Source organism: Micromonospora sp. DT62 (assembly GCF_049847285.1).
GTDB classification, from domain to species: Bacteria; Actinomycetota; Actinomycetes; order Mycobacteriales; family Micromonosporaceae; genus Micromonospora; species Micromonospora reichwaldensis.
The window spans coordinates 55,563-111,570 of sequence record NZ_JBNCOB010000012.1 but is presented as its reverse complement, the minus strand read 5'-3'; the positions used below and the strand labels follow the sequence as shown (position 1 = coordinate 111,570).

The following is a 56,008-nucleotide window of genomic DNA, read 5'->3' as shown; positions in this document are numbered from 1 at the left end:
GTTTCGAGGTGTCCGTCGCCGCGACGGGGACCGCCGCCCTCACCGAGTTCGACCGGACCGGCGCCGACATCGTGCTGCTCGACCTGATGCTGCCCGAGATGTCCGGCACCGAGGTGTGCCGGCAGCTCCGGCAGCGCTCGCACGTGCCGATCATCATGGTCACCGCCCGGGACAGTGAGATCGACAAGGTGGTCGGCCTGGAGATCGGCGCCGACGACTACGTGACCAAGCCGTACTCGCCCCGGGAGCTGGTCGCCCGGATCCGGGCGGTGCTGCGGCGGCAGAGCGCCGAGGCCGCCGAGTCGGGCGGGCCGACGCTGGCCGCCGGCCCGGTCCGGATGGACATCGAACGGCACGTGGTGACCGTCGACGGCGCCCCGGTCCAGCTACCGCTCAAGGAGTTCGAGCTGCTGGAGCTGCTGCTGCGCAACGCGGGCCGGGTGCTCACCCGGGGCCAGCTCATCGACCGGGTCTGGGGGGCCGACTACGTCGGCGACACCAAGACCCTCGACGTGCACGTCAAGCGGCTGCGCTCCAAGGTCGAGCCGGAGCCGTCCGCGCCGCGCTTCATCGTCACCGTGCGGGGTCTGGGCTACAAGTTCGAGCCCTGACCGGCGTACGCACGACGGGGCCCGCGCGCGGCGCGGGCCCCGTCGTCGTCGGTCAGGCGCCGTCGGCGGGGTGCGGGGCGACCATGCCCTGCCGCCTGCGCGCCCCGCACACCTCGGCCAGCTTCGCGTACGCGGGGGCGCCCACGAGCGCGGTCAGCTCCGGGCCGTACGAGACGTACATCGGCTCGCTGCCGACGTGCGCGTCGGTGGAGGACGTGCACCACCAGTCCAGGTCGTGCCCGCCGGCGCCCCAGCCCCGCCGGTCGAACTCGGAGAGCGTGGAGACCAGCACCTTCGTGTTGTCCGGCCGCTTGACCCACTCCTGGTCGCGGCGGATCGGCAGTTGCCAGCAGACGTCGGGCTTGTATTCCAGCGGGTGCACCCCGTCGCGCAGCGCCTGCGCGTGCAGGGCGCAGCCGGCGCCGGCCGGGAAGCCGGCGTCGTTGAGGAAGACGCACGGCCCGTCCGCCTCCTGGGTGGCGGTGCGGCGGGCGGAGTTCTTGCCGTCGATCGTGTCGCTCTCGGTCCAGTTCTTGAACCCGCGCCGGAAGTGCTGCCACGTCGCCGGGGTCAGCCGCTTGACCGCGGCCCGGACCCGCTGCTCGTCGTCGGAGTCGGTGAAGAACGCGCCGTGCGAGCAGCAGCCGTCGGCGGCCCGACCGGCGACGATGCCGTGGCAGCCCCGGCCGAAGATGCACGTCCAGCGGGAGAGCAGCCATGTCAGGTCGGCCCGGATGAGATGGTTGCCGTCCGCCGGGTCGGCGAACTCGATCCACTCCCGGGGAAAGTCCAGGGGCACCTCGCGGCTGCGGGGATCGTCCGGGTCGTCCACCAGCACACGGAGTTCGATCTGGCCTGTCACCCGGCCCAGCGTACGCCCGGTGCCCCCACCGGTCCGCCGAGCCGCGCAATCCGGTTGGCCCTAGTGTCTTCAGCATGCGACTGGGTGTCCTCGACGTCGGTTCCAACACGGTGCACCTGCTGGTGGTCGACGCCCACCACGGGGCGCACCCCTGGCCGGCGCACTCGGAGAAGGTCGTGCTGCGGCTGGCCGAGCAGATCGGCCCGGACGGCGCGCTGACCGAGGCCGGCGCGGACGGCCTGGTCAAGGCGGTCGGCATGGCCAAGGCGGCGGCCGCGGGGCTGGGCGCCGAGGACCTGATCGCGTTCGCCACCTCCGCCGTCCGCGACGCCACCAACGCCGCCGAGGTGCTGGCGCGGGTGCGCGACGAGGCCGACGTACGCCTGGAGGTGCTGCCGGGTGCGGACGAGGCGCGGCTGACCTTCCTCGCGGTGCGGCGCTGGTTCGGCTGGTCGGCGGGCCGGCTGCTGGTGCTGGACATCGGCGGCGGCTCGCTGGAGCTCGCGGCCGGCATCGACGAGGACCCGACCGTGGCGGTGTCCCTGCCGCTCGGCGCCGGCCGGCTCACCCGGGACCAGCTCCGGGTGGCCCCCGACAGCGCGGCGCCGCCGCCGGCCGAGGCGGTCGACGAGCTGCGGGCGTACGTCGACGGGTTGCTGGAACCGGCCGTCGCGCAGCTGACCGCGGTGGGCTGGGAGCGGCCGGTGGCCACCTCGAAGACGTTCCGGACGCTGGCCCGGCTGGCCGGCGCGGCGCCCTCCGGTGCCGGACTGTGGGCGCCCCGCCGGCTCACCCGCGCCGGGCTGCGCCAGGTGCTCGGGTTCATCCGGCACATCCCGCCGGCCCAGCTCGCCGAGCTGGAGGGGGTCAGCGCCGGCCGGTCCCACCAGCTGCTCGCCGGGGCGGTGATCGCCGAGGCCGTGCTGCGCCAGTTGGACGTGGACGCGCTGGACATCTGCCCCTGGGCGCTGCGCGAGGGCGTGATCCTGCGCCACCTGGACCAGCTCGGTCCGGTGTAAGAGGCAAGGAGTGTGATCTGGGCGGTTTGCGGTCTCTCGTCACGAGGTGTCGATCGACCCCGGCTACCCTCGATGGTGTGACTTCCCGCGTCCCCGTGCTCCTGTCCACGTCCTCGGTCTTTCCTGAGCGGACCGCGGCGGCGTTCCAGTTGGCCGCCGCGCTCGGCTACGACGGCGTCGAAGTGATGGTCTGGACCGACGCCGTCAGCCAGGACGCCGGCGCGCTGCGCGGGCTCGCCGAGCACTACGGCGTCCCGGTGCTCTCCGTCCACGCGCCCTGCCTGCTGGTCACGCAGCGGGTGTGGAGCCCCGACCCGTGGGAGCGGCTGCGCCGCTCCGCGGAGCTGGCGGCGACGCTCGGGGCGCCCACCGTGGTGGTGCACCCGCCGTTCACCTGGCAGCGGGACTACGCGCGCAACTTCGCCGACGGGCTCGCCGCGATCGCCGCCGACCACCCCGACCTGCGCTTCCCGGTCGAGAACATGTACCCGGTCCGGATGGCGGGGCGGCAGTTCGTGCCGTACGTCCCGGGCTGGGACCCGACCGAGACGGGGTACGACTCCTACACGCTCGACCTGTCGCACTGCGCCGCCTCGCACACCGACTCGCTGGCGATGGCCGACCGGATGGGGACCAACCTGGCCCACGTGCACCTCGGCGACGGCACCGGCGAGGGCCGCGACGAGCACCTGGTGCCGGGGCGCGGCACCCAGCCCTGCGGCGAGCTGCTCTCCTCGCTGGCCGGGCGCGGCTTCACCGGCTCGGTCGCCGTGGAGGTGACCACCCGGGGCGCGAAGAGCCGCGCCGTGCGGGAGGCCGACCTGCGGGAGTCGCTGGCGTTCGCCCGCCAGCACCTCGGCACCCCGTCCCCGGTCGACGCCTGAAGAACGCGCTGTGCCCGGTAGACGCCTGAACGCCGCGCCGTGCCCGGCCGACGCCCGGAGGGCCGCTGCGCCGTGCCCGGCCAGCGCGAGGGCGCCGGCCGGGCCGGGCGTCAGACTGTCGTGCTGAGCGATTCCTTGCTGCTCACGCCGGCCTGCTCGCCGATGGCCGCGCGCTTGCGGGCGCGGTGGGCGGCCACGTGCGAGCGGGTGGCGCAGCGTTCCGAGCAGAACCGCCGGCAGCAGTTGGACGAGGTGTCCAGGTAGACGTTGCCGCAGCGGTCGTCGGCACACACCCCGAACCGGGCGCTGCCGTACTCGCAGAGCCAGACCGACAGCCCCCAGGCGGCGCCGGCCAGGTATTCGGCACTCACCGAGGCGCCCCGGCTGGTCACGTGCATGTGCCAGTCGCTGGAGTCGTGCCCGGAGATGCGGGGCTGCACCGGGAACGCCTCCAGCAGCGCGTTGAGCTCGGTCACCGCCTGGGCGTCCCGCCCGGATGTGCCGTACTCGAAGACGTCGCGCAAGCGCTTCTGCGCCCGCCGGAAGGTCGCGATGTCCCGTTCCGCCACCTCGTCGCGCATCCACGCGTTGTCGTCGGGGAAGAGGGCCCGGAGGTCGTCGAGGTCGTCCAGGCGGGCGTTGACGAGGTCAACGCCGGTCCGGGCGTACGCGTCGAAGTTCACGCCCACAACCGTAGACGACTCAGGGGACCCGTGGCGCGTCGATGTAGTGCGGCAGGAACCGCGCGTAGCCGTCGGTGATGAGGCTCGTGCTCTCCCGCACCCCCACCCCGGCAGACTCGCCGTCGACGATCCAGCTGCCCAGCACCATCCGGTTGCCGGCGAACTCCGGCAGCGCCCGGAACTCCTGGTAGCACCAGCCCTCGTCGCCGTAGATCCCCGGGTTGGTGATCTCGGTGTCGCCGGTGACGATCCGCACCGAGCCGCCCTCGCGGCCGAGCAGCGGCTTGGCCACGTACTCGGTCATGCCGCGCGGCGAGTCGAGGTACGCCGGCAGCAGCAGCTCGTGGCCGGGGTACAGCTCCCAGAGCACGGCCAGCAGCGCCTTGTTCGACAGCAGCAGCTTCCAGGCCGGCTCGAGCCAGGTCGTCGGGGTGCCCGGCTCCAGCGCCAGCGGCCCGTACGGCTCGGCGAGCATCCACTCCCAGGGGTAGAGCTTGAAGCAGGTGGTGACCGGCTGGTCGGCCGCGTCGACGAAGCGGCGGCCGTCCCAGCCGAGCCGCTGGATCGGCTGGAGCGTGACCTCCAGCCCGGCCTGGCGGGCGGTCTCGGCGAGGTAGCCGGCGGTCATGTGGTCCTCGCCGGACTCCTCCTCGTTGGACCAGAGCACGTGCACCCGGCGGTCGTGCAGCCCCGCGCCGATCTTCGCCCAGGCGGCGACGAGGCGCTCGTGCAGGCTGTTCCACTGGTCCAGTTCCGGCCGGGTGTGCTCCAGCCAGTACCACTGGATGATGCTCGCCTCGACCAGCGCGGTGGGGGTGTCGGCGTTGTATTCCAGCATCTTCGGCGGCCAGCTGCCGTCGTAGGCGAGGTCGAAGCGCCCGTAGAGGGTGGGCGGCGCCTCGCGCAGCGACCGGGCCACGGCCTCGGCGGCCCAGGCGGGGATGCCGAACTCGGCGTAGCGGTGGCGCTGGACGACGTGCTCGGCGGCGGCGACCGACATCCGGTGCAGCTCCTCGGTCGCCTCCTCCAGCCGCAGCACCTCGTCCAGCTCGAACGCGTACGCGGCGGTCTCGTCCCAGTACGACATGATGCCGCCGTCGGGCAGCTCGGTGTCGACGTACACCAGGCCCTGGGAGCGGATCGTGGCGTCCCAGTCCGGGCGGGGGGTGACCGACTCCCGGCGCACCTCAGCCGCCGCAGGAGGCGAGGTGGGTGCCGAAGCCGCCCCGGTCGGGCACCGCAGCCGAGGCCGGCTCCGGCGCGGTGCGCCCGGTGGTCACCGTGGGCGCCCGCAGCGCCAGGGCCACCGTCTCGCCGCCGCCCACGGGGCCGAGGGCGCAGTCGTCATCGTCGTCGTCCGAGGACATGTTGCAGCCGGAGAGGGTGAGCGCGAGGACGGTGAGCGCGCCGAGCTGCACGGAGGCCGACCGGAGCCGGCGGCGGGGGCGTTGTTCCACGTCATCGTTGTAACCGATGGGGGCCACCGCCGTCCGCCCCCGGTCGGTGCCTGTGACGGTGTTGGGACCTGGCGACCGAGGCTGCGCCCGCTGCCCCGCGCGGGGCCACCGGCGGGCGTTACGCTCGGTCCATGCTCCGTACCGTCATCCTCGCCGCCTCCCGGTCACCCCAGGTCGAGCGGCTCGTAGCGACGGCCCCGTTCACGCGGGACCTCGTCCGCCGGTTCGTCGCCGGCGCCAAGACCGACGACGCGTTGCGCGCGACCCGCGAACTCGTCGACGACGGTCTCGCGGTCACCCTCGACAACCTCGGCGAGGACACCGTCACCCCCGAGCAGGCCACCGCCACCCGCGACGAGTACGTCGGGCTGCTGAAGCTGCTCTCCGGCGCAGGGCTCACCCCGGCCGCCGAGGTCAGCGTCAAGCTGTCGGCGCTCGGCCAGATGTTCGACGAGCAGCTCGCCTACGACAACGCGCGGGCGATCTGCGCCGCCGCCGAGGAGGCGGGCACCACCGTCACCCTGGACATGGAGGACCACACCACCACCGACTCGACGCTGGACATCCTCGCCAAGCTGCGCAAGGACCACCCGTCGACCGGCGCCGTGCTCCAGGCGTACCTGCGGCGGACGGAGTCGGACTGCCGCGAGCTGGCCACGGCCGGTTCCCGGGTCCGGCTGTGCAAGGGCGCGTACAAGGAGCCGGAGTCGGTGGCCTACCAGTCCGCGCGTGAGGTGGACAAGTCCTACGTACGGTGCATGAACATCCTCATGTCCGGCGACGGCTACCCGATGCTGGCCACCCACGACCCCCGACTGATCGCCATCGGGGAGGACCGGGCCCGCTGGTTCGACCGTGGCCCCGAGCGGTTCGAGTTCCAGATGCTCTACGGCATCCGCCCGGAGGAGCAGGCCCGGCTGGCCGGTGAGGGCTACACCGTGCGGACCTACCTGCCCTACGGCGAGGACTGGTACGGCTACCTGATGCGCCGGCTCGCCGAGCGCCCGGCCAACCTCATGTTCTTCGGCCGGGCCGTGCTGTCGAAGAAGTAGGTCAGCCGTTCGACCAGCCCCGGGTGCTCAGCACCAGCCGGTAGCCGTCCGGATCGGCCACCGTCACCCCCCAGCGGTCCCAGTACGGGCCGGCGGAGACCCTCGTCCCGCCGGCCCGTTCCAGTTCCCGGACCAGCCCGTCGTCGACCGGGCCGTCGAGGTAGAGCACCAGCAGGTCCTCAGCGGTCGGGGTGGGCGTGACGGCGAGTTGCTCGCCGCCGACGAGTTCCAGGTGCCAGTGGTTGCCCGGCCGGCCGACCATGAGCAGGTCGTGCTCGCCCGGCGCCTCGGCGACGGAGCGCCAGAGCACGTCGAGGCCGAGCCCGCCGACCCAGAAGCGTTCGGCGGCTGCCAGGTCGCGGCTCGGTCGGGCGATGCGTAGGTGCGTGGGGGCGAGCGACATGACCCGATCGTGCGACCTGGACCCGGCGTGAGGTCAAGCCCTTGACGGCGTTGGCTAACTACATTAGCTTTTCAGTTATGACAGTTAGCTATGTGGAGCGGGACGGCGGGCGGATCGCCTACGAGGTGCACGGGCAGGGGCCGCTCGTCGTCCTCTCGCACGGCATGGGGGAGAACCGCGGCTCCTTCCGCCACCTGGTCCCGCTGCTCGTCGCGGCCGGGCACCGGGTGGCGTCGGTGGACGTCCGGGGGCACGGCGCGTCCAGCGCCGGCTGGCCGTCGTACGCCCCGGCGGAGGTCGGCGCCGACCTGCTCGCGGTGGTCCGCGACCTCGGTGGCGGACCGGCCACCCTCGTCGGCAGCTCGTCCAGCGCGGCGGCCGTGGTCTTCGCCGCCGCCGACGATCCCGCCCTCGTCAACGGCCTCGTCCAGCTCGCCCCGTTCGCCGAGGAGCCGAAGCTCAACCCGTTCATGCGGGTGGCCCTGGCCGCCGTGCTGCGCAGTCCCCGGCTGTTCGGGCTCTTCCACCGCACGCTCTTCCCGTGCGACCGGCCGGCCGACGATGCGGCGTACCGCAGGGCGATGGTCGCCATCCTGCGCGAGCCCGGCCGGATGGCGGCGATGCGCGGCGTGATCGCGCCGGCCGACCCGCACTGGACCGCGCGAGCGCGCGAGGTCCGGCAGCCGGTGCTGGTGCTGATGGGCACGAAGGACCCGGACTTCCGCGATCCGGGTGCCGGGGCGCGGGCGGCCCGCCGGCTCTTCGCCACCGCCGAGGCACGGATGATCGACGACTCCGGCCACTACCCGCACGCCGACCAGCCGGCGCGCACCGCCGCCCAGCTCGCCGAGTTCCTGGCGGTCACCGGTGCCTAGGGCCGGCCTGACCCAGGCGAGCGTGGTGCGCGAGGCGGCCCGGCTCGTCGACGAGGTCGGCGCCGACCAGCTCACCCTCGCCGCGCTGGCCAACCGGCTCGGCGTCGCGCTGCCGAGCCTCTACAAGCACGTGCGGGGGGCCGACGCGCTCGCCCAGAAGCTCTCCGCGCTGGCCACCGCCGAACTCGCCGACGAACTGACCGCCGCCGCCGCGGGCCGGGCCGGCGGGGACGCCCTGCGCGCGGTCGCCGCCGCCTACCGGGCGTACGCGCACCGGCACCCCGGTCGCTACCCGGCCACCCAGCGGGTGCCGGACCCGGCCGACCCGGAACACGTCGTCGCCGGCGAGCGGGCCGTGGGGGCGATCCGGGCCACCCTGCGGGGCTACGGGCTCGACGGCGACGACGCCGTCGACGCGACCCGGATGCTGCGTAGCACCCTGCACGGATTCGTCTCGCTGGAGGCGGCCGGCGGGTTCGGCCTGCCCCGCGCCGTCGGCGCCACGTTCGACAACCTGGTCGCCGCGCTGGACGGCACGTTCCGGTCCTGGCCCCGCGCGGACCGCAGCTGATGGCCCTGGGTCTGCTGTCGCTCTTCCCCCTGGAACTGGCCGTGCCGGCCGTCGGCGGCCGGTGGGGCTGACCCTGGACGCGGCGACGCCCGTCCGGGTGGGTGCCGCCGTCGCCGCACCGCTGCCTCCCGCCGCGCTCCGGGCTGCCAGGCGGCGTGGCTCGCCGGGCCGTGGTCGCCCGGCCGGCCCGATGGTCGTACCCTTCGGCGGGTGACTGACGGGCAGCCCGGAACGGACGGCCGACCGGTGACGGACGGCACGCCGGCCGCCGCGACAGAAGAGGCCGAGCCCACTGACGGCGCCGGGCCGGCTGCCAAGGCCGAGCCGGCTGACGGCGCTGAGCCCACTGACGGGGCCGAGCCGGCTGACGGCGCTGAGCCCACTGACGGGGCCGATCCGGCTGATGGCGCTGAGCCGGCTGAAGGTGCCGAGTCCCTTGTCGAGGCCGAGTCCGAGGTTGAGGCTGAGCCCGCCGAGAGGGCCGAGCCGACTGGCTCCGCCGCGCCCGCCGCGCCCGCCGAGGGGGCCGAGTCGGCTGGCCCCGCCGAGTCCGCCGCGCCCGCCGAGTCCGAGATTGAGGCCGAGCCCGCCGAGCGGACCGAGCCCGCTGGCCCCGCCGGGAGGGCCGAGCCCGCCGCGTCGGCCGTTCCGGTGGCGGTGGGCAGCGAGCGGCCGTCGCGGCGGATCCGGCCGCTCGGGGTGGCGCTGGTGGCGGTCGTACTGCTGCTGGCCTGCGGCCTGCCCGCGGCCCTGGTGGCCGGCCTGGTGCGTGCCGGTGACCCGCCGGCCCCGGGGGCGTCCGCCGCGCCGGCCGGCGACCCCGCCACCGCGGCCGCCCGCCGGCTCGGCGAGCGGATGACGGCGGAACTGGCCCGGCAGTCCGCCGCCCTGCTCGGCGGGGACCGCGTTGGGTTCCTGGCGGTCGCGGAGCCGGTCGCGCATCCGGACCTGCGCCGCCGGTACGCCGCGCTGCGCGCGCTGCGGGTGACCGCCTGGCAGGCCGGCGCCAACGGACTGCCCACCCCGGTCGAGGGCCGGCCCGGCGAGTGGCGGTTGCTTGTCGAGTTCCGCTACTGCTTCGTCACGCCGGACTGCCGCACCAGCCGCGTGCTGACCGGCACCCGGTGGCGGGAGGGGGAGCGGCCCCGGCTGCTCGCCGTGGAGCCGTCCCGGTCCGCCGAGACCGGCACCCGGCCCTGGGAGGTGAGCGAACTGGCCGTGGCCGTCGGTCGGCGTACGCTCGTGGCCACCACTCCCGCCCTGCGCAAGGAACTGCCCGACCTACTCGCCCAGGCGGAGGCCGCCGCCCGGGTCGCCGACACGTACGCCGTGGGCGGCCGCACGCCGGACCGGTACCGGATCTTCTACGCGGGCCGGGGCGAGTGGCAGCGCTGGTACGGCGGCGGCCGGCCGAAGTGGACGGGCGGGTACGCGGTCACGGTCGGCGGCGGCCACCACGAGGTGGTGCTCAACGCCGACGGGCTCGTCGCCGGCGGGATGGACGACCTGCTCCGGCACGAGCTGACCCACGCCGCGTCCCTGCCGGAGCGGGGCTACCCGGGCAAGGGCACCTGGTGGCTGGTGGAGGGGCTGGGCGAGTACGCGGGCGCCGACGGCGAGCCGATCGACCGGTACGCGGGACTGGACGAGGTGCGGCGCCTGCTCGGCGGCTGGGACGGCCGGCTCGACAGCCTCAGCCCGGCGGACGACGCCCCCGCCGACCGGGTCAGCGGCAGCTACGGCGTCTCCTACCTGGCGGTCCGGCACCTGGTCGACCGGTTCGGCCCGGAGCGGCTGCTCGCCTTCTTCGCGGCCGTGGTGCACGAGCGCACGCCGGTGGACCAGGCGGCCGAGCGGGTCCTCGGCGGACCCTGGTCCGCCCTGCACGACGAGTGCGTCGGGTACGTCCGGGGTGTGGTCGGCTGACGGGCCGGGCGGCGCCGTGGCTCCCGCTGACGCCGGTCCGGGCGGCCCCCGACATTCATGATCGACCGCTGTCGGGCCGCGCCGGGCGACCTGACACACTGGTGCCCGCTCCCAGCGCGGAGCCCCGGTCCGCGTCCGGAAGCGGCCCGGGGCACCCGTCCGGTGGCTCCGGTGGCGCCACCGGAGCCACCGGACGCCTTCCGCGCGGCGGCCCGGTGCCGACCGTCGCGGCGTCCACGTGCGTCGGGCAGCGTTCCGACCGCCCCGGACCGGGCGGCGTGTTCCGGACCGGGCGGCGTGTTCCGGACGGGGACCGATCGGACGCCGGGCGCAACAGGTTCGACAACGAACCGACCGGTCGGGTGGACACCGGCGAGAATCATGATCAGTTGTACGAAGGGATCGCGCCGGTCACAGCCGTCCCGCTACCGTACTGGTAACACGCGCGTCGCCGGTCCGGGCGGGACGAACCCGTCCGGTGGCACGCGCCGGGCATGGGATTGGTCGGTGAGCCATGGCCGGGTCGCAGTCCGACGGACGGCTGTCGGAGGTCAAGTTCCTCACCGTCGCCGAGGTGGCGACGGTGATGCGGGTGTCGAAGATGACGGTCTACCGCCTGGTGCACAGCGGTGAGCTCACCGCGGTCCGGGTCGGCCGGTCGTTCCGGGTGCCCGAACACGCGGTGCACGAATACCTGCGGGGCGCCTTTCAGGAAACCGCCTGACCCTCCCGCGGGCCGTCGTTCAAGCACGACGTAACGGGCATCGACGGGGGCGCGTTGGTCCTGCTGACGCTCTCCGGCTACCCTGGACCCCGACCGTGACCGCTGGTACGCCCTGCCGCTTACCCCGCTGGTCCGGTCCGTTGTCCGCAAGCGGTCGCCGACGTCACATCGTGGCGTCATCCGGTCGCCCCGCACGTTGCATCGAAAGGCTTTCGTATGGGCTCGGTGGTCAAGAAGCGCCGCAAGCGCATGGCTAAGAAGAAGCACCGCAAGCTGCTGCGCAAGACCCGCGTCCAGCGTCGCCGTCTCGGCAAGTGACCGGGGCCGGGTCCCGGCCCGGCTCCCGTCGTCACTTGCCAACTGTCGACCCTCGGAGGCTCAGGTGATCACGCCGCGGATTTCCCGGTTCGATCCCTCCTGCCGGGGAAGGTGCGCGACATGACCCCCGGTGGCACCCCAGGTGCCCCGGGGGTCGTCGTCGTCACCGGGGTCAGCCGCTACCTCGGCGCGCACGTCGCGGCCCGGCTCGCGGCCGACCCCCGCATCGAGCGGGTCATCGGCGTGGACCAGCCCGAGCCCGGCGCCGAGTTCTCCGACCTGCTGGACCGGGTCGAGCGCGTCCGCGTCGACGCCGGCTCGCTCGGCGGCCTCCTCGCCGACCTCGACGTCGACGCGGTGGTCCACCTCGCGCTGGTGACCTCGCCGGACCCGCAGCACGGCGGCCGCTCGGCGATGAAGGAGCAGAACGTCATCGGCACGATGCAGCTCCTCGCCGCCTGTCAGCGCGCCCCCCGCCTGCGCAAGCTCGTGGTCCGTTCCTCGACGGCCGCCTACGGGGCGTCCTTCCGTGACCCGGCCGTCTTCACCGAGGAGACCGAGCCGCGCGAGGTGCCACGCGGCGGGTTCGGCCGCGACATCCTGGACATCGAGGGGTACGTCCGCGGCTTCCGCCGCCGCCGGCCCGACGTCACCGCGACCGTGCTGCGCTTCGCGCCGTTCATCGGCTCGACCGCCGACACCACCCTCACCCGCTACTTCTCCCGGCCGGTGGTGCCCACCGTGTTCGGGCGGGACCCCCGGTTGCAGTTCCTGCACTTCGACGACGCGCTGGAGGTGCTGCACCGGTCGATCGTCGAGGACCATCCGGGGACGTACAACGTGGCCGGGCCGGGCGTGCTCTCCCTGTCGCAGGCGATCCGGCGGGCCGGCCGGGTGGCCGTGCCGGTGCTGGAGCCCGGCCTCTCCAGCGCCGCCGCGATCGCCCGCAACCTCGGCTTCGGCCGCTACGGCCTGGACCAGGTCGACCTCTTCGTGCACGGCCGGGTCGTCGACACCAGCCGGCTGGAGCGGGAGTACGGCTTCACGCCCCGCTCCACCGCCGCCGCCTTCGACGACTTCATCCGCGCCCACTACGGCGGTGTCGTCGTGAACCGGGACCAGTTGGCCGTCGCGGAGCAGCTCGTGCTGGACGGGATCCGGCAGGTCCGGGCTGCCGTGCGGGAGGGCTCGTGAACGGGCCGGAGGAGCGGCGCGACGGCCGCTACGACGTACCGCTGACCGTGGCCGCGCCGGACGCGGAGCCCGCGCGGGCGAACGGACACCATCTCGGCAGGCCCGACGAGCCCGACACGTCCGCCACCGACGAGCCGGTCGCGCACGACGCGCCGGCGACCGCCGAGGAGCCCGACCCCGGGGCCGCCGACGAGCCGGCCGCCGCCGTGGCGGACCGGGCGCCGGGCGGCACGGGACCGGGCGGGGCGGCACCGGCTCCGGTGGCCGGGCCGGCGGTGTCGGACCGGCCCGGCGACCACTGGGACCGCAAGGTCGCCCAGGGCCTGGCGTTCCTGCGTCGTCGGCTCTCCGGCGACTACGAGGTCGACGAGTTCGGCTTCGATCCCGACATCACCGACGCGGTGTTCCACCCGCTGCTGCGGATGCTCTACCGCGACTGGTTCCGCACCGAGGTCACCGGCCTGGAGCACGTCCCCGCCGAGGGTGCCGGCCTGGTGGTCGGCAACCACTCGGGCACCGTGGCGCTGGACGCGCTGATCCTCTCGGCCGCGCTGCACGACCAGCACCCGGCGCGCCGCTACCTGCGGCTGCTCGGCGCCGACCTGGTCTTCCGGATGCCGGTGGTCTCCGAGCTCGCCCGCAAGACCGGCGGGACGGTCGCCTGCAACCCGGACGCGGAGCGGCTGCTCGGCAACGGCGAGCTGGTCGGCGTCTTCCCCGAGGGCTTCAAGGGCATCGGCAAGCTCTACTCCGAGCGCTACAAGCTGCAACGCTTCGGCCGGGGCGGGTTCGTCTCGGCGGCGCTGCGCACGGGCACCCCGATCGTGCCGGTCGCCATCGTCGGCGGCGAGGAGACCTATCCGATGCTCGCCGACATCAAGCCCCTGGCGCGGCTGCTCAAGCTGCCCTACTTCCCGGTCACGCCCACGTTTCCCCTGATGGGGCCGCTCGGCATGGTGCCGCTGCCGAGCAAGTGGCTGATCGAGTTCTGCCCGCCGATCCCCACCGCGCACCTGATCGACTCCGCCGACGACCCGCTGGTCGTGTTCAACCTCGCGGACCAGGTGCGGGAAACGATCCAGCAGACCCTGCACCAGTTGCTGGAGCGGCGCCCGGACCCGTTCGGCCCCTGAGAATGCGGCCGGCCCGCGTCGCTGACGGCGCGGGCGGCCGGTGCCGTCAGCCGTCGCGGCGGCGCCGGTGCAGCGCCAACCCGGCGCCGACCGCCCCGGCGACCAGGCCGGCCGCCGCGGTGGACGGTACGGCGATCTTGACGGCGCGGCGGCCGGTGCGGAAGTCGCGGACGTCCCAGCCGCGCTGCCGGGCCTCCCTGAACAGGGCCGCGTCCGGGTTCACCGCCACGCCCCGACCCACCATGGAGAGCATCGGCAGGTCGTTGCACGAGTCGCTGTAGGCGGTGCAGCGGCGCAGGTCCAGCCCTTCGACCGCGGCGAGCTGGGTGACCGCCTCCGCCTTGGCCGGGCCGTGCATCAGGTCGCCGACCAGCCGACCCGTGTACGCGCCGTCGACGATCTCGGCGACCGTACCGACCGCGCCGGTCAGGCCCAGCCGCGCGGCGATCACCCGGCCGATCTCCACGGGCGCGGCGCTGACCAGCCAGACCCGTTCGCCGGCGTCCAGGTGGCGCTGGGCGAGCTGGCGGGTGCCGGCCCAGATCCGGGGCGCCATCAGCTCGTCGAAGATCTCCTCCGCGAGGCGCTCCACGTCGTCCACCCGCCAGCCCTCGACGAAGGCGAGAGCGGCCTCCTTGGCCTGCGACATGTCGCCGGCGTGCTCGGTGGCGAGCAGCCGGAACCGCAGCTGCTGCCAGGCGAACCGGGCCAGGTCCGTGGTGGTGAAGTAGTCGCGCGCGGCGAGACCCCGGGCGAACCAGTAGATCGACGCGCCCCGCATCATCGTGTTGTCGACGTCGAAGAAGGCCGCCGCGGTCGGATCGGGTCTCGGGGGAGCGAGGGGCGCGAAGTCGGTCTCCGCCCAGCCGGCGGTGTGACCGTGGGCGTCGGTGCTGACGGTCACCTTGCGGCTGCGGACCACGCGACCTCCCTCCGCTCGACTGGCGCGACGTGTGCCTCCGCGAGGGTAGCCGGGCGCGCGTGGCGGACGGCCGCTCATGGGGAGAACTGTGGCGTGGACGTCTCGGCCGGATCCGGCCGACGCCGGGTCAGCGGTCGCCGGGGCAGGTGGCCGGGGCCGGGCCGAGGGCGTCGCTGCCGACGGGTGCGGGTTCGCCGCAGGCGATCGCCGCGCGCAGCGCGTCGGAGCGCTTGCGGGCCGCGTCGAGCAGGGCGAGTGAGCGGCGGGTCCGGTCGCGGTCGGCCCGGCTGGCGTCGTCGAGGAGCCCGCCGACCGCCCGGCGCTGGCCGGTGAGGAAGGAGTTGACCGCGTCCAGCGCCGCCGGGTCCGAGCGCTGCGTCGCGGCGGTGGTCAGCAGGCGTACGCCCTGGCGGGTGTCCGCGTCCATGTCGTCCAGCACCGCGCTGAAGCCGTCCTCGTTACCGCGCAGCGCGGCCGCCTCGGCGAGCCGGGTACGGGCGAAGTCCAGGAACAGTTGGCCCCGGCTGACGTCGGAACTGGCCAGCGCGAGCTGGGCGCGTTCGGTGGAGCGCTTCATGCCGTACAGCGCGTCGCCGGGGACGGCGTTCTCGCTGGCGGCCGAGATGCCCGAGAGGGCGACGGCGCCGGCCGCGACGCCGACCAGGATGGCGCCCCGGGCGCGGGCCCGGCGGGCGGTCACCGCCGGCAGCAGCCGGTTGCGGCCGGCGTCGGCGGCGGAGCGCCGGGACGACGGCTCGCTGGTGACGGCGGCCGGGGCACCGATGCCCTCGCGTTCGGCCGTGGCCAGGAGCATGGCCCGCAGTCCGGTGCGGAACTCCGGGTCCACCTCCACGGCGGGCGGGGCGGCGGGCAGCCGCTGACCCACCGCGACGAGCGTGGCCAACTGGTCGTCGGCCCGGGAACGGACGTGGTGTCGCCGGCCCCCGTTGGCCTCGTCGAGAAGCTGCGCGAAGCGCTCCGCGCGCCGACGGGAGAAGAGGTTGCTGTCCACCGCGGGCACCTCCTCTCGCTGGTCGCGACCGGTCGGCCGCTGTCTTCGACAGCGACCGGTGACGGCGGGACACCACGGACGAAGGTCGTGGCCGGCCGCGCTGCCGGACCTCGGGGGCCCGGGGGATGCCGGGGCTACCACCGGTCGCACCCGGAGAAACGGTCCGCACCGGACATGGGTTACGGGGCCGGCGGAGGCGAAATCACGGAAAGTGATCGCTGCCACGGGGTCGCGACGCCACGGACCCGCGCGTACATCGGATCGATGCACGGCGTTCTTCCCGCCCGGGACTACGGTTGGAAGCCGTCCGGCAGCAGCCGGGCCAGCGCTCGTACCGCGCGGTACTGGAGTGCCTTGATCGCGCCCTCGTTCTTGCCCATCGTGCGGGCCGTCTCGGCCACGGAGAAGCCCTGGAGGAAGCGGAGGACGATGCACTCCTGCTGCTCCGGGTTGAGCTGCTTGACGGCGCTGAGCAGGGCCACGTTGGTGATGTGCTCGACGACCGCCGCCTCCGGGCTGCCCTCCGGGCCCCGGTCCTCGCGGTCGGCGTCCAGCACGTCCCCGGTGGTGACCTCCAGCCGGTAGCGGCCGGACTTGAAGTGGTCCGCCACCAGGTTCCGGGCGATGGTGACCAGCCAGGCGCCCAGGTCGCGCCCCTGCCAGGTGAAGCTGCCGATCCGCTTGAGGGCGCGCAGGAAGGTGTCGGAGGTGAGGTCCTCGGCGAGTTGCCGGTTGCCCACCCGGAAGTAGACGAACCGGAACACGGTGTCGACGTACCGGTCGTAGATCAGCCCGAACGCCTCGGACTCGCCGGCCTGGGCCCGCTCGACCAGCCCCCAGACCTCCGTGGCGGGGTCGGACGGGTCCGGACGGCTGGGGAAGCCCGTCGAGGTGTTGACCGGCGCGACGGCGGCCGGCACCGCCGGGAGCACTGCCGTCTCCGCGCCCGACTCGTCGGGCGCCTTGGCCGGCTCCGTGGTGCGGCGGCCCTGCGCCGGCATGGTGGGCCGGGCAGGGACGGCGACCCGGCCGCCGGCCGACTTGGCGTTGCCGCCCGGTGTCGCGGAGCGGGGCGGCGGTTCGTTCTGGTGTGGCCGGCTGCGGGTCCGGCTCGACGTGCCCTCCCCCCGGACGGCGAGGCTGCCGGTGTCGTCCAGCGGACCCCGGGCGGCGGGCCGTTCGTTGAGCGGGCCGCGGATCGCCGGGTTGGTCAGGCCGGCCGGCCGTTCCGCATATCCGAAGGTGGTCACCGCGCCGCCTCCGTCCCGCCGGCCGACCACGCCGGTCGGCGCGTCGCCTTCGTGGCCCGGCCGGCTGGGCCGGGCAGGGCTGGCTCGGGGTGTGCCGACGGGCGGCAGATCCCCTTGAGGTGCTGGTCCAATGCGCTCACAGGCACGGGGGCCTCCTCGGGCTGAGGGGTGTCGACTCACGGCAAATGGGGTGAGCCGACCCGAGTGATGATAGGGCCAACGTCACCCACGCGTGGCAAGTCCGTTACACAGGGCGGAAGTATTTCCCGCCGCGCCGCACCCCTGGCGGACCGGTTGTCCGTCGTGTGCGGTTGACTTTCGGATTACCTCGTGGTTACGAAAGAAATTCCAGGTCACCGTGCATGTCGCGGGGCCGGGCGGATCGGCGGCGCGGGTGTCGACCCAGGACTGTCCGGCGTGCCCGGTGCGTCCGGGCATGTCCTGTGGACGGGACCGTCGCGTCCCGCCCGCGCCCACCGGACAAGTCCCGTCGACGGGACTTGTCCGGGCCGCCGTTCCCGCCCACCGGGGTACCCCCTTCGGCCTCCGGCGGGCATGGCCCACAGGCCCCGCGCTGTGCCAGACTCAGCCACCGTGCAGGACGCAACCGACAGCTCCGCCTCGACCCTCGTCGAGCGGCTCCACCGGGCGGCCGCCGCCCACGGCGACCGACCCGCGCTGCACTGGCGCGAGCGGACCGTCACCTGGTCCGAACTGGACGCGTCGGTGACGGCCACCGCCCACGCCCTGGCGGCCCTGACCGGGCGACCCGGCCCGACGCCGGGAGCCGCCGACCCGCACCCGCCCCGGATCGCCGTCGCGCTCGGCAACTCGCCGGACTTCGTGGTGAGCTGCCTGGCCGCGCTGCGCGCCGGGCTGGTCGCGGTGCCGGTCAACCCCGGCCTCACCGCCCCCGAGCTGCGGCACGTGCTGGCCGACTCCGGCGCCTCGGTGCTGATCGGCACCGAGCGGGTACGCGACCTGGTCGCCGACGCCGCCGGGGACCTGCCCGCGCTCGTCGCCGTGCACACCGCGCCGCCCGTGGCCGACGCCGGTCACCCGTTCCCCGACCGGGGCGGCGACGACCTGGCGCTGCTGCTCTACACCTCCGGCACCGAGGGGCGGCCGAAGGGCGCGATGCTGACGCACCGGGCGCTGGCCGCCAACCACGAGCAGGTCGGCCGCATCGACCCGCCCGTCGTCGGCCCGGACGACACCGTGCTGCTGGCGCTGCCGCTGTTCCACGCGTACGGGCTGAACGCGGGCCTCGGCGCGGTCGTCCACCATGGCGCGATCGGGGTGCTCGTCGACGACCTCGGCTCCGACGCGGGGCTGGCCGTGATCGCCCGGCACCGGGTCACCGTGCTGGTCGGCGTACCGTCGATGGTGGCCGCCTGGTCCACGGCGGACGCCGCCGCCCTCGCCGCGGCGATGACGTCGGTCCGGGCCGTGGTCTGCGGCGCGGCGCCGCTGGAGCCGGCCGTCGCGGCCCGCTTCGCCGAGGTCGCCGGCCGCCCGGTGCACGTCGGGTACGGCCTCACCGAGACCGCGCCGGTGCTCACCTCCACCCTGGTCGGCGGGGAGCCGAAGCCCGGCTCCATCGGCCGGCCACTGCCCGGCGTCGAGTTGCGTCTGGTCGGGACGGACGGGGCCGACCTGTGGCGCGACGGCGTGGCCGAGCCGGAGGACGACGCCGACGAGCTGGATCTCTCCGACGTCACGCCCGGCACCGACCCGGGCCAGGTCGTGGTGCGCGGGGCGAACGTCTTCGCCGGCTACTGGCCGGACGGCCGGGGCGGCCCGGACGCCGACGGCTGGTGGCCCACCGGCGACGTGGCGTACGCCGACTCCGACGGCGACCTCTTCCTGGTGGACCGGATCGGCGAGCTGATCCTGGTCAACGGCTTCAACGTGTACCCGCACGAGGTCGAGCTGGTGCTCTCCGCGCACCCGGGGGTGGCCGAGTCGGCGGTACTGGGTGTGCCGCACCCGCGGACCGGCGAGACTGTCCGGGCGTACGTGGTGCCGGCGCCGGGGCGTCCGGTGACCGGTGAGGAGCTGCTCGCCCACTGCGCCCGCAACCTGGCCCGGTTCAAGTGCCCGACCGCCGTCGAGTTCGTCGACGAGTTGCCGCACTCGGTGATCGGCAAGGTGCGCAAGACCCTGCTCCGGACGGCGTCGTCCCCGGCGTCCACGGTGCCGTCCCCGGCGGCGTCGCCGGAGACCCGCCCGCCGGCCCCGGCCGGCGCCAGCACGACGGAGGAGACCGATGCGTGAGCCCCGACTCACCCTGATCACCCGCCCCGGCTGCCACCTCTGCGACGAGGCGAAGCTGGCGCTGGACCGGGTGGTGGCGGTCACCGGGGACCGGTGGACCGAGAAGGACGTCACCGACGACATCGAGCTGGAACGCGAGTACGGCGACCGGCTGCCCGTGGTGCTGCTCGACGGCAAGGAGCACGGCTACTGGCGGGTGGAGGAGGAGCGGCTGCTGCGGGACCTGACCACGCCGCAGCTGTGACGCCAGGCGTTAGGGTGCTCCGATGACCCCTGCGCGCAACCACCTGGTGTGGGACTGGAACGGCACCCTGCTCAACGACCTGAGCCTGGTGGTCGCCTCCACCAATGCCGCCTTCGCCAGCGTCGGCGGGCCCGCCGTGACCGCCGACGAGCACCGCGTGCGGTTCCGCCGGCCGATCGCCGACTACTACGCCGAGGTGCTCGGTCGGGCGGTCGACGACGACGCGTTCGGCCGGCTGGACCGGATCTTCCACGACGCGTACCGCAGCGGGCTGACGACCTGCGAGCTGGCGCACGACGCAGGCGTCGCGATGGCGGCCTGGCCGGGCAGCCAGTCCCTGCTGTCCATGTGGTTCCACGAGGAGCTGGTGCCGACCGTGCACACGTACGGGCTCGCCGGGCACTTCGTCCGGGTGGACGGGCTGCGGGCGACCGTCGGCGGCGGCCGCAAGGCCGAGTCGCTCCGGCGGCACCTGGCCGAGCTGGGCGTGGACGGCCGGGACGTGGTGCTCATCGGGGACTCCGTCGACGACGCCGACGCCGCCGTGTCGGTGGGTGGCCGCGCCGTCCTCTACACCGGCGGGTTCACCGACGCGGCACGGCTGCGCGCCGCCGGCCACCCGGTCGCCGACACCCTCAGCGAGGCGGTCAGCCTGGCGGCCACGCTGCCCTGACCGGGGCTGGACCCCGTCCGTGCGCTCGCGGCAGACCGCCCTCCGTCCGCGCCCCGGCGGCAGACCAGCCCCCGTCCGCGCGCTGGCGGCGGGCCGGGCGGCGGGTCAGTTGCGCAGGTAGGCCAGCACGGCCAGGACCCGGCGGTGCTGCTCCGTGTCGGGCGGGAGCTGGAGCTTGGTGAAGATGTTCCGGACATGCTTCTCGACGGCGCCGTCGGTGACCACCAGGGTCTTCGCGATCGCGGTGTTGGAGCGGCCCTCGGCCATCAGCGCGAGCACCTCGCGTTCGCGCGGGGTGAGCTCGCGCAGCGGGTCGTCGCGCCGACGCCGGGCGAAGAGCTGGCCGACCACCTCGGGGTCGAGCACCGTCCCGCCGGCGGACACCCGGTCCAGCGCGTCGAGGAACTCGTCGATCGCGGCCACCCGGTCCTTGAGCAGGTAGCCGATCCCGCCTCCGCCGCCGCCGGTGGTGGCGAGCAGGTCGTCGGCGTACGACACCTCGACGTACTGGGAGAGGACCAGGATCGGGGTGCGGGGCACCAGGCGGCGGGCCTCCACCGCCGCGCGCAGCCCCTCGTCGGTGTGCGACGGCGGCATCCGGACGTCGACGATCGACACGTCCGGCCGGTGGGCCACCACCGCCACCACCAGCGCGTCGCCGTCGGCCACGGCGGCCACCACCTCGTGCCCGCGCTCGGTGAGCAGCCGTACCAGCCCCTCCCGGAGCAGCACCGCGTCGTCCGCGATCACGATCCGCATGTCCTGTTGTCTACCACGTACGGCTCACAGCGGGAGTTCCGCGCGGATCTTGGTGGGCCCGCCGGCCGGGCTGACCACGGAGAGCCGGCCCCCGGCGGAGCGGATCCGGTCGGCGATGCCGACCAGCCCGTGCCCCTTGGCCAGGTGGGCGCCGCCCTGCCCGTCGTCGTCGACGTCGACCTCCAGCCGCCCGTCGTGCCGGGCCACGGTGACCCGGCACTCGGTCGCCCGGCTGTGCTTGGCGACGTTGGTCAGCGCCTCGGACACCACGAAGTAGGCGGTGCTCTCGACCGCCGGGTCGAGCCGGCCGGCCGGGCTGGCCAGTTCCGGGTCCACCCGCAGCTCGATCGGGATCAGGCCGCGCCCGGCCAGTGCCGCCAGGGCGCTGGGCAGTCCCCGGTCGACCAGGATCGGCGGCGCGATGCCCCGGGACAGGGCGCGCAGCTCGGCGAGCGTCTCCCGGGTCTGGGTGACCGCCTCGTCCAGGGTGCGCCCGGCGGCCCGCGGGTCGGTGGCGAGTTGCTGGCGGGCCCGGCTGAGGTCCATCGCGAGCCGGACGAGGCGCTGCTGCGGGCCGTCGTGGATGTCTCGCTCCAGTCGGCGCAGCGCGCTCGCCTCGGCGGAGACGGCGGCCCGCTTCTGTTCCTCCAGCACGGTGATCCGGTTGCGCATCTCGGCCACGCCGGTGAGCAGGGCCCGGCCGAAGCCGGCCTGCAGCAGCGCGCAGCCGCGGGCCACGATCGGCAGGGTGATCAGGAAGAACAGCCCGATCGCGGTGTGCAGCCCGATCCGGACGACGGTCGAGTCGCCGAGGCCGAGGAGCTGGGGGAGGCCGACGTCCTCCGGGTCGCCGTGCGGCAGCGTCCAGTCGTACGCCCAGTAGAGGGTGCCGGCGATGGCGCCGGCCCACCAGACCAGCGTGACCACGAAGGTGACGATGGCCACGATCAGCTTGAGGATGCCGTGCGCCAGGTCGAGCCAGGACTGCGCGTCCCCCATCGGGACGAAGATCCGCCGCCAGGCGCTCGCGCCGGGCTCCGGGAGCCGGTACTGGGGGCGGATCCGGGCCTGGTGGAGCACGGTGGGGAGGCGGAGGCGCTCGATGTCGGCGAGGCCCCGGGCGGCGTAGAGGGTGCCGCTGAGGATCGGCAGGCCGATCACCGTCACGACCAGCCCCAGCCCGGCAGCCAGGCCGACCAGCAGGACGACGAAGCTGGCCAGGGCCAGCGGGAGGCCCAGCAGCACGTAGCCGGAGTCCAGCAGGAGCTGTCGGGAGATGGTCGGCGCCGGCACGGTCTGTTCGGCGGCGACGGGTACGGCGGTCATGTCAAGAGGCTAGGCAGCGCGGGGCCGCCGACCCATCCCGTCGGCCCGCCTCTGCGGCGTAGGGCTGGCCCTACCGTGACCGGATCGTGGGCGAGCCGTGGGCCGCGCCATTGGTCAGAGAAGTCGTAATTGAGCAATAATCGGCGCTACCGGCACCATCGCCACCGCCCGGAGGTCGGGCGGTGGCCGGCGGCGGCCACTGGATCGATCTTGCGGAATGGAGGGGCTGGTGAAGCCGCGTCGCGAGCTGTCAAGATCGCGATTTGTGCACGCGTTCACAAGCGCCTACTCTGTAGTTCCGACGCGCCCTGCTAGCACAGCCGGCAATCTCGGTCGCCAGCGGGGATCCCGAAACGGCCGGCCGCCCGAGTTGGCCGAGGATCGCACCGCACGGAGTCTCATGAGTCAGCACCGTCACCCTGGCGCGCCCGGCCGCGCCGGTGCCGTACCGGCGCTCCCGGATCTGCCGGAGGCGACCGTCGCGCGGCTCCCGGAATACCTCCGTGCCCTGCACAACCTCGCCGAAACCGGCCACGAGACCGTGTCCAGCGAGGGCCTGGCCAGCGCCGCCGGCGTGAACTCCGCGAAGCTCCGCAAGGACCTCTCGCACCTCGGCTCGTACGGGACCCGTGGCGTCGGCTACGACGTGGCGCTGCTGGTCGACCAGATCGAGTACGTGCTCGGGCTCACCCAGCGGCGGGCCGTCGCCCTGGTCGGCGTGGGTAATCTCGGTCACGCCCTCGCCGGCTACGACGGCTTCGCCAGCCGCGGCTTCCGGATCGCCGCACTCTTCGACGCCGATACCGCCCGGGTCGGCGAGGAGATCAGCGGGCTGGTCGTCCGGCACATCGACGAGCTGCCCCGGGTCGCCGTCGAGGAGGCCATCGCCATCGGCGTGATCGCCACCCCGGCCCCGGCCGCCCAGGCGGTGGCGGACCAGCTCGTGGCCGTCGGCGTGACGAGCATCCTGAACTTCGCCCCGTGCGTACTCTCGGTTCCGGAGGGGGTCGACGTGCGCAAGGTCGACCTCGCGATCGAGCTGCAGATCCTGTCCTTCCACGAGCACCGCAAGGCATCGCTGACCGCGCTGCCCGCCACCGGTGGGTCCGCCCTCACCGCTCTGCCCGGGGGGCTCGCCGTCACCGACCCGCAGGAGGCGATCGGCACGTGAAACTGCTCGTCGTCGGCGCGTCCTACCGCACCGCTCCCGTCGCCACGCTGGAGCAGCTCGCGGTCGGCCCCGCGGACCTCACCCGCACCCTGGACCGCCTGGTCGCCCAGCCGTACGTGACCGAGGCCGTGCTCGTCTCCACCTGTAACCGGGTGGAGGTCTATGCCGCCGTGTCCGGCTTCCACGGCGGCCTCGGTGACATCTGCGCGGTGCTGGCCGACCAGGCCGGCTGCCAGCCCGCCGCGCTCGCCAGCCACCTCTACGTGCACTTCGACGCCGCCGCCGTGGACCACGTCTTCCGGGTCGCGGCCGGGCTCGACTCGATGGTGGTCGGCGAGGCGCAGATCCTCGGCCAGCTCCGGGACGCCTACCATTCCGCGACCGGGGCCGACACCGCCGGGCGGCTGCTGCACGAGCTGATGCAGCAGGCGCTGCGGGTCGGCAAGCGGGCGCACGCGGAGACCGGGATCGACCGGGCCGGCCAGAGCGTGGTGACCGCCGCGCTGGAGCTGGCCGCCGGGCACCTCGACGGCGACCTCGCCGGCCGTCCCGCGCTGGTGGTCGGCGCGGGCGCGATGGGCTCGCTGGGCGTGGCCACGCTGTCCCGGCTGGGCGCCGGGCCGCTCACGGTCACCAACCGGGGCGCCGACCGGGCCGTCCGGCTGGCCGAGGCGTACGGGGCCAGCGCGACGCCGATGGCGGAGCTGACCACCGTGCTCTCCACAGTGGACATCGTAGTGGCCGCCACCGCGGCCGCCGAAGCGGTCCTCACCCGTGACGTGGTGACCCGGGCGCTCGCCGGGCGCGACCCCGGCCGGGGGCCGCTGGTCCTGCTCGACCTGGCCGTGCCGCGCGACGTGGAGGCCGGCGTCGCCGAGCTGCCCGGCGTCGAGGTCATCGACATCGACCGGATGGCGACGCTGCTCGCCGACGGGCCCGCCGCCGCCGACGCCGCCGCCGTCGAACGGATCGTGGCCGGCGAGGTCGACGCCTTCCTCACCTGGCTGCGCGGCGCCGACGTGGCGCCCACGGTGGCCGCCCTGCGTGGCCGCGCCGACGACGTCGTCGGCGCCGAGCTGCGCCGGCTCGCCCAGCGCCGCCCGGACCTCACGGACGACCAGCGCGCCGAGGTGGCCCGGACGGTGCACCGGGTGGTGCAGCGGCTGCTGCACCAGCCGACCGTGCGGGTGCGCCAGTTGGCGGCGGAACCCGGCGGTGACCAGTACGCGGCCCTGCTGCGCGAGCTGTTCGACCTCAAGGTGCCGCAGACGTCCCCGGTCGACAACGTCCCCGACATCGTGGCCGGCGACGCCGCGCCGCCGTTCGGCCTCGCCGACCTGCCACCGCCCGTCGGCCTTGCCGACCTGCCACCGTCGGTGGGTTCCGCCGACGTCCCGCCCCTCGGAGGTGAGCGATGAGCACGCCCCTGCGCCTCGGTACCCGGGGCAGCAAACTGGCGATGGCCCAGTCCGGCCACGTCGCGGAGGCCCTGACCGCCGCCACCGGCCGGCCCGTCGAGCTGGTCGAGGTGGTCACCGCCGGCGACCGCTCGTCCGCGCCGGTGCACCGGCTCGGCGTCGGCGTCTTCGTCTCCGCCCTGCGGGACGCCCTGACCGCCCGCACCATCGACTTCGCGGTGCACTCCTACAAGGACCTGCCCACCGCGGCGGCGGCCGGGCTGCACATCGCGGCGGTGCCGATGCGGCAGGACCCGCGGGACGCGCTGGTCGCCCGGGACGGCCGGACGCTCGCCGAGCTGCCCTCCGGCGCGACCGTGGGCACCGGAGCGCTGCGCCGCATCGCCCAGCTGCACGCCCTCGGGATGCAGCTGGAGGTCGCCCCGATCCGCGGCAACGTCGACAGCCGCCTCGCGCGGGTGCTCGGCCCGGAGGCCGACCTCGACGCGGTCGTCCTGGCCCGGGCCGGGCTGGCCCGGCTCGGGCGTACCGACGTGATCACCGAGACGCTCGACCCGATGCTGATGCTGCCCGCGCCCGCCCAGGGCGCGCTGGCGGTGGAGTGCCGGGCCGACGACACGGACCTGGTCGAGCTGCTCGCCGTGCTCGACCACGCACCGTCTCACGCCGCGGTCACCGCGGAACGGGCGCTGCTGGCCACCCTGGAGGCCGGATGCTCCGCCCCGGTCGCCGCCTACGCCGTCGTCGCCGAAGGCGAGCCAACCGGCTCGGGCGTCGAGGGTGACTTCGTCCAGGAGATCTATCTGCGCGGGGCGGTGATCAGTCCGGACGGCACGAGAGACCTCCGGCTGTCCCGCACCGGAACGCTCGCCGACGCGGCGGAGATCGGCAAGGCACTCGCCGCCGAACTCCTCGACCTCGGCGCCGACTCGATCCTCGGCCACGATGGACACGCCGGCCCGGGGACCCAGCAATTTGGGAGCACAGAATGACCCGCACCCGTAAGCCCGTAGGCCGCATCGCCTTCGTCGGGGCCGGTCCCGGCGACCCGGGCCTGCTGACCCGCCGGGCGCACGACGCTCTGGTCGACGCCGACCAGGTGGTGTACGACCGGGGAGTCCCCGAGTCGCTGCTCGACGCCGTCCGCGCCCAGGCCAGGGAAGACGCCCAGTTCACTCCGGCGGAGGGCGCGCCGGGTGACGTGGCGAAGGTGCTGATCTCGGCGGCCCGTTCCGGGCTGAACGCGGTGCACCTGGTCGCCGGCGACCCGTTCGGCCACGAGTCGGTCGTCAAGGAGGTGCAGGCGGTCGCGCGGACCGCCGCACACTTCGAGGTGGTTCCCGGGGTCGGCCAGGCCGAGGGGGTGGCGACCTACGCGGGTGTGCCGCTGCCGGGCGTACGGACGGCGGCCGACGTCGAGGACGTCAGCACGCTGGACTTCGACGCGCTGGCCGCTGCCGTCGGCCGGGGCTCGCTGGCCCTGGCCGTGGACGCCGGTGACCTCGCCGCGATCCGCGACGGGCTGCTCGCGGCCGGGGTGGAGGGCACCACCGGCGTCGGGGTGACCGGTGACGGCACCGGTGAGACGCAGTACACCACCACGTCGACCGTCGACTCGTTCGTCGCGGCGGCGCTCGGCTTCACCGGCCGGGTGGTCCTCACCGTCGGCGAGGGCGTGGGCCAGCGGGACAAGCTGAGCTGGTGGGAGAACCGGCCGCTGTACGGCTGGAAGGTCCTCGTGCCCCGCACCAAGGAGCAGGCCGGCGTGATGAGCGCGCGGCTGCGCGCGTACGGGGCCATCCCCTGCGAGGTGCCGACGATCGCGGTCGAGCCGCCGCGCACCCCGGCCCAGATGGAGCGGGCGGTCAAGGGCCTGGTCGACGGCCGGTACGCCTGGGTGATCTTCACCTCGGTGAACGCGGTCCGCGCGGTCTGGGAGAAGTTCGCCGAGCACGGTCTCGACGCCCGGCACTTCGGCGGCGTCAAGATCGCCTGTATCGGTGAGGCGACCGCCGACGCCGTCCGCGCGTTCGGCATCCAGCCCGAGCTGATCCCGTCGGGGGAGCAGTCCTCCGACGGGCTGCTGGCCGAGTTCTCGCCGCACGACGAGATCCTCGACCCGGTCGGTCGGGTGCTGCTGCCGCGCGCCGACATCGCCACCGAGACCCTCGCTGCCGGGCTCACCGAGCGCGGCTGGGAGGTCGACGACGTGACCGCCTACCGGACGGTCCGGGCCGCCCCGCCGCCCGCCGAGATCCGGGACGCGATCAAGTCGGGTGGCTTCGACGCCGTGCTCTTCACGTCCAGCTCGACGGTGCGCAATCTGGTGGGTATCGCGGGGAAGCCGCACGCCCGTACCGTCGTTGCAGTGATCGGGCCCAAGACGGCGGAGACCGCGACCGAGTTCGGCCTGCGGGTCGACGTCCAGCCTCCGCACGCCTCGGTTCCCGATCTGGTGGAGGCGCTCGCCGCCTACGCCGTCGAGCTGCGCGAGAAGCTCGCCGCCATGCCGGCGAAGCAGCGCCGTGGCTCGAAGGTGCAGGGGCCGACCGCCCTGAGGTTCCGGTAGTCGTAGCAGGAGGTCCGTGATGCCGTACCCCGAGATCCGGCCCCGCCGGCTGCGCCGCAACGCGGCCATCCGGCGGCTGGTCTCCGAGACCCGCGTCGACCCGGCCGAGCTGGTCGTGCCGATGTTCGTCAGGGAGGGGTTGACGGAACCGCGGGCGATCGCGTCGCTCCCGGGGGTGCTCCAGCACTCCCGGGACTCGCTCCGCAAGGCCGCGGCCGAGGCGGTCCAGGCGGGCGTCGGCGGGATCATGCTCTTCGGCGTGCCGGAGCGGCGGGACGCCACCGGGTCCGGCGGGATCGACCCGAACGGCATCCTCAACGTCGCGATCCGCGACGTCGTCGCCGAGGTGGGCGACGCCACGGTGGTGATGAGCGACCTCTGCCTGGACGAGTTCACCTCGCACGGGCACTGCGGCCTGCTCACCCCCGACGGCGGCGTCGACAACGACGCCACGTTGGAGGCGTACGCCGAGATGGCGGTCGCCCAGGCCGCCGCCGGGGTCGGCGTGGTCGGGCCGTCCGGCATGATGGACGGCCAGATCGCCGTGGTACGCCGGGCGCTCGACGCTGCGGGCCACCAGGACGTCGCCGTGCTGGCGTACGCCGTCAAGTACGCCTCGGCCTTCTACGGCCCGTTCCGGGACGCGGTGGAGTCGGCCCTGGAGGGCGACCGCCGCACCTACCAGCAGGACCCCGCCAACCTGCGGGAGTCGCTGCGCGAGGTCGAGCTGGACGTCGCCGAGGGCGCCGACATGGTGATGGTCAAGCCGGCCCTGCCGTACCTCGACGTGGTGTCGGCGGTCCGTGCGGCGGTGGACGTCCCGGTCGCCGCCTACCAGGTCTCCGGCGAGTACGCGATGGTCGAGGCGGCTGCCGCCAACGGCTGGATCGACCGGGAGCGGGTGATGCTGGAGACGCTCACCTCGATCCGCCGGGCCGGCGCGCAGATCATCCTCACCTACTGGGCGGTCGAGGCCGCCGGACTCCTCCGCCAGCGCTACTGACCCCGTCCCACCCGGAGCGGCGCGGCCTGGCCTGCCTGATCCTTCCCGGCGCGACCTGGTCTGGCGCGCCCTGGTCCGGTCCGGCCCTTCAGGTCTCCGACCTGTCCCGGGCAAAGGTCGGGTTCCGATCGAGCCAACTCATTTCCTCCACCACCCGTCTCGGGGCACTCGCCGGACCTTCACCTGCCCGCTCGTCGTCCAGTGCGATCTGCCGGTGCTGGTGCGTGTCGCTGTCGTCCCTCGCCGGCATGCGCAGGCGTCAGCGCTGGTTGCCGGCTTCGAGTAGGCGCGCCCGGTCCGCACCCCAGCAGCCCCGCCCGTAACGCTGAGTACTCGACCTGTGGCGCCGGGGCCACCACTCTTCAGACGCTTTGCTCTGCATCCTCATATGCACCAGTTACGAAGGGTGCCTGTTGCGTATGAGGATGCAGAGCAAAGGGCGCGCGGGGGTTCGTCGCTGCCGAGGAGAGGCTCCGCTGAACTCGCTGGTTGCGGCGTTGTGGCCGTCAGCGGCATGCTCCAGGGTCGTTCAGGGGCCGGATTTGTCATCACTGAGCGTAGGCAACTGCAGAAGAACCGCTCCTGTTACGGTGCGTTACCGTCTCGCAGGGTTCGTCCGGGCTGTGAGGGCAGGACCGGTCGCTGGTTTTCCACAGGTGGCTGCGTTGTCCACAGGCGGAGCGGGCGGGATTGCGGGAGAGGCACCGCAGCCGGGAGCGTTACGGGATGACCGAGCTTCCCGCCGAACCGGAAATTGACCGGGATTCCGACCGACCGCCTGGCTCCGACCAGTTGTCCGGCGCCGCGGGACCGTCGGGCGCCGCAGGGCCGTCGGGTGCCGTCAAGCCGTCGGGTGGCGCCGGGGCGTCGGGCGGCGTCGGGCCGTCGGGCGGCGACCAGGCGGTGGGTACCGATCAGGGGGCGGGATCGCGCGAGCCGCCCGTGATGCTCACCGAGCCGTTCGACACCCCGTGGCCGGCCGCAGGCATCGTCCGGGCGGTCCGGCGGTATGCCAGCCTCAGCCAGCGGGAGTTGGCCCGGTGGGCCGGGGTGAACCATTCCACCGTCGGGCGGATCGAGGCGGGCCGGATGGTGCCGAGCCTCCTGCTCCTGCGCCGCATCATCGGGGTCGCCGGGTTCCGGCTGGCCGTCGTCGACGAGTTCGGGCGGGTGCTGAAGCCGATGCGGGACTGGCAGGACACCCGCGACGGGGCGGGGCGTCGCTACCCCTCGCACCTGGACACCATTCTCGACCCCGAGCCGGGCGAGTGGTGGGCGGACATCTACGGGCTGGCCCGCCCGCCGGAGACGTTTCACCGCGACCGCCGGGTCCGCGACGCCATGCGGCGGCGCAGCCAGTGGGAGGTGCGGGTGGCGAAGTACCGCAGCGTGCCCCCGCCGCCGCGCGTGCCTCCACCGTCGCGGCTGCCCGACCCGGGCTTCCCGCGGTGAGCGGACGGCCCGCCGGCCAGGACGTTCCTGGGCGGCGGGCCGTCGGGGCGGGCTCCGGTGTGACGTCAGTCGTCGTCGGTGATGGTGCCCACGGCGAGCGGATCGGCCAGCCGCAGGCCGGGCACCCCGGCCACGACCAGGTTCACCTTCTCGTCGGCCTCCCGCTTCCGGTCACCGCGTACGGTCACCGGGAAGGCCAGCGAGGTCTGCCCGGCAGCCAGGACCTTGCAGCCGACGTACGGGTCGTAGTCGGCGCCGGCCTGGGCCGTGGTGCCGTAGGTGGCGGCGCAGAGCAGCACCGGCTGGGACAGCGGGCGCGACACGGTGACCGTGAAGGTCAGCGGCCGGGTGCCCCGGTCGCCCTCGACCACCGACGCGTCGCCGACGCTCAGCGACGCCCGGGAACGGAAGCGGGCCACCTGCGGGTCGTGGTCGCTGGAACCCCGGCTGCCGTCGGCCGCGTGGTCGGCCGGCCAGTCGGCGTTGACGTGCGCGGCCCGCATCTGCACCAGGTCCCGGTGCAGCGCGCCGTTCACGAACAGGTGGTCCAGCGTCTGCGCCTGCCCCTCGAAGCTGTACGAGTAGGCGGACGACGGCGCGTCGGCGAGCAGGTCGTCCCACAGGTTGCGCATGCCCGCCTCGTACAGCGGACCGAGCTGGTCCGACGGGGTGGGATCCGCCGCCGTCGCGATGGGATCGTCGGGGCGGGGGAACACGTTCAGGTCCCCGCCGTAGACCACCCGCGCGTGCGGGTCCGACGCCTCGATCGCGGTGACGATTGCGGCCCCGTACGCCGCCTGCTCCCGGCGCTGCCCGACCCGGCTGTCCGGCCCGGACGAGTAGTGGTTGCTGGCGGCCCAGAGCGTGTACCGCTCGGCGGAGCCGGGCGCGGCGGCGACCGTGAACTTGCCGAGCTGCGGCGCGCGGGTGAAGACGTTGTTTCCGTCCTTGCCGGTGGACGTGTCCACGTCGTCCGGAAGCACCGCGTTGAGCGCCTTCGGATTCTGCACGTCCGCGTTGCCCGGCAGCGCCGCCCCCCGGTACTCGACGGTCGGCGCCGAGCCCAGCAGCGGGTCGCCGGCGGTGGGCGCCGCCAGCGACACCCGGTCGGTGCGGAACAGGAACGCCGCGGTGATGCCCCGGGCGTCCGCGCCGGTGCGGTCGTACGCGGCCTGGTAGGCGGGGCCACCGGCGGCCGTGATGGCCAGCGCCAGGTCCTGGAGGCTGTCCGGCGCGCCGTCGGCGTTGTCCGTGCTGCCGCAGACCAGTTCGGTGCCGGAGACCGAGCAGATGTCCTGGTCCTCGGCCTCCTGCACCAGGATCAGGTCCGGGGAGTGCAGGTCGGTGGTGATCTGGTCGGCCAGCGCGGCGAGCTGCTCGTGGTACTCCTGCTCGCTGCCCGGGACGTAGTCGAACGGCGGGCGCACCCCGGTGCAGCCGGCGTTGCCGGCGAAGTCGCAGCCGTCGAACGGGTCGTCACGGTAGTCGTACAGGTTCTCGACGTTGTAGGTCGCGACCGCGACCTCCTCCGACCGGTTGGCCGGCTTCGGCGGGTTGTTCGCCGACGGGTCGGCCCCGCCCGTGAACGCCGCCGCCTCGACCTGCACGCCGTACTTCTCGAACGAGTAGTACAGCCCGCCCACCGCGTCGGCGGTCAGCGTGTCGAACGTGCGCGCGGGCGGGAGCAGCGCGGCGCTGTCGCCCGTGGTGCCCTTCACGCCCATGCTGCCGAGCAGGACGCGCTGCCCGTTGCCGTCGTCGAAGCGGCGGCCCGGGTCGTTGTCCAGCGGGTGCGCGTCCCGGAACACCCGGCGGGCGTACGGGTCGGCGCGGTCGAGCAGCGGGTCGTCCCGGTCGATCACGAAGATCTCGGCGTCGGCGGTGGAGGCGAAGACGTTGCGCCCGCTCACCGCGCCGCTGCCGGCGCGTACCCGCAGCCGGGCGCCCTCGTGCCGCTCGAAGAAGCGCTGTGCCGCCGCCACCTCGACCGGCGGCACCGCGTCGGTCACCTGGACCTCGGCGTTCACGTCCACGCCGGAAGCGACCCGGCGCACCAGCGACGCGCCGGAGAGCTGGGTGAAGTTGAAGTACTCGGAGACCCGGGCGCGCAGCACCACCTCGTCGCCGACCGTCGGCACGTAGCCGCCGATGAGCGAGGTGAACGAGCCCATGAAGACGAAGATGCCGTCCGAGCTGGTCGGGTCGCCGTCGGTGGCGTCCCTGCGGCTCTGCAGGAAGAACCCGTGCTGGTCACGGCCCGACGAGTCGCGCGCGAGGGTCCGCTGGGTGATCACGCCGCGTACGTCGTACAGCGTGCTGCTGGTCCCGTTGCCGGAGGCCGGCGCGAGCGGCGACCGGTCGGCGGGGCCGGACTCGCCGTCGGTGGTCGGGCCCTGCACCTCGCCGACGGTCAGCTCCCGGGTCACCTGCACGGTCAGGGTGCAGGTGGCGGTGCCGCCGTCCGCGTCGGTGGCGGTCAGCACCACGCTGTACGCCGCGGCGGCCAGGTCGGCGCTCGTGCCGACCGTGGCGCGGGCGGTGCCGCCGACCGCGTCGGCCGGGGTGACCGCCGAGCGGCTGACGGAGCCGGTGGCCGGGGTCGGGTCGACCGAGGTGACCGCCAGGTCGACGATCCGGTCGTCCGGGTCGGTGGCGGTGACCTCCCGGGTGGCTGCCGTGCCGGCCGAGGTCACCAGCGCCGGGCCGCAGGTGAGCGTGGCGGGCGCGTCGACCGGGCCGCCGCCGTCGACGGTGTGCGCGCCGAGGCCGTCGAACGTGTCGACGGGGAAGCCGGCCCACTGCGCGGCCGGGTCGAACGCGTCGGAGGGGTCGGTGTCGCCCGAGGTCACGGCGGCCGACCGACGCAGCGTGTTGTCGGCGGTGCTGGTGACGCCGGTGCCCCACTCGGTGCCCGGGTCGACGCCGATCTGGCCGATCGAGTCGAGCACGGTGCCACCCCGACGCAGCACGATGGCGTCGTCGCCGTTGAACAGGCTGGCGCTGGTGGTCTGGTCGGCCCGGTCCAGGATGCCCGGCGCGGCCGAGGCGGCGGCGAGGACGAAGGTGTCGCCGGCCGCGACGGTGCCGGTGAGGGCCAGGTTCGTCGGCGTGGTGGAGCCGTTGAAGTGCAACTGGAGCTGGTAGCCGCCGGCGGCCAGGTCGACGGCGGCGCCGGTGCCGTTGAACAGCTCGATCGCCTTGTTGTTCGACGAGCCTTCGACGTACTCGGAGATGAAGAGGTCGGTGGGCGCGGCGCTGGCCGCGGTGGGTGCGACGCCGACAGCCGCGACGGTCACGGCGGCGGTGGCGGTCGCGAGCGCGGCAAGAGTGCGGCGCGGGCGCATGGGGCCTCCACGATGGGTGGGCGGGGAACTAACGCACGTTAAGGGTCGGTGCTGACCGCCGTCCATCCCCCACCGGACAGTTTCGTGAACGTTCCGGTCAGCGTCCGGCGTCGAGGCGGTGCACCAGCTCAGCCACGTCGATGCTGTATTCGCACCACTCGCGGTCCGGGCGGTAGCCCAACTCGGCGTTGACCTTGAGCATGGCCTCGTTGGCCTGCGCGTTCCACGTCTGCACCTCGGTCAGCTCCGCCTCCGCCGAGCGCAGCTCCATCAGCATCCGGGCCTTGATCGCCCGGTCGATGCCGTAGCCCCGGTGGTCCTGTACGACGATGGTGTCGTACTGGTCGGCGCGGGTGGGATGCTGGACCGGCACGACCACCTCGGTCAGCCCCGCCACCTCCCCGGTCTGCTCGTGCAGGGCGAGCACGATGTAGGGCTTCATGCCCCGCCGGTGCAGGCAGTCCAGACTGTCGCGCAGCCGCTGCGGGTCGTAGGAGCTGGGGCGCAGCTCGCCGTCCTCGACGTCGCGCACCTCCGCCTTGGCCCGCGCGTACGTCTCGATCAGCTCGTCCGGCGGGCCGCCGGGGTGGAACTGGAGGTGGTAGCCCGCGCCGATGCCGGTGGCCATCTCGGACAGCTCGGCCCAGTCCACCCCGGACAGGTCCAGCACACTGCGGGTCTCGACGTACTCCTTCGAGAAGCCGAGCGACTCGTAGAAGGCGACGGCCGGCGTGTCGCCGACCACCTCGACCCCGATCGACTGGAAGCCCTCCTGGTAGACCCGCCGGGCGGCGGTCAGGACGAGGTCCCGCCCGAGGCCCGTGCGCCGCTCCGCCGGGTGCACCAGCACCTCCAGCACCCCGATGTCACCGAGCAGCAGCACGTGCACGTGGCCCAGGATCGCCCCCGGGCTGCCGTCGGCCGCCGGCTCCGCCTGGGCGACCCAGGAGATCCGCCGCTCGCCGGGCATCACCTCCGCGAGGTATTCCCGCATGGAACTCTCCCGCCACGGCGGGTCCTGCGGCAGATCGGCCGCCAGGACCGCGTTCAGCGTGTCCAGCAGCGACGCGATCTCGGCGGACGACGCGGTCCTGGGGTCCCACTCGCGCACCATCACCCGTCTAGCTTGCCGCTAACCGCTGCCCGGGGGAAGTGTCCAGTTCTCCAATGTATGCAGACGATCACTTCACGTGCGGCTCGCCTGTCCGTACCGGTTGGCGGTGTCGTAGACGTCCTGGGCGTACCGGCGGACGTCGTTGTAGGACAGGATCGCGTTCCACCAGTCGGCGGGGATGGTCAGGTTCCGGCCGCCCTTGCAGAGGTAGTTGCCGGCGGCGAGGGCGGCGTCGTCCAGGTCGTGCGGGTCCTTCACGCCGTCGTTGTCGGCGTCGGCGCCGATCTCCTGCCAGGTCGTCGGGATGAACTGCATCGGCCCGACCGCCCGGTCGAGGACCGGGTCCTTGTCCATCACGCCGCGGTCCGTGTCGGGGATGCGCATCCGACCGCCCTGCCCGTCGAGCGGCAAGCCGATGATCTCGGGCAGCGCCTTGCCGTCCTGGCGGAGCGTCGCGTTGTTGGCCTGACCGTGCCCCGACTCGACGAACCCGATGGCCGCCAGGGTGGTCCAGCTCAGCCCGCAGCTGCGGTTGGTCTGGGCGAGCACCACCTCGGCGTAGCCGTACGCCTGCATGGCCACCGGCGAGATGCCGACCTTCGGCCCGATCTGGGCGGCCCAGCCGGCCAGCGCGTCCGACGGCCGGCCGGTGATCCCGCCGGGGAACGAACCGGGCGGCACCGTCCCGCCGGGCAGTGGCGTCTGACCGGGCAGCATCGTGCCGCCGGGCAGTGGCGCCTGCGGAACGGTGGTCGGCGCGGCGGAGGTGGCGTCGACCGCGACCGGACGGGGTCCCCGGGCCGTCGCGGGCACCAGCAGCGCACCCGCCGCGGCCATCGCCGCGACCAGGGCGAACAGGAACACCCCGGGCAGAGTGAGTCGCCCGCTGGGCCGCCGCGACCAGTCCCGGGTGGCGCGGGCGGCGCTCATCGCGACGCGGTGCGGCGGCCGGCGTACGGCGTGCGCGAACTGCACCCGGCGGCGCCGGGGCCCGGTGGCCGGTTTCGTGGCGGGCACGTCGACCTTCGTCTCCGCGAGGTCGCCCGCCCCCGTGGCCGACGCCGCGCCGGCGTCGTCACCGGTCTTCGCCCCGGACCCGGTCGTCGAGGCCCCGGCCGCGCCGCCGGCCTTCGTGTCGAGGGCGGCTGCGTCGCCCGGCTTCGCGGCCGTGCCGGCGCTGTCGTCCGGCTTCCCGGTCGTGGCCGGCTTCGCGTCGGCGGCCGACCCGCCGCCCGCCTTCGCCTCGTCCGCCGGTCTCGCCTCTTCCGCCGACTTGGCCTCGGCGGTGGGCTCGGTGACCGGCCTGGTGCCGGTGGCCGGCTTCGCGTCGTCGGCCGGCTTCGCCTTCTCGGCGGTGGATCTCAGCCAGGGGCGGCGGGGACGCGGCAACCGCGTCGCGGGTTCGGGCGCGGCGCCGGAACCGGCGAGCGACCCGTCGATCGGTGCCGCCGGCCGCAGGGGCCGAAGGGTCGTCCTGTCCTCGCCGTCCACCACAAGTTGAGTATCACCCATGTCCCCCCGTACGTCAGGACCGGTCGTACCCTGGTGCCATGCCCCGGTACGAGTTCCGTTGCCGCGCCTGCGGCGACACCTTCGAGGTCAACCGCCCGATGTCGCAGGCCGCTGAGCCGGCGTCCTGCCCACAGGGGCACGCCGACACCGTCAAGCTCCTCTCCACCGTCGCGGTCACCGGCCGGGGCGGCGGCGGTGCGGCCGGTGCCGCGCCGGCGCCGGCCGGCGGGGGCTGTTGCGGCGGTGGCTGCGGCTGCTGACCTGCGGGCCCGCAGTCGGTTCCGGCCGACCGTTCTCACGATGCGTGATGGTCCGGTATCAGGCAGCATGAGTCCGACGTCACGGGCGGAGGTTCCACCATGTCGCCACGGATCCACCTTCCGAGCGGGTTGGTGACCTTCGTCTTCACCGACATCGAGGGCTCCACCCGGCTGGCCCAGCTGCTCGGCCCGGACTACCGCCCGGTGCTGCGGGAGCACCGCCGCCTGCTGCGCCGCACGATCGCCGCGACCGAGGGCGCGGAGCTGCTGACCGAGGGGGACTCGTTCTTCCTCGCCTTTCCCGACGCGACCGCCGCGCTGACCGCCTGCCTGACCGCGCAGCGGGCGCTGACCAGCCATGAGTGGCCCACCGCCGACGCCATGCCCCGGGTCCGGATGGGCCTGCACACCGGCTGGGCGGAGCCGCGCGACGGCGAGTACGTCAGCCCGGAGGTGCACCGCGCGGCCCGGATCGCCGCGGCCGCTCACGGCGGGCAGGTGCTCTGCTCGGCGTCGACGGCGCGGCACGCGGAACCGCTGCCGCCCGACGCGTCCCTGCACGACCTTGGCCTGCACCGGCTGCGCGGCTTCGACGACCGGGAGCGGCTCTTCCAACTGGTCGCGCCCGGCCTGGAGCGGCAGTTCCCGCGGCCCCGCACCGCCGACGCGTCCGCGCACAACCTGCCGACCCCGGTCACCTCGTTCGTCGGCCGGCACGCCGAGCGGGCCGAGCTGAAGCGGCTGGTGGAGGCGCACCGGCTGGTCACCGTCCTCGGCGCGGGGGGTGCGGGCAAGACGCGGTTGGCCGTGAAGCTCGCCGTCGACCTGGTGGAGTCGCATCCGGACGGTGTCTGGTTCGTCGACATCGCCGCGGTCACCGACCCGGGTCTGGTGGCGTTCGAGGTCGCGGCCGTGCTCGGTCTGCGTCCCGAGCCGGGCCGCCCGATGGTCGACACGCTGGTGGAGTACGCGGCCGCGCGCCGGATGCTCGTCCTGCTGGACACCTGCGACGCCCAGCCGGCCGCCTCGGCCGACGTGATCTCCCGGCTGCTCGCCGGCGGGGTGGGCGTCCGGGTGCTCGCCACCAGCCGGGAGTCGTTCGGCCTGCCGGGCGAGGTGGTCTGGCGGATCCCGTCGCTGTCGGTCGACCCGCCGGTGGACGGGGCGGAGAGCGACGCGGTCGCGCTGCTGCTGGACCGGACGGCGGCGGCCCGGGGCGGCCGGCCGCCGGACCCGGGCGAGTCGGCCGACCTGCGGCGGGTGGTGCGGCGGCTGGACGGGCTGCCGCTCGCCATAGAGCTGGCCGCCGCCCGGCTGCGGGTGCTCTCCGTCGGGCAGCTCGCCGAGCGCCTCGACGACGTGCTGGGCACCCTGGACGCGGGCCGGGACCCGGATTCCCCGGTGGAGCGCGACCGGCCGGGCGACCGGCCGGACACGGTTGACCTGGTGGCGCCGGCCGTGGGGATGGTGCCGCCCAGCCCGGCCGTCCGGGCGGTGCAGCGTTCCGCCACCGAGCGGCACCTGACGATGCAGGCCACGGTCACCTGGTCGTACCGCACGCTGGGGCCGCGCGCCGCCCGGCTGCTGCGCTGGCTGGCGGTCTTCGCCGGCCCGGTCGACCTGGCGACGGTGGAGTGGCTGCTCGGCGACGACCCGCTCGATTCGCTCTCGGTGCTGGTCGACAAGTCGATGGTGCTGGCGGAGCCGCACGCCTCGGGCAGCACCTACCGGATGCTCGACCCGATCCGGGCGTACGCGGCGCGGCGGCTGGCGGAGGCAGGGGAGGAGAAAACGGCCCGTAACCGGCACGTGGCGTGGTCGACGCACGCGCTGGAGCGCGCCCACCTGGGCCCGGACGGGCGGCCGGTGACCCTGTCGCTCTACGCCCTCGACCCGCTCGCCGGCGAGCTGCGCGCCGCGCTGCGGTGGTGCGCCACCGGCGGCAGTGCCCGGGCCGGCCTGCGGCTGGCCGGGGGCCTCGACCAGTGGTGGCGGGAGCGGGGCCTGGCCCGGGAGGGGCGACTCTGGCTGTTCCGGCTGTACGGGCGGATCGCCGAGACGGGGGAGCGGATCCCGGAGGCCGAGCTGGCGGCGGCGTACCACATGCACTCGCTGCACGCCGGCGCGGACGGCGAGTTCGCCGAGGAGCTGCGCTACTCCCAGCGGGCGGAGGCGGCGGCCCGGCAGGCGGGCGACGCCGGCCTGCTCGCCCGGGTGCTCGCCGGGCGGGCGGCCCCGCTGGTCGACATGGGACAGTTCGCGGAGGCGGAGCGGATCTGCCGCGAGGTGATCGACTGGGCGTCCGGCCAGGAGGTGCTCGGCGACGCGCTCTTCGGGGTGTTCAGCCTGGCTGAGCTGCTCTGGCGGCGGGGCGCCCTGGACGAGGCGGCCGAGCTGCTGGGCGCGGCCCGGCCGGTGGAGGCCGCCCGCCCGGTGGAGCGGGGGCGGCGCTCGGTCGACATGCTGCTCGGGATGGTCGCCCTGGCGCGCGGGGACCTGGTCGCCGCGCACGAGCATCTCCAGGTGGCGCTGCGCTCGCGGATGAGCCACGGCTTCCACGGTCGGGCCTGCGACACGCTGAACGCGATGGCCGTGCGCTGCGCGGCCGGCGGTGACGGGTTGACGGCGGCCCGCCTGTTCGGCGCGGCGGGGGCGACCCGGGCGAGCATGCGCTGCGCCCCGGGCATCTACGGCGGGTACTGGGCGCAGCGGCAGGGGGAGCTGCGCCAGGAGCTGGGCGACGCGACCTTCGACGGCGCGTACGGCGAGGGGACCGAGTTGGGGCTGGAGGAGGCGGCGGCGCTGGCCCTCGCCGTCGAGCATCCGGACCTGGCCGCGGTCGGCTCGGCGAGGTTCGGCGCCGGTCACGCCCGCATGGCTCCCCGCCAGTCCGTCGCCCCGGACCGTCGCCGTCACCACACCGGACACGCCTGACGGCGGGGTGGGACCCGCCGGTCGGGGTCCGCGTCACCGGGCGGGCCGGGGACGCGAACCCCTGGGCGTCACGGGCGCGGTCAGCGCAGGGCGGCGCGGCGCTCGCCGTCGGCCTTGATCCGGGCGGCGCGGTCGATGTCGGCCTGCTGCACGGCGGCGATGGAGCCGAAGTTCTTGACTGCCTGGTAGTACGTCCAGGCGAGGCTGGTGCAGGCGGGCCGCACGGCGGCGTTGTACGTGGCGCAGACCCGCTTCAGGTCGGCGTAGAAGGCGTCGTCGAGGCGGGCCTTGTTCGCCGAGAACCGGCCCATCGCCTTGTAGTTGCGGTAGCCGAAGTCGTGCCGGTAGCAGGAGAGGTTGAACGTGAAGCCGAGCGGGTTGTCCGGGCTCGACGAGCAGTAGTCGGTCGACCAGTTGAATCCGTACGCCGCCCAGGCGCCCTGGTTGACCCGGCCGGAGTTCCAGGAGTTGTAGCTGGAGGCGCTCGTCTGCGTCCAACTGGAGAGGACGGACAGCTTCTGCGAGGTCGTGACGGCGGCGGCGGGGGAGGAGACCCCGAAGACGAAGAGCATCGTGAGCGCGGCCGAGGCGAGCAGGGTGGTGAGGCGTTTGGGCACGGGTACCTCCGCGGGGGGATGTGCGGGTGGGACGGGGGTTACCGGCGGGTCACCGGAATGCCGAACAGTGTCGATCATGAATGGTTCCGGGGGATGCGGTGCCCACCGACATTTGGTGACAGGCGTCGAAACAGACGAATGCCCCGGGCGCCAGGGGCACCCGGGGCATTCGGTGTCACGTCAGCGGACGAACGCCGGCGGGCTGGCCGGGCTCTCGTTCGCCAGTCGGTCGAGCGCGGTCACGTAGTAGGTGTACCGCTTGCCGGCCTCGGCGGTGGTGTCCACCCAGGACTGCGTACGGCTGTCCGCGTCGGCGCGGACCGTGTCGACGAGGTGCGCCGCGTCGGCGAAGTCGCACCGGCCGGCCAGGCCGACCCCGTCGAAGCGGTAGACCGCGTACGACGTGGCGGTGCCGAGCGGGCCCACGCCGTTCGCCGGCTGGAGCCAGTTCAGGCGGACCCCGTCGGACTGCCGCGCGGCCTTGGTGACCACCGGCATGAGCAGCGGCTTCTTCGGCAGGTGCGTCATCGTCGGGATCAGCGCCGGGCGGGAGTAGTGCTCGGCGGCGTAGATGTCGGTCGCGCCGAGCCGGTTGGCCCGTACCTGCACGGCCGAGAAGTGGACGTTGCCCAGGACCTCCGGGTACTGCCGGTTCAGCGTGAGGTGGTTGGACAACTCCTGCGGGTTCATCCAGAACGAGCCGTAGGCCGGGTCACCGCTCTTGTAGTCGGCCTGCCCGATGTAGAGCTGCACCCGGGTCCCCTTGACCACGTCCGCCCACCACGGCACCAGCCGGGTGTAGTCGGCGGCCGGGTACTGGCCCATGTACCAGTAGAGCTGCGGCACGATGTAGTCGATCCACTCCTCCTTCACCCACTTGCGGGTGTCGGCGGAGATGATGTCGTACGACTGGCTGCCGGTGGTGTCCGAGCCCAGCGGGTCGGCCGACTGGTTGCGCCAGATGCCGAACGGGCTGACGCCGAACTTCACCCACGGCTTCTCGGCCTTGATCTTGGCGTTCATCTCCTGGACCAGCAGGTTGATGTTGTCCCGCCGCCAGTCGGCCTTGTCGGTGAAGCCCCGGTTGTGCGCCGCGAAGGTGGCGTCGTCGGGCACCTGGTGGGTGCCGCTCGGGTAGGGGTAGAAGTAGTCGTCGAAGTGCACGCCGTCGACGTCGTACCGCTTGACCGCGTCCATCATCGCGGTCTGCACGAACTCGCGGACCTCCGGGATGCCGGGGTTGTAGTAGAGCCGGCTGCCGGCGACCCCGGCCGGCGGGTAGGCGAAGGTCCACTCCGGGTGCTCGCGGACCGGGTGGTTCGGCGCGAGCTGGTTGATGTCGGCGCCGGCACCGCCCGGGGCGGGCATGGAGACGCGGTACGGGTTGAACCAGGCGTGGAACTCCAGGTTGCGCTTGTGCGCCTCCTCGACCACGAACTTCAGCGGGTCCCAGCCCGGGTCCTGGCCCCGGACCCCGGTCAGGTACTCCGACCAGGGCTCGTGGGGCGAGGGCCAGAACGCGTCGGCGGTCGGCCGGATCTGGACGACCACGGCGTTGTGGTTGAGCCGCTCGGCGAGGTCGAGCAGCTGGCGGTACTCGGCCTGCTGCGTGGCGACGCGGTCCGGCGACGTCTGGGACGCCTTGCTCGGCCAGTCGATGTTGACGACCGAGGAGATCCACATGGCCCGGAACTGCCGCTTCGGCGTGGCCGGGTCGGTGACGCAGGAGGTGGTGGAGGCGGCGGTGGTCGCCGTATCGGGTGCCGCGCTCGCCGGAGTGGCGGCGACGAGCGCGCCGAGCAGTGCGGCGGCCAGCCCGGCGGCTCCGAGCCGAGTTGCCTTCATGCGGTGTGTCCCTTCGTTGGGGCTCCCGTGTCAGGGGTTCATCGCGGCGCAGACGGCAAGATTCGCCGTTGACATTCTGCCGCTGGTAGGAAATTTTCACACCTCACGGGCTCTGCGCAAGAGTCTGGGCGGGATCGATCCGTCCGTCCACGCCAGCTCCCCCCAGTGGTCGGGATCACGGGACGCGCGGTGGCGGGGCGCACACGGCGGGTGCTGGCCCGAATCACCCGAGACGTGGGGATTGAGGGGGATCCGCCCTGGGTGGCAACGCCGGTCAGGGGCGCGGCTGCGGCTTCGCCGTCGGGCCCTTGACGACGGGCTTGCCATCGGTCCAGACGACCTCGTCGAGCCAGACCTGGCGGCCCGGGTCGACGGTGCCCTCCTGGCCGGGCAGCCAGGCGTGGTAGAGCAGCCAGGTGCGCCCGTCCTCGACCACCATCGAGGCGTGCCCCGGCCCGGAGGCGACCTCGTTGGTCTTCAGGATCGGGTTCTCCGGGGCCTTCACGCATGGCCCGGCGGGCGACTCGCAGACCGCGTAGCCCTCCGCGTACTCGGCCCGGTCATAGGCGTTCGCGGCGAAGAACAGGAACAGCCTGCCGTCGTGGCGGTGCAGGAACGGGCCCTCGATCAGCGTGCCCTCCCACGGCTCGGTCTGCTTCAGCAGCTTCGTCGGCTCGCCGACCAGGCGCAGCCCGTCGTCGGAGAGGCGCTGCGACCAGATCCAGGTGTCCACCCCGATGGCGTTGCCGTCGTTCTTCCACAGCAGCCAGAGGCTGCCGTCGGCGTCCCGGAACGGGCTGGCGTCGATCGCCCCGCCCAGCTCCGCCTGGCAGACCAGCGGACCGGTCGAGTCGTCCCGGTACGGCCCCTGCGGCGCGCTCGCCACGGCCCGCCCGACGCACTGCCGCCCCGACTCGCGCCCGGCGACGGTGTAGTAGAGCGCGAACCGGTCCGGGGCCAGCTCGATCGCTTCGGGCGCCCAGGTCTTCCCGGCGTCCGCCCACGCCGGCAGTTCCGGCAGCGCGTCCCCGGCCGGCGTCCAGTCGACCAGGTCCGGGGAGGTGAGCACCGGGACGTTGCGGCCACCGGCGTTCGTGTGGAACAGGTACCAGGTGTCGCCCACCCGGATCGCCTGCGGGTCGGGCGCGTCGGTGCGTACGACCGGGTTGGTGAACATGCGCGCGTCGTCTCCCGTGCTCGAAGGTTCTTCTCCACCACCGCACCCGGCGACGAGCAGCGCGGCGGCGAGCACCGCCGCCGCGCCGCGCCGCCGGGTCGTCCCGACCGTCATCCCTTCAGCCCGCTGCGGGAGACGCCCTGGATGATGTGCCGCTGGGCGAGCACGAAGAGGATCAGCACCGGCACGCTGGCCAGCACCGCACCGGCCATGATCAGCGGGTAGTCGGTGTTGTAGGCCCCCTGGAGCAGGCCCAGCCCCGGCGGCAGGGTGAGCATCTCCGGGCTGAACAGCACGAAGATCGGCCAGAGGAAGTCGTTCCAGTTGGTGAGGAACGACAGCACCGCCAGCGTGGCCAGCGCCGGCCTGGACAGCGGCAGCACCACCTTCCAGAAGATCTGCCACTGGTTGGCCCCGTCCAGCACCGCGGCCTCCTCCAGCTCCCGGGGCAGGGAGAGGAAGAACTGCCGCAGGAAGAACACCCCGAACGCGCTCGCCGCCCCGGGGACGATGACCACGGCCAGGGTGTCGACCCAGTCCAGTTCGTTGACGATCAGGAAGTTCGGGATGATCAGCGAGGTCGGCGGGATGAACAGCGTCCCGACGATCAGCGCGAAGAGCACCCGCTGGCCGCGGAACCGCATCCTGGCCAGGGCGTACGCGGCCATCGAGGCGGTCGCCACCACCAGCAGGGCGTGCGCGGTGGCGGCCAGCATGCTGTTGGCGAACCAGCGCAGCACGGGGTTGGCCGCGTTGTTCAGGATCTGCTCGTAGCCGTACCCGGAGATCGGATCCGGCAGCCAGGTCGGCGGGATCTGCTGGGCCCCGGTGTAGGTCTTCAGCGAGGTGATGACCATCCACACCAGCGGCAGCAGGAAGACCAGGGCGAGCGCGACCAGGGTGGCGTAGAGCGCGGTCCGGCGCAGCGCCGTCCCCGGGGCGCGGCCGGTCGCCGGGGTCCCGGCGTGGGTCGGCGCTGGGGCGCGCGTGGGCGTCGTCATGGCGGTCCCCTCAGTCTTCCCGGTAGCGGAAGAAGCGGAAGTTGGCGATGCTCACGACCGCCAGCATCAGCGCGAACACGATGCTCATCGCGGCGGCGCGGCCAGCGTCGTTGTCCCGCAGCCCCTCCATGACGATGAACCAGACCACGGTGCGGGTCTCCGTGCCCGGCGCGCCCTGGGTGATCAGGAACGACTGGCCGAACACGTTCGCCGAGGCGAGCACGGTCGTGGTGATCACGAAGAGCAGCACCGGACGCAGCCCGGGGAGCGTGACGTGCCGGAACCGTTCCCAGGCGCTCGCGCCGTCCACCTTCGCCGCCTCGTACAGCTCCTGCGGAATGTCCTGGAGCCCGGCCAGGTAGATCACCGCGTTGAAGCCGGAGGTCCACCAGACGGTCACCCCGACCAGCGCGACCCAGGCCCACGGCACGTCCGTCACCCAGGGCGTGTCGGCCGGCAGCCCGACCATCCCGGCCAGCCGGTTGACCAGGCCCAGGTTGGCGTCGAGCAGGAACCGCCAGAGCAGGCCGATCACCGCCACGCCCAGCACGTACGGCGCGAAGTAGACCGCCCGGAAGAAGGTCCGGCCCGGGAACGAGCGGTTCAGCAGCAGCGCCAGCCCGAGCGGGACGACCACCAGCAGCGGCACCGCGAAGACCGTGAAGATCGCCGTCGCCCGGACGCTCTGCCACCAGTCGCCGTAGACGGCCGAGTCGCTGGAGAAGAGTTCCTGGTAGTTGTCCAGCCCGACGAAGGGCCGGTTCGGCAGCTGGAAGTCCCACTGGTGCACGCTGAGCCAGAGGCCGAGCAGGATCGGCAGCAGGCCGAAGACCCCGAACAGGAGCAGGTACGGGGCGAGGAAGAGGTACGGCGTCGCCCGTCCGGCCCGGCGCGCGGGGGCGCCGCCACGGGGGGCGTCGGCCGCCGGGGGCGGCGCGTCAGCACGCGCCGCCCCCGCCTCGATCACGTCCGCCACGGGGACTCAGCTCCCGTACTTCTTGCGGTTGTCCTCCAGCTGCTTGTTCGCCTTGGTCACCCCGTCGTCCAGCGCCTGCTTCGGCGACTTCTTGCCCAGCGCCGCCTCGTTGAACGAGTTGTAGAAGGTCGTCATGACCTCGCCGAGGCCCGGGGCCGCCGGCGGGAAGGCCGCGTACTCCAGCTCGGGGGCGAGCGCGTTGACCTCGGCCAGCGCCTTGAAGTCGGCGCTGTCCCGCACGGCCTTGCGGGCCGGGACCTGGCCGCCCTTGGCCCAGTCGAGGGAGTGCTGGCTGAGCCAGTTGATGAAGACCTTCGCCGCGGAGACCTTGTTGGCGTCGTTGGCCCGCTGCTTGACGATCGTGAAGTTGTGCGAGTTGGCCCAGGCGGCCGGCTGCGTGCCGATCTGCGGCAGGGGCGCGACGCCCCACTGGATGTCCGGGCTCTTCTTCAGGTCGTTGATCTGCCAGATGCCGTTCCAGTTGAAGGCGTTCTTGCCGCTCTTGAAAGCCAGGTAGTCGGCGTCCTGGCCGACGTTGGCCGGGGAGTGGCCCTGCTTGATCAGGTCGGTCAGCCAGGTGCACGCCTCGACGGCCTGGTCGGAGTTGAAGGTGGCCTTGGTGGCCTCGGCGTCGAAGACGCTGCCGCCCCACTGGTGCAGCAGGGAGTAGTAGGTCATGCCGCCGGTGAACTGGAACGGGCTGACCCAGAAGCCCTGCACCCCGGACTTCTTCAGCTCGGTCAGCGCGGCGGTGTACTCGTCCTTCGTCGTCGGCGGCTTGTTCGGGTCCAGGCCGGCCTTCTGCATGACCCCCTTGTTGTAGTAGAAGCCGAGGGGGTGCATGTCCAGCGGGATGCCGTACCGCTTGGAGTTGTAGAGCCCGCCCTTCCAGACGGTGGGGGCGAAGTCGCCCTCCGACAGTTCCAGGGTCTTGGCGACGTCGTCCAGCTCGGTGATCACGCCGCGCGCGGCGAAGGTGGCGAGCTGGTCCATGTGCATGACCGCGATGTCCGGCCCGTTGCCGCTGGAGGCGGCGCCCGGCAGCTTGGCGTAGTAGTCCGCCCACTCGTACGTGGCGATGGAGACGGCGATGTTCTGGTGCTCGGTGTTGAACTGGGTGACCAGCGCCTTGAAGATGTCGCCGTCGCCGCCGGTGAAGCCGTTCCACAGCTTCAGGTCCACCTTCGGGCCGGTGTAGTCCTTGCCGCCGTTGCCGGCCGCCGGGCCCGAACTGTCGTCGTCGCCGCCGCATCCGGCCAGGGTCAACGAGGCCGCGGCGCCGAGGCCGAGGCCGAGCAGGCGCCGCCGGCTCATGTCGTTCTGCATCATGGGGTTTCGCTCCTTGGGGGACGGGATGAAGTGTGCCTGCTCAGGACCGGCGCGGTGTCAGCCGCCGGCGGGGGAGAAGCGCAGCACGTTCCAGGAGACGGCCGGAAGGCGCACGGAGCACCGGCCGCCGTCGGTGGTGGGGTCGGGCAGCTGCCGGGGCGTCACCCGGTCGGGCTCGGCCTCGGTGTTCGTCGCCGTCGGGTCGTCCCCGGCGGCGAGGCTCAGGTGGGATGAAGCGGATAGTCCTGCGAGGCCGCGCAGGTCGAGGTGCAGCTCGAGGTCCGTGTTGCCCCGGTTGACCGCGAACACGGTCAGCTCGCCGGTCTCCTCGTCGTGCACGGCGACCGTGTCGAGCACCGGGACCTCGCCGTACCGCTTCGTCTCGTAGGTCGGGCCGACCGGCTCGGTGCGCAGCACGGTGCCGCGGGCGTGCCGGGCGGTCAGCGCGAACGGGTGGAAGATGCTCTGCCGCCAGGCGGGGCCGCCGGTGCGGGTGCGGATCGGGGCGATCACGTTGGCCAGCTGGGCCTGGCAGGCCACCCCGACCCGGTCGGCGTGCCGGAGCAGGGTGATCAGCAGGTCGCCGACCACCACCGCGTCGACGGCGGTGAAGTCGTCCTCGATCAGCGCCGGTGCCTCCACCCAGCCGCGCCGGTCCAGGTCGGCCTGGAGACGGGACTGGTACCACACGTTCCACTCGTCGAAGGAGATCTTCAGCTTCCGCCGGTGCCGCTGCTTGGCGGCCACGTGGTCGGCCGTGGCGACGACCTCGCGGATGAAGTTGTCCATGTCGACGGCGGAGGCCAGGATGCTGGCCCGGTCGCCGTCGGACGGGTCGTAGTAGGTGTGCGCGGAGATGTAGTCGACGTGCTCGTAGGTGTGCTCCAGCACGGTCGCCTCCCAGGAGGCGAAGGTGGACATCGTCCGGTTGGAGCTGCCGCAGGCCACCAGGCTGATCGACGGGTCGATCATCTTCATGGCGCGGGCGGTCTCGGCGGCGAGCCGGCCGTACTCGTCGGCGGTCTTGTGGCCGACCTGCCACGGGCCGTCCAGCTCGTTGCCCAGGCACCAGAGCCGCACCCCGTACGGCTCCTCGGCGCCGTGCTTGCGCCGCAGGTCGGACAGCTGGGTCCCGCCCGGATGGTTCGTGTACTCCAGCAGGTCGCAGGCCTCCTGCACGCCCCGGGTGCCGAGGTTGACGGCCATCATCGGCTCGACGCCCGCCTCGGCGGCCCAGGTCATGAACTCGTCGAGCCCGAAGGCGTTGGTCTCGACGGTCTTCCAGGCCAGGTCGAGCCGGCGGGGGCGGTCACCGACCGGGCCGACGCCGTCCTCCCAGCGGTAGCCGGAGACGAAGTTGCCGCCGGGGTAGCGGACCACGGAGACGCCCAGCTCCCGGGTCAGCTCCAGCACGTCGCCGCGCAGGCCGCGCGGGTCCGCGGTGGGGTGCCCGGGCTCGTAGACCCCGCCGTAGACGCAGCGACCCATGTGCTCGACGAACGAGCCGAAGAGCCGCCGGTCGGCCGGTCCGACGGCGAAGGCCGGGTCGATGGTGAGCTGCGCGGTCCGCAAGGGGGTGCCACCTTTCCTCGTTGCCGGTCCCGGGTGACCGTGGTCACCTGGTGCTCCTGGTTTGTACAACGTTGTAAGCAACGTTGTAAAGAGGCCCCTACGCGGTAAAGTGCGCCCCATGGGGGAGGGCGACGTGGTGCGGCACAGGCTGAAGGACGTGGCGGAGCGCGCCGGCGTGTCGGTGAAGACCGTGTCCAACGTGGTCAACGGCTATGTGCACGTCCGGCCCGACACCCGGGCCCGGGTCGAGGAGGCCATCGCCGAGCTGAACTACCGGCCCAACCTCTCCGCGCGCAACCTCCGCAAGGGGCGCACCGGGATCATCGCGTTCGCGGTCCCCGAACTGGACATCCCCTACTTCGCCGAGCTGGCCCGGCACGTCGTCACGGCCGCGGCCGAGCTGGGCTGGACGGTGCTGATCGACCAGACCGGCGGCGGTCAGGAGCAGGAGCGGGTGGCCGCGTCGGGCATCACCGAGCACCTGATCGACGGGCTGATCTTCAGCCCGCTGGCGCTCACCGCCGAGGACCTCACCGGGCTGGCCGGCACCCCGATGGTGCTGCTGGGAGAGCGGGTCGACCACGGTCCCGCCGACCACGTCGGGATCGACAACGTGGGCGCCGCCCGGGAGATCACCGCCCACCTGGCCGGTCTCGGCCGTCGTCGGATCGCCGCCATCGGCTCGCAGCGCACCCCCGAGGGGGCCAGCGCCCGGCTCCGGCTCGCCGGCTACACCGCCGCGCTCGCCGACGCCGGCCTCCCGTACGACGAGCGGCTGGTGGCGCCCGCGACGGCCTGGCACCGCGCGGACGGCGCCGCCGCGATGCGCGGCCTGCTGACCTCCGGCGTACGCCCCGACGCGGTCTTCTGCTTCAACGACACGCTCGCCCTGGGCGTCCTGCGCGCCCTGCACGAGGCGGGCCTGCGCGTCCCCGAGGACGTGGCGGTGGCCGGTTTCGACGACATCGAGGACGGCCGCTTCTCCGTGCCCACCCTGAGCACCATCGCGCCGGACAAGGAGCGCATCGCCCGGCTGGCGGTGGAACTGCTCGCCGGCCGGCTCGACGGCGACCGCACCGCCCCGCCCCGGGAACTCTCGGCCCCCTGGCGCCTGGCCCCCCGCGAGAGCACCCTCGGCCGCTGAGCCCCCGCTGGCCAGGGGCGGCGGTCAGTCGAAGAAGCGGGCCAGGTGGGCGGGGGTGGGGCCGTCCGCGTCCGGGGGCAGCGGGGTGAGGTCGGCGAAGATCGAGGCGCCGTCGCAGCCGACGTGCAGGGGATACCAGCGCGGGGTGCCCGGCGGGCGCTGGAGGCAGACGCCCTTGACCGTCTGCACGTCGAGCAGCCGGACGTGGGTCGGGTCGGCGACGGCGTTCACGTGCCGCCACCACGGGCTCATCACGTGCAGCACGCCGCCCGGCCGGAGCGCCCGGTGGCACTCGTCGACCAGCGGCAGGAAGTCGATCAGGTGCTCCAGGATGTGCACCGCGAAGAAGACGTCCACCGAGTCGTCGGCCAGCGGCAGCGAGCCGGAGAGGTCCGCCACCGCGTCCACCCCCGGGGCCGGGAAGATGTCCAGCCCCAGGTTCCCCGGCCACTGCTTGGTGGCGCCGCAGCCCAGGTCCACCACCACCGGGTCGCGCCCGCCGACGCGTACCCGGCACCAGACGCCGAGCACCCCGGCGAGCCGGCCGACCCGGTCCCGGACCAGGCGCAGCTCGTCCTGCCCGGCGACCTCGCCGCTGAGGTGGGCCACCCCCCGGTCGAAGCGCACCTCGACCGCGAGGTCGCGCAGCCGGTCGTCGTGCCGGGCCTGGTCGACCCATGCCTCGGCGAGGAATCCGTCGACCGCCCGCAGCCGCTCGGCCGAGGGCGGATTCTGTGCAAGCGCGACCATCCGGGCCACCTCCCGCCGGCCGATACCCGGATCCCCGCCCGTTATGCCCCGGACGCCCCGAGCAGGGCGGGTGGTCAGCCGCCGATCGTCCGCCGGGGCCGTCCGCCGCCGCGCATCCGCTGCCGGGGCGGCGGGGCGGCCGCCTTGGGCCGCTTGAGGTGGTAGCGGTGCAGCTCGCTGTTGCCGGGCATGGACGGGTCCTCGCTCATCGCGACCAGCTCCCAGCCCTGGTCACCAGCCCGGTTCAGGTGGGCCAGCGCGGTGTCGCCGTAGGGCGTCACGTCGACCATGGAGCCGTCCGGGCCGTACCAGACGAAGACGATCTCCCAGCCGATGTCGTTCGTGGCCGCCTGGCGGCGGCGGACCAGCAGCGCGTACTCCCACTTGAGCATGGGGTCATTCTCACCCGCCGCGAGCGGGTCGGCACGGATCAATCCTCGGCGATCCGCCCGGCGGCCACCCGCAGCCGCCGGTTCGTGGTCACGGCGTCGAGCATCCGCCGGTCGTGGGTGACCAGCAGCAGCGTGCCCGGGTAGCTGGCCAGCGCGGACTCCAGCTGCTCGATGGCGGGCAGGTCCAGGTGGTTCGTCGGCTCGTCCAGCACCAGCAGGTTCACCCCGCGCCCCTGGAGCAGCGCCAGCGCCGCCCGGGTCCGCTCGCCCGGCGACAGGGTCGCCGCCGGCCGCAGCACGTGCCCCGCGCGCAGGCCGAACTTGGCCAGCAGCGTGCGCGCGTCCGCCGGCGACAGCTGCGGTACGGCGGCGCCGAACGCGTCGATCAGCGGCACGTCGCCGAGGAACAGGCCCCGGGCCTGGTCCACCTCGCCGACCACCACGCCCGGGCCGAGCGCGGCGTGCCCGGAGTCGAGGGGGAGCCGGCCCAGCAGGGCGGCGAGCAGGGTGGACTTGCCGGCGCCGTTGGCCCCGGTCACCGCCACCTTGTCGGCCCAGTCGATCTGGAGGGTCACCGGGCCGAGGGTGAAGTCGCCCCGGCGTACGACGGCGTCGCGCAGCGAGGCCACGACGGCGCCGGCGCGGGGCGCGGCGGCGATCTCCATCCGCAGCTCCCACTCCTTGCGCGGCTCCTCGACCACCTCCAGCCGCTCGATCAGCCGCTCGGTCTGCTTGGCCTTGGCCGCCTGCTTCTCGGTCGACTCGGCGCGGAACTTGCGGCCGATCTTGTCGTTGTCGGTGGCCTTGCGGCGGGCGTTCTTCACGCCCTTCTCCATCCAGGCCCGCTGGGTGCGGGCGCGCGCCTCCAGGCCGGCCCGGGTGTCGGCGTACTCCTCGTAGCCCTCCCGCGCGTGCCGGCGGGCGACCTCGCGCTCCTCCAGGTAGCCCGCGTAGCCACCGCCGTAGTGCCGGACCTGCTGCTGGTGCAGGTCCAGTTCCAGCACGCGGGTGACCGTGCGGGCGAGGAACTCCCGGTCGTGGCTGACCAGCACCGTGCCGGCGCGCAGCCCGGTGACGAACTCCTCCAGCCGCTCCAGGCCGGCCAGGTCCAGGTCGTTGGTCGGCTCGTCGAGCAGGAACACGTCGTAGCGGCTGAGCAGCAGCGAGGCAAGCCCGGCCCGGGCCGCCTGACCGCCGGAGAGGCCGGTCATCGGGTGCTCCAGGTCGACCGTGAGGCCCAGCTCGGCGGCCACCTGCTCGGCCCGTTCCTCCAGGTCCGCCCCGCCGAGGGCGAGCCAGCGCTCCAGGGACTCGGCGTAGGCGTCGTCGGCGCCGGGCGCGCCGTCGGTGAGCGCCGTCGTCGCCGCGTCCAGGGCGGCCTGCGCGGCGGCGACGCCGGTGCGCCGGGCCAGGAAGTCCCGCACGGTCTCGCCGGGCCGCCGCTCCGGCTCCTGCGGCAGGTGCCCGACGCTCGCCGTGGGCGGGCTGAGCGTCACGCTGCCGGCCTCCACCGGCAGCAGTCCGGCGAGGGTACGCAGCAGCGTCGACTTGCCGGCCCCGTTCGGCCCGACCAGCCCCACCACGTCCCCCGGTGCGACCACCAGGTCCAGCCCGGCGAACAGTGCCCGGTCCCCGTGCCCCGCGGCCAGCCCCTTGACGATCATCGTCGCGCTCATCAGTGTCCGACCCTATCCGCCCCGATCGCCCACCCTTGCTTCGCGCCCCGGCAGCCGCGCGGCACACTGCTCGGGTGGTGACCACACTGGCGATCGACTGTGGCGGCGGCGGGATCAAGGCATCGGTGCTGGACGAGGCGGGCACGATGCGCGCCCAGCCGCTGCGGGTGCCCACCCCGTACCCCCTGCCGCCGGCGCTCTTCGTGAAGACGCTGCTGGACCTCGCCGGCCGGCTGCCCACGGCGGACCGGCTCACCGTCGGCCTGCCGGGCATGATCCGGCACGGGGTGGTGGTCGCCACCCCGCACTACGTGACCCGCTCCGGCCCCCGGTCGAAGGTCGACCCGGGCCTGGTCGCCCAGTGGTCCGGGTACGACGCCCGGACCGCGCTCGCCGAGGCGTTCGGGGTGCCGGCGCTGGTGCTCAACGACGCCGAGGTGCACGGCGCCGGCGTGGTCGCCGGGACCGGCTGCGAGCTGGTGCTGACCCTCGGCACCGGGCTGGGCAGCGCGCTCTTCGACGGCGGGGTGCTCGCCCCGCACCTGGAGCTGTCCCACGCCCCGGTGCGCTGGAACACCACCTACGACACGTACGTGGGGGAGCCGGAGCGGCGCCGCCTCGGGGACGCGTTCTGGTCCCGCCGCATCCGCCAGGTCGTGGACGGGCTGCGCCCGGTGTTCCGCTGGGACCGGCTCTACCTGGGCGGCGGCAACTCCCGGCTGATCCGCCCCGAGCAGCTCGCCCGGATGGGCGACGACGTGGTGGTGGTGCCCAACACCGCGGGCATCGTCGGCGGCGTACGCGCCTGGGAGCTGGCCGCCGGCCGGCACGGCGCCCCCACCTGACCCCGGCCCGCGCGGCTCCCGGCCCCGGGAACAGTCGCGGTACGGCTGATGTTGTGCCAGCGTCGGGACAGTGGCGCGACACGAGGGGGTGGGTCGGATGGACCTTCTGGCCGAGTACCGGCGGGCGACCATGTTCTTCGAGGCCGGTGACCCGACCGGGGCGGCCCGGCTGCTCGAGCCGATCGTCGAGGCCGAGCCCGGCAACGCCTCGGTACGCCAGCTGCTCGCCCGCGCGTACTTCCAGTCGGCCCAGCTCAACCGGGCCGAGGCGCAGCTGCGGGAGCTGATCGACCGGGACCCCGCCGACCACTACGCCCACCACGTGCTGGGCCGCACGCTGGAGCGGCTCAACCGGCACGCCGACGCGCTGCGGCACCTGCGCATCGCGGCGGCCATGCACAGCGGCAACGACGACTACCGCGTCGCCCTGGACCGGGTGCAGGCCCGGGTCGAGGGCAACCGCTGACGGCGGACGAGGGCGGGGCAGCTCCAGCGAGGTGCCCCGCCCTCGCGCTCGTCATGGGGACACGCAACGCCGAGCGCCGGGGTGATCAGGACGCCATGGACGTCAAAGTCGTCGGATGACGTCCATGGCGTCCTGATCACCGGTCGGTGCGCCGGCGGCGTCGGGCGGCCTACCATCGGCGTCATGGGACGTGAGCTGGCGGCGGGTGTGCGGTGAAGCTGAAGCTGGACCTGCACGAGATCTTCAACAAGGGCCAGGACATCGACCGGGCCCTGCGCGGGATCATGGACGAGGCGGTGGCGAAGAAGGCCACCCTCGTCGAGATCATCCCCGGCAAGGGCTCCGGCCAGCTCAAGAAGCGGGTGCTGCGCTTCCTCGACCAGAAGGACGTCAAGCAGCTCTACCACCGGGTCGAGAAGGACTCGAAGAACTTCGGCCGCCTCTTCGTCCACTTCCGCTGGAAGTAAGAGCCCCAGCCTCCCAACCTCCCGCGCGATACCCGGCACGACGTCTGACCTGCTGAAACGCCTTCCGTCGGTTTCCGTCGTCTTCCGCCGTTACTCGCGCTCGGTTGTGCCGGATCTGTGCCCGGCCCGAACCGCCGGTTGCCGGTGAAGCGGTCGCTGCCAGTCCGGAAACATGGGCCGCAGGTCTCAGCCGGTCGGGCGAGGTCAGTGACGGTGTCCTCGGTTGCTACACCTGCTGCCGTCCGGCGACCAAGCTGAGACCGGCTCCGACCCCTGCCCGGGGGATGCGGCCTGAACCTATCGGCGGCGGCCAGCTGGCAGCGGCCCCCATCAACGAGCAGGTGTCGGACGTCGTTGGTTCGCGTTCAAGGTCGACCCGTTCCGGCGCTCGCGCTGCCTTCTTGCTGCTGCGCTGCTTGACGCCCACTCGTATGCCTGTCCCTTTGAGGGTCTGTCCTGCCTGCATCTGTCGACCCCCTGCGCTCTCTACCACTCAGGAGGAGCGGGCAATGCGGCTGGCGTAGCACCAAACAACAAGTGATCTTCCGTTGCGATTTTGTTACCATAACCCTCGGTGACTAGAAAAGCTCACTTTGCCTACGAATCGGGACACTGATTCGAGTATTAGAACAACGTTCCGTAGTCATCTCGGCTACGGAACGTGCGCGCGGCCACCCTCAGAGTGTCTGTCTTGATACATTTCTCAGCGCACGAAGACGGCCCACGGGATTGGGCCCGTGGGCCGTCGGATCCTCAATCGCCGTGGAGGCAACATGAGAACTGCACCTACTATACTCCGAAAGCTCGGTCAAGTCACGGTAGCCACCCTCATGGTAGGTACCGTCGTCGCAGGAGTAGGCGCCTCAGCCTCAGCCGCAGCCGCAGGCCAGGCAGGAAGCAAGCCAAGTGTTGCGGAGATTCGGAGCGCATTGGACCGGATTTCAAATGGCACTTGGACCGAGAGTGACATCGATCTGCTCAAGCAGGATCCCGAGGTTGGCCGCGCCGTTCCGGATCCCCGGGATCCCGGCACCTTGACGACGATGCCAGCGCGGTCAGTCGAGCCCTCTGCAAAGGCAAAAGAAGAGGCAAGCAAATCGGGGATCGGGACGCTGGCGATTCAGTGTTGGAATCAGTGGAGCTATGTCGAGAAGAAGGATGTATTCGGAAGCCGCATCTATCGCTTCAATGTAGAAACCGATTGGTGCTACGACGTTACGACCAACAAGCTGACCAACATCGACCGGGCGGTCGGATACATCAACAACGAAACGTGGGGAATTTACTTCCGCGGCTGGCAGGTTGACAGCTATGGCGTGCGGAGCACCAAGTGGAGTGGCTGGCACGACAAGAGGGCAAACATTGAATACTGCGTTGGGGGGAACGTCGGTTGCTACACGACCACCTACCCCTACATCTACGTCGAGCTAGGCACGACCGCTGGCTCATACCCGTGGAGCTGGAAGGTCGAGAGCAGCTCTGCGGGGTGAAATACTAGAATCGTGCGCTCGGCCTGCAAGGAGTCAAGATGCAATCAGCTTTCCGCTTCCTACTGATCACCAGTTCACAAGTTGCTGCGGTGGTCATTGCATTCGCCTTCCTCATGACGTTCATATTCGAGCCGGGCGAGTGGAAGCGGTGGGACTGGATTATCGACTTGATGCCTCTACTTGCGACGATTCTCTTCATCAATTTGTTGGTTCAGGGCTTTCGGCTTCGGCGTCGCGCAAGAAGGCGTTAAGTCCCTCCAGTTGCTAGCTGGCGCGCGCCCATCGTTGGTCTTTGATGGGCGCGCGCTGCCACAACTGCAGCCGTTACCTTAACGGTTCCAACCACCCCAGTCTTGCCGTCCCGTCTGCCGTCGACCCGCCCTCCTGGGGAGCGGGCCGCCGCCCGGCCCGCCACGTCAAGCGGACCTTGACGACTCGTGCGGACGCTGGCGGGTCGGGCGGCGGTCTGCTCGGCTCGCCCGGGTCGACGGTGGGCGGGATGGCTCCCACCGCAACCACCCACGGACCGCAACCCGCCGACGGAGCCCCGGCCATCCTGGAGCCGGAGCGCCCCCGCCGGAGGCGCAGTAACCGCAACCTCGTAACCGCCGCCAGCTCGCCGACGCGGCCGGCGTGCCCTCCGCTACGCCGCGCGGGCTCTTGGCCGCGCGGCTCGGCCGGCTGCCGGCCCATCGCACCCCGGTCAACGCTGCTGTCGTCATGCGGCGGCCCCTCCGGGCTCCCGCTCTCCGCGCCAGCCGCCGGGCGTGTTGCGTGGCCGGAGTCGGAGCGCCAGCGGAGCGACGGACGCGCGCCCAGGCGGCGGCGCGTGCGGCCCGTTGCGGGCCGCCTTGGTCACGGCTGGGCCGAGCAGGGCTACTCCGCCACCGACATCCAGCCCACCAACCAGGGCGCGGCGTACCTCATCGCCGAAGGCGGCGTCCCCCGCCGCATCAAGGTCGCCTACCTCTCCGACGCCCAGATCGCCGGCATCGCCGACTACGCCGCCTGGATCCGCCGACCCGGCCGACTTACCACCTCGACCAGCACGCCTGATCTGGCGGTGGCGGCATGACCACCCGCGAACGCGCCAACGCCAGAGCGAACAACCAACGCGCCAACCAGTACACCGAAATGTGGATCGTCGGCAGTCCCGAGGACCTGGCCGTGATGATCCAGGCCGCCTCCCGAACCGGGCGGCTCGTCTTCGTCTCCGCACCCCACCAGATGGGCGGAGACGACACCCGCCACCGCCGCTACCTGCGGCTGCGCTCTTCCTAATCGGCCGACAGGACCGGATCTGCCTCGC

Annotated in this window: 52 protein-coding genes and 1 pseudogene (1 of these 53 running past the window's edge); 30 read left to right on the top strand and 23 right to left on the bottom strand. The window is 73.3% G+C overall.

The features are described from left to right. Positions 1-611, top strand: the 3' portion of a protein-coding gene (locus ACPXCB_RS18440; RefSeq protein ID WP_334604020.1) for a response regulator transcription factor. 73 nt of this gene lie to the left of the window's left edge; only the last 611 of its 684 coding nucleotides appear in the window; its start codon lies beyond the left edge, outside the window; it ends in the stop codon at positions 609-611. 52 nt (positions 612-663) lie between these two features. Here ACPXCB_RS18440 and ACPXCB_RS18435 read toward each other — a convergent pair whose 3' ends face one another. Continuing rightward, positions 664-1,473 carry a hypothetical protein gene (locus ACPXCB_RS18435; protein WP_425876887.1) on the bottom strand — a complete coding sequence of 270 codons (810 nt, stop codon included), beginning with the start codon at positions 1,471-1,473 and terminating at the stop codon, positions 664-666. Between the two features lie 74 nt (positions 1,474-1,547). Between ACPXCB_RS18435 and ACPXCB_RS18430 the strand changes: the two genes are divergently transcribed. Together ACPXCB_RS18430 and ACPXCB_RS18425 are read left to right on the top strand one after the other, a co-directional pair. Then, entirely contained in the window at positions 1,548-2,492 is a 945-nt protein-coding gene (locus ACPXCB_RS18430; protein WP_425876886.1) for a Ppx/GppA phosphatase family protein, read from the top strand. A 77-nt stretch (positions 2,493-2,569) separates the two neighbouring features. Next, on the top strand, positions 2,570-3,376 hold the full coding sequence (locus tag ACPXCB_RS18425; protein WP_425876885.1) for a sugar phosphate isomerase/epimerase family protein: 807 nt from the start codon (positions 2,570-2,572) through the stop codon (positions 3,374-3,376). A gap of 110 nt (positions 3,377-3,486) precedes the next feature. On the opposite strand, the gene ACPXCB_RS18420 is transcribed toward ACPXCB_RS18425, so the two are convergent. Genes ACPXCB_RS18420 through ACPXCB_RS18410 form a run of 3 tightly spaced genes read right to left on the bottom strand, consistent with a single transcriptional unit; the run spans position 3,487 to position 5,516 of the window. Beyond that, entirely contained in the window at positions 3,487-4,059 is a 573-nt protein-coding gene (locus ACPXCB_RS18420) for a CGNR zinc finger domain-containing protein (RefSeq protein ID WP_425876884.1), read from the bottom strand. Between the two features lie 19 nt (positions 4,060-4,078). Next, the gene (locus tag ACPXCB_RS18415) at positions 4,079-5,245 is read right to left on the bottom strand and encodes a glutathionylspermidine synthase family protein (protein WP_425876883.1); all 1,167 of its coding nucleotides are present in this window, start codon (positions 5,243-5,245) and stop codon (positions 4,079-4,081) included. 1 nt (position 5,246) lies between these two features. Beyond that, positions 5,247-5,516, bottom strand: coding sequence for a hypothetical protein (locus ACPXCB_RS18410; RefSeq protein WP_425876882.1), 270 nt, complete (start codon positions 5,514-5,516; stop codon positions 5,247-5,249). Positions 5,517-5,647: 131 nt separating this feature from the next. On the opposite strand from ACPXCB_RS18410, the gene ACPXCB_RS18405 reads away from it, so the two are divergent. Beyond that, positions 5,648-6,568: a proline dehydrogenase family protein gene (locus tag ACPXCB_RS18405; protein ID WP_425876881.1), complete on the top strand. Its 921-nt coding sequence runs from the start codon at positions 5,648-5,650 to the stop codon at positions 6,566-6,568. Between the two features lies 1 nt (position 6,569). On the opposite strand, the gene ACPXCB_RS18400 is transcribed toward ACPXCB_RS18405, so the two are convergent. Then, positions 6,570-6,971 (bottom strand): VOC family protein, encoded by a 402-nt coding sequence (locus ACPXCB_RS18400; RefSeq protein WP_425876880.1) that lies wholly within the window; start codon positions 6,969-6,971, stop codon positions 6,570-6,572. 77 nt (positions 6,972-7,048) lie between these two features. Here ACPXCB_RS18400 and ACPXCB_RS18395 point away from each other — a divergent pair, with 77 nt between their 5' ends. The 8 genes and pseudogenes from ACPXCB_RS18395 (at position 7,049) to ACPXCB_RS18360 (ending at position 13,712) form a co-directional block, all read left to right on the top strand. Next, positions 7,049-7,846 carry an alpha/beta fold hydrolase gene (locus ACPXCB_RS18395; RefSeq protein ID WP_425876879.1) on the top strand — a complete coding sequence of 266 codons (798 nt, stop codon included), beginning with the start codon at positions 7,049-7,051 and terminating at the stop codon, positions 7,844-7,846. Further along, positions 7,839-8,417: a TetR/AcrR family transcriptional regulator gene (locus tag ACPXCB_RS18390; RefSeq protein WP_425876878.1), complete on the top strand. Its 579-nt coding sequence runs from the start codon at positions 7,839-7,841 to the stop codon at positions 8,415-8,417. Before ACPXCB_RS18395 ends, ACPXCB_RS18390 begins: the two co-directional genes overlap by 8 nt. A gap of 708 nt (positions 8,418-9,125) precedes the next feature. Further along, on the top strand, positions 9,126-10,343 hold the full coding sequence (locus tag ACPXCB_RS18385) for a hypothetical protein (RefSeq protein WP_425876877.1): 1,218 nt from the start codon (positions 9,126-9,128) through the stop codon (positions 10,341-10,343). A gap of 56 nt (positions 10,344-10,399) precedes the next feature. Continuing rightward, positions 10,400-10,564 (top strand): annotated as a pseudogene (locus ACPXCB_RS18380) (ABC transporter ATP-binding protein); the annotation flags it as partial. A 293-nt stretch (positions 10,565-10,857) separates the two neighbouring features. Then, positions 10,858-11,067 carry a helix-turn-helix domain-containing protein gene (locus tag ACPXCB_RS18375; RefSeq protein WP_007465625.1) on the top strand — a complete coding sequence of 70 codons (210 nt, stop codon included), beginning with the start codon at positions 10,858-10,860 and terminating at the stop codon, positions 11,065-11,067. Positions 11,068-11,283: 216 nt separating this feature from the next. Next, a complete protein-coding gene (locus tag ACPXCB_RS18370) occupies positions 11,284-11,385 on the top strand; it encodes a 30S ribosomal protein bS22 (RefSeq protein WP_007465623.1) in 102 nt (33 codons plus the stop codon). Positions 11,386-11,505: 120 nt separating this feature from the next. Beyond that, positions 11,506-12,579, top strand: coding sequence for an NAD-dependent epimerase/dehydratase family protein (locus ACPXCB_RS18365; protein ID WP_425876876.1), 1,074 nt, complete (start codon positions 11,506-11,508; stop codon positions 12,577-12,579). Positions 12,580-12,839: 260 nt separating this feature from the next. Then, on the top strand, positions 12,840-13,712 hold the full coding sequence (locus ACPXCB_RS18360; RefSeq protein WP_425876936.1) for a lysophospholipid acyltransferase family protein: 873 nt from the start codon (positions 12,840-12,842) through the stop codon (positions 13,710-13,712). A 46-nt stretch (positions 13,713-13,758) separates the two neighbouring features. Here the strand turns inward: ACPXCB_RS18360 and ACPXCB_RS18355 are convergent, their stop codons facing one another. From ACPXCB_RS18355 to ACPXCB_RS18345, 3 genes are all read right to left on the bottom strand, one after another. Next, entirely contained in the window at positions 13,759-14,634 is an 876-nt protein-coding gene (locus ACPXCB_RS18355) for an HAD family hydrolase (RefSeq protein WP_425876875.1), read from the bottom strand. Between the two features lie 127 nt (positions 14,635-14,761). After that, positions 14,762-15,646 carry a DUF5667 domain-containing protein gene (locus tag ACPXCB_RS18350; protein WP_425876874.1) on the bottom strand — a complete coding sequence of 295 codons (885 nt, stop codon included), beginning with the start codon at positions 15,644-15,646 and terminating at the stop codon, positions 14,762-14,764. Positions 15,647-15,936: 290 nt separating this feature from the next. Beyond that, positions 15,937-16,896 (bottom strand): ECF subfamily RNA polymerase sigma factor, BldN family, encoded by a 960-nt coding sequence (locus ACPXCB_RS18345; protein WP_425876873.1) that lies wholly within the window; start codon positions 16,894-16,896, stop codon positions 15,937-15,939. A gap of 555 nt (positions 16,897-17,451) precedes the next feature. Here ACPXCB_RS18345 and ACPXCB_RS18340 point away from each other — a divergent pair. From ACPXCB_RS18340 to ACPXCB_RS18330, 3 genes are read left to right on the top strand one after another with little or no spacing between them, the layout of a single operon-like run. Further along, positions 17,452-19,173 carry an AMP-binding protein gene (locus tag ACPXCB_RS18340; RefSeq protein WP_425876872.1) on the top strand — a complete coding sequence of 574 codons (1,722 nt, stop codon included), beginning with the start codon at positions 17,452-17,454 and terminating at the stop codon, positions 19,171-19,173. Further along, positions 19,166-19,417 (top strand): glutaredoxin family protein, encoded by a 252-nt coding sequence (locus ACPXCB_RS18335; RefSeq protein ID WP_121399981.1) that lies wholly within the window; start codon positions 19,166-19,168, stop codon positions 19,415-19,417. Before ACPXCB_RS18340 ends, ACPXCB_RS18335 begins: the two co-directional genes overlap by 8 nt. 22 nt (positions 19,418-19,439) lie before the next feature. Continuing rightward, entirely contained in the window at positions 19,440-20,090 is a 651-nt protein-coding gene (locus tag ACPXCB_RS18330; protein ID WP_425876871.1) for an HAD family hydrolase, read from the top strand. Between the two features lie 105 nt (positions 20,091-20,195). On the opposite strand, the gene ACPXCB_RS18325 is transcribed toward ACPXCB_RS18330, so the two are convergent. Further along, positions 20,196-20,849 (bottom strand): response regulator transcription factor, encoded by a 654-nt coding sequence (locus tag ACPXCB_RS18325; RefSeq protein ID WP_425876870.1) that lies wholly within the window; start codon positions 20,847-20,849, stop codon positions 20,196-20,198. Between the two features lie 24 nt (positions 20,850-20,873). Then, positions 20,874-22,175: a sensor histidine kinase gene (locus ACPXCB_RS18320; protein WP_425876869.1), complete on the bottom strand. Its 1,302-nt coding sequence runs from the start codon at positions 22,173-22,175 to the stop codon at positions 20,874-20,876. Between the two features lie 400 nt (positions 22,176-22,575). Here ACPXCB_RS18320 and ACPXCB_RS18315 point away from each other — a divergent pair, with 400 nt between their 5' ends. From ACPXCB_RS18315 to ACPXCB_RS18290, 6 genes are all read left to right on the top strand, one after another. After that, complete coding sequence (locus ACPXCB_RS18315) at positions 22,576-23,346, top strand: redox-sensing transcriptional repressor Rex (RefSeq protein WP_425876868.1); 771 nt, start codon at positions 22,576-22,578, stop codon at positions 23,344-23,346. Beyond that, on the top strand, positions 23,343-24,764 hold the full coding sequence (locus ACPXCB_RS18310) for a glutamyl-tRNA reductase (protein ID WP_425876867.1): 1,422 nt from the start codon (positions 23,343-23,345) through the stop codon (positions 24,762-24,764). Before ACPXCB_RS18315 ends, ACPXCB_RS18310 begins: the two co-directional genes overlap by 4 nt. After that, the gene (gene hemC, locus ACPXCB_RS18305) at positions 24,761-25,756 is read left to right on the top strand and encodes a hydroxymethylbilane synthase (RefSeq protein ID WP_425876866.1); all 996 of its coding nucleotides are present in this window, start codon (positions 24,761-24,763) and stop codon (positions 25,754-25,756) included. Before ACPXCB_RS18310 ends, hemC begins: the two co-directional genes overlap by 4 nt. Further along, complete coding sequence (locus ACPXCB_RS18300; RefSeq protein WP_425876865.1) at positions 25,753-27,333, top strand: uroporphyrinogen-III synthase; 1,581 nt, start codon at positions 25,753-25,755, stop codon at positions 27,331-27,333. Before hemC ends, ACPXCB_RS18300 begins: the two co-directional genes overlap by 4 nt. Positions 27,334-27,352: 19 nt before the next feature. Next, positions 27,353-28,336 carry a porphobilinogen synthase gene (hemB, locus tag ACPXCB_RS18295; protein ID WP_425876864.1) on the top strand — a complete coding sequence of 328 codons (984 nt, stop codon included), beginning with the start codon at positions 27,353-27,355 and terminating at the stop codon, positions 28,334-28,336. A 903-nt stretch (positions 28,337-29,239) separates the two neighbouring features. After that, positions 29,240-29,788, top strand: a complete 549-nt coding sequence (locus ACPXCB_RS18290) for a helix-turn-helix domain-containing protein (protein WP_425876863.1) — start codon at positions 29,240-29,242, stop codon at positions 29,786-29,788. Positions 29,789-29,853: 65 nt separating this feature from the next. On the opposite strand, the gene ACPXCB_RS18285 is transcribed toward ACPXCB_RS18290, so the two are convergent. The 3 genes from ACPXCB_RS18285 to ACPXCB_RS18275 all read right to left on the bottom strand — a co-directional run bounded on the left by ACPXCB_RS18285 (position 29,854) and on the right by ACPXCB_RS18275 (position 35,758). Then, positions 29,854-33,132, bottom strand: coding sequence for a lamin tail domain-containing protein (locus ACPXCB_RS18285; RefSeq protein ID WP_425876862.1), 3,279 nt, complete (start codon positions 33,130-33,132; stop codon positions 29,854-29,856). Between the two features lie 97 nt (positions 33,133-33,229). Continuing rightward, on the bottom strand, positions 33,230-34,246 hold the full coding sequence (locus tag ACPXCB_RS18280) for a GNAT family N-acetyltransferase (protein ID WP_425876935.1): 1,017 nt from the start codon (positions 34,244-34,246) through the stop codon (positions 33,230-33,232). 72 nt (positions 34,247-34,318) lie between these two features. After that, positions 34,319-35,758: a lytic murein transglycosylase gene (locus tag ACPXCB_RS18275; RefSeq protein ID WP_425876861.1), complete on the bottom strand. Its 1,440-nt coding sequence runs from the start codon at positions 35,756-35,758 to the stop codon at positions 34,319-34,321. 38 nt (positions 35,759-35,796) lie between these two features. On the opposite strand from ACPXCB_RS18275, the gene ACPXCB_RS18270 reads away from it, so the two are divergent. After that, positions 35,797-36,018, top strand: a complete 222-nt coding sequence (locus tag ACPXCB_RS18270; RefSeq protein ID WP_425876860.1) for an FmdB family zinc ribbon protein — start codon at positions 35,797-35,799, stop codon at positions 36,016-36,018. 99 nt (positions 36,019-36,117) lie between these two features. Further along, on the top strand, positions 36,118-38,952 hold the full coding sequence (locus tag ACPXCB_RS18265; RefSeq protein ID WP_425876859.1) for an ATP-binding protein: 2,835 nt from the start codon (positions 36,118-36,120) through the stop codon (positions 38,950-38,952). Positions 38,953-39,032: 80 nt separating this feature from the next. Here the strand turns inward: ACPXCB_RS18265 and ACPXCB_RS18260 are convergent, their stop codons facing one another. The 7 genes from ACPXCB_RS18260 to ACPXCB_RS18230 form a co-directional block, all read right to left on the bottom strand. Next, a complete protein-coding gene (locus tag ACPXCB_RS18260) occupies positions 39,033-39,569 on the bottom strand; it encodes a phospholipase (protein ID WP_425876858.1) in 537 nt (178 codons plus the stop codon). A 180-nt stretch (positions 39,570-39,749) separates the two neighbouring features. After that, entirely contained in the window at positions 39,750-41,414 is a 1,665-nt protein-coding gene (locus ACPXCB_RS18255) for a glycoside hydrolase family 10 protein (protein WP_425876857.1), read from the bottom strand. A 274-nt stretch (positions 41,415-41,688) separates the two neighbouring features. After that, the gene (locus ACPXCB_RS18250; protein WP_425876856.1) at positions 41,689-42,705 is read right to left on the bottom strand and encodes a glycoside hydrolase family 43 protein; all 1,017 of its coding nucleotides are present in this window, start codon (positions 42,703-42,705) and stop codon (positions 41,689-41,691) included. Then, positions 42,702-43,592 (bottom strand): carbohydrate ABC transporter permease, encoded by an 891-nt coding sequence (locus ACPXCB_RS18245; RefSeq protein ID WP_425876855.1) that lies wholly within the window; start codon positions 43,590-43,592, stop codon positions 42,702-42,704. The genes ACPXCB_RS18250 and ACPXCB_RS18245 overlap by 4 nt, the downstream gene beginning before the upstream one ends. A 10-nt stretch (positions 43,593-43,602) precedes the next feature. Continuing rightward, the gene (locus tag ACPXCB_RS18240) at positions 43,603-44,568 is read right to left on the bottom strand and encodes a carbohydrate ABC transporter permease (RefSeq protein ID WP_425876854.1); all 966 of its coding nucleotides are present in this window, start codon (positions 44,566-44,568) and stop codon (positions 43,603-43,605) included. Between the two features lie 6 nt (positions 44,569-44,574). Then, positions 44,575-45,897, bottom strand: a complete 1,323-nt coding sequence (locus ACPXCB_RS18235; RefSeq protein WP_425876853.1) for an ABC transporter substrate-binding protein — start codon at positions 45,895-45,897, stop codon at positions 44,575-44,577. A gap of 57 nt (positions 45,898-45,954) precedes the next feature. After that, positions 45,955-47,469 carry an alpha-N-arabinofuranosidase gene (locus tag ACPXCB_RS18230; protein WP_425876852.1) on the bottom strand — a complete coding sequence of 505 codons (1,515 nt, stop codon included), beginning with the start codon at positions 47,467-47,469 and terminating at the stop codon, positions 45,955-45,957. A gap of 136 nt (positions 47,470-47,605) precedes the next feature. Here ACPXCB_RS18230 and ACPXCB_RS18225 point away from each other — a divergent pair, with 136 nt between their 5' ends. Beyond that, positions 47,606-48,613, top strand: coding sequence for a LacI family DNA-binding transcriptional regulator (locus tag ACPXCB_RS18225; RefSeq protein WP_425876934.1), 1,008 nt, complete (start codon positions 47,606-47,608; stop codon positions 48,611-48,613). A gap of 24 nt (positions 48,614-48,637) precedes the next feature. On the opposite strand, the gene ACPXCB_RS18220 is transcribed toward ACPXCB_RS18225, so the two are convergent. From ACPXCB_RS18220 to ACPXCB_RS18210, 3 genes are all read right to left on the bottom strand, one after another. After that, complete coding sequence (locus ACPXCB_RS18220; RefSeq protein WP_132230822.1) at positions 48,638-49,363, bottom strand: BON domain-containing class I SAM-dependent methyltransferase; 726 nt, start codon at positions 49,361-49,363, stop codon at positions 48,638-48,640. Positions 49,364-49,437: 74 nt separating this feature from the next. Then, positions 49,438-49,755, bottom strand: a complete 318-nt coding sequence (locus ACPXCB_RS18215; protein ID WP_425876851.1) for a hypothetical protein — start codon at positions 49,753-49,755, stop codon at positions 49,438-49,440. Between the two features lie 38 nt (positions 49,756-49,793). Next, a complete protein-coding gene (locus ACPXCB_RS18210; RefSeq protein ID WP_425876850.1) occupies positions 49,794-51,431 on the bottom strand; it encodes an ABC-F family ATP-binding cassette domain-containing protein in 1,638 nt (545 codons plus the stop codon). Between the two features lie 74 nt (positions 51,432-51,505). On the opposite strand from ACPXCB_RS18210, the gene ACPXCB_RS18205 reads away from it, so the two are divergent. The 6 genes from ACPXCB_RS18205 to ACPXCB_RS18180 all read left to right on the top strand — a co-directional run bounded on the left by ACPXCB_RS18205 (position 51,506) and on the right by ACPXCB_RS18180 (position 55,980). Beyond that, on the top strand, positions 51,506-52,276 hold the full coding sequence (locus ACPXCB_RS18205) for an ROK family protein (protein ID WP_425876849.1): 771 nt from the start codon (positions 51,506-51,508) through the stop codon (positions 52,274-52,276). Between the two features lie 97 nt (positions 52,277-52,373). Next, positions 52,374-52,742: a tetratricopeptide repeat protein gene (locus tag ACPXCB_RS18200; protein WP_425876848.1), complete on the top strand. Its 369-nt coding sequence runs from the start codon at positions 52,374-52,376 to the stop codon at positions 52,740-52,742. A gap of 212 nt (positions 52,743-52,954) precedes the next feature. Then, positions 52,955-53,209: a Smr/MutS family protein gene (locus ACPXCB_RS18195; RefSeq protein ID WP_007465523.1), complete on the top strand. Its 255-nt coding sequence runs from the start codon at positions 52,955-52,957 to the stop codon at positions 53,207-53,209. 773 nt (positions 53,210-53,982) lie between these two features. Next, positions 53,983-54,699 carry a hypothetical protein gene (locus tag ACPXCB_RS18190; RefSeq protein ID WP_425876847.1) on the top strand — a complete coding sequence of 239 codons (717 nt, stop codon included), beginning with the start codon at positions 53,983-53,985 and terminating at the stop codon, positions 54,697-54,699. Positions 54,700-55,528: 829 nt separating this feature from the next. Further along, positions 55,529-55,774: a hypothetical protein gene (locus ACPXCB_RS18185; protein WP_425876846.1), complete on the top strand. Its 246-nt coding sequence runs from the start codon at positions 55,529-55,531 to the stop codon at positions 55,772-55,774. Further along, positions 55,771-55,980, top strand: a complete 210-nt coding sequence (locus tag ACPXCB_RS18180) for a hypothetical protein (RefSeq protein WP_425876845.1) — start codon at positions 55,771-55,773, stop codon at positions 55,978-55,980. Before ACPXCB_RS18185 ends, ACPXCB_RS18180 begins: the two co-directional genes overlap by 4 nt. Positions 55,981-56,008 lie beyond the last annotated feature (28 nt).

Bases quoted from the DNA above. Each gene is read 5' to 3' on its own strand.
- ACPXCB_RS18235 (WP_425876853.1), bottom strand. From the start codon at position 45,897: ATGATGCAGAACGACATGAGCCGGCGGCGCCTGCTCGGCCTCGGCCTC.
- ACPXCB_RS18190 (WP_425876847.1), top strand. From the start codon at position 53,983: ATGAGAACTGCACCTACTATACTCCGAAAGCTCGGTCAAGTCACGGTA.
- ACPXCB_RS18210 (WP_425876850.1), bottom strand. From the start codon at position 51,431: ATGAGCGCGACGATGATCGTCAAGGGGCTGGCCGCGGGGCACGGGGAC.
- hemB (WP_425876864.1), top strand. From the start codon at position 27,353: ATGCCGTACCCCGAGATCCGGCCCCGCCGGCTGCGCCGCAACGCGGCC.
- ACPXCB_RS18285 (WP_425876862.1), bottom strand. From the start codon at position 33,132: ATGCGCCCGCGCCGCACTCTTGCCGCGCTCGCGACCGCCACCGCCGCC.
- ACPXCB_RS18340 (WP_425876872.1), top strand. From the start codon at position 17,452: ATGGCCCACAGGCCCCGCGCTGTGCCAGACTCAGCCACCGTGCAGGAC.
- ACPXCB_RS18265 (WP_425876859.1), top strand. From the start codon at position 36,118: ATGTCGCCACGGATCCACCTTCCGAGCGGGTTGGTGACCTTCGTCTTC.
- ACPXCB_RS18220 (WP_132230822.1), bottom strand. From the start codon at position 49,363: ATGGTCGCGCTTGCACAGAATCCGCCCTCGGCCGAGCGGCTGCGGGCG.
- ACPXCB_RS18315 (WP_425876868.1), top strand. From the start codon at position 22,576: ATGAGTCAGCACCGTCACCCTGGCGCGCCCGGCCGCGCCGGTGCCGTA.
- ACPXCB_RS18215 (WP_425876851.1), bottom strand. From the start codon at position 49,755: ATGCTCAAGTGGGAGTACGCGCTGCTGGTCCGCCGCCGCCAGGCGGCC.
- ACPXCB_RS18335 (WP_121399981.1), top strand. From the start codon at position 19,166: ATGCGTGAGCCCCGACTCACCCTGATCACCCGCCCCGGCTGCCACCTC.
- ACPXCB_RS18280 (WP_425876935.1), bottom strand. From the start codon at position 34,246: ATGGTGCGCGAGTGGGACCCCAGGACCGCGTCGTCCGCCGAGATCGCG.
- ACPXCB_RS18375 (WP_007465625.1), top strand. From the start codon at position 10,858: ATGGCCGGGTCGCAGTCCGACGGACGGCTGTCGGAGGTCAAGTTCCTC.
- ACPXCB_RS18245 (WP_425876855.1), bottom strand. From the start codon at position 43,592: ATGACGACGCCCACGCGCGCCCCAGCGCCGACCCACGCCGGGACCCCG.
- ACPXCB_RS18430 (WP_425876886.1), top strand. From the start codon at position 1,548: ATGCGACTGGGTGTCCTCGACGTCGGTTCCAACACGGTGCACCTGCTG.
- ACPXCB_RS18255 (WP_425876857.1), bottom strand. From the start codon at position 41,414: ATGAAGGCAACTCGGCTCGGAGCCGCCGGGCTGGCCGCCGCACTGCTC.
- ACPXCB_RS18180 (WP_425876845.1), top strand. From the start codon at position 55,771: ATGACCACCCGCGAACGCGCCAACGCCAGAGCGAACAACCAACGCGCC.
- ACPXCB_RS18330 (WP_425876871.1), top strand. From the start codon at position 19,440: ATGACCCCTGCGCGCAACCACCTGGTGTGGGACTGGAACGGCACCCTG.
- ACPXCB_RS18200 (WP_425876848.1), top strand. From the start codon at position 52,374: ATGGACCTTCTGGCCGAGTACCGGCGGGCGACCATGTTCTTCGAGGCC.
- ACPXCB_RS18250 (WP_425876856.1), bottom strand. From the start codon at position 42,705: ATGACGGTCGGGACGACCCGGCGGCGCGGCGCGGCGGCGGTGCTCGCC.
- ACPXCB_RS18325 (WP_425876870.1), bottom strand. From the start codon at position 20,849: ATGCGGATCGTGATCGCGGACGACGCGGTGCTGCTCCGGGAGGGGCTG.
- ACPXCB_RS18395 (WP_425876879.1), top strand. From the start codon at position 7,049: ATGACAGTTAGCTATGTGGAGCGGGACGGCGGGCGGATCGCCTACGAG.
- ACPXCB_RS18370 (WP_007465623.1), top strand. From the start codon at position 11,284: ATGGGCTCGGTGGTCAAGAAGCGCCGCAAGCGCATGGCTAAGAAGAAG.
- hemC (WP_425876866.1), top strand. From the start codon at position 24,761: ATGAGCACGCCCCTGCGCCTCGGTACCCGGGGCAGCAAACTGGCGATG.
- ACPXCB_RS18300 (WP_425876865.1), top strand. From the start codon at position 25,753: ATGACCCGCACCCGTAAGCCCGTAGGCCGCATCGCCTTCGTCGGGGCC.
- ACPXCB_RS18275 (WP_425876861.1), bottom strand. From the start codon at position 35,758: ATGGGTGATACTCAACTTGTGGTGGACGGCGAGGACAGGACGACCCTT.
- ACPXCB_RS18320 (WP_425876869.1), bottom strand. From the start codon at position 22,175: ATGACCGCCGTACCCGTCGCCGCCGAACAGACCGTGCCGGCGCCGACC.
- ACPXCB_RS18365 (WP_425876876.1), top strand. From the start codon at position 11,506: ATGACCCCCGGTGGCACCCCAGGTGCCCCGGGGGTCGTCGTCGTCACC.
- ACPXCB_RS18400 (WP_425876880.1), bottom strand. From the start codon at position 6,971: ATGTCGCTCGCCCCCACGCACCTACGCATCGCCCGACCGAGCCGCGAC.
- ACPXCB_RS18405 (WP_425876881.1), top strand. From the start codon at position 5,648: ATGCTCCGTACCGTCATCCTCGCCGCCTCCCGGTCACCCCAGGTCGAG.
- ACPXCB_RS18270 (WP_425876860.1), top strand. From the start codon at position 35,797: ATGCCCCGGTACGAGTTCCGTTGCCGCGCCTGCGGCGACACCTTCGAG.